General features: G+C 49.9%; 48 protein-coding genes and 1 pseudogene. 47 read left to right on the forward strand and 2 right to left on the reverse strand.

Going from position 1 to position 52,495, the window contains the following annotated elements; translation table 11 throughout:
• Positions 1-269: 269 nt before the first annotated feature.
• From ABMB67_RS13880 to pyrG, 9 genes are all read left to right on the forward strand, one after another.
• Positions 270-2,354: a (Fe-S)-binding protein gene (locus tag ABMB67_RS13880; RefSeq protein WP_354572443.1), complete on the forward strand. Its 2,085-nt coding sequence runs from the start codon at positions 270-272 to the stop codon at positions 2,352-2,354.
• Positions 2,355-2,450: 96 nt separating this feature from the next.
• On the forward strand, positions 2,451-3,629 hold the full coding sequence (locus tag ABMB67_RS13885) for an acetyl-CoA C-acetyltransferase (protein WP_354572444.1): 1,179 nt from the start codon (positions 2,451-2,453) through the stop codon (positions 3,627-3,629).
• Positions 3,630-3,647: 18 nt separating this feature from the next.
• Entirely contained in the window at positions 3,648-4,502 is an 855-nt protein-coding gene (locus ABMB67_RS13890) for a 3-hydroxybutyryl-CoA dehydrogenase (RefSeq protein ID WP_354572445.1), read from the forward strand.
• Positions 4,503-4,514: 12 nt separating this feature from the next.
• Positions 4,515-5,657 carry an acyl-CoA dehydrogenase gene (locus tag ABMB67_RS13895; protein ID WP_354572446.1) on the forward strand — a complete coding sequence of 381 codons (1,143 nt, stop codon included), beginning with the start codon at positions 4,515-4,517 and terminating at the stop codon, positions 5,655-5,657.
• Between the two features lie 11 nt (positions 5,658-5,668).
• Complete coding sequence (locus tag ABMB67_RS13900; protein ID WP_354572447.1) at positions 5,669-6,811, forward strand: acyl-CoA dehydrogenase; 1,143 nt, start codon at positions 5,669-5,671, stop codon at positions 6,809-6,811.
• A 72-nt stretch (positions 6,812-6,883) separates the two neighbouring features.
• Positions 6,884-7,501 carry a TetR/AcrR family transcriptional regulator gene (locus ABMB67_RS13905; protein WP_251223125.1) on the forward strand — a complete coding sequence of 206 codons (618 nt, stop codon included), beginning with the start codon at positions 6,884-6,886 and terminating at the stop codon, positions 7,499-7,501.
• Between the two features lie 443 nt (positions 7,502-7,944).
• Positions 7,945-11,214 carry a fused isobutyryl-CoA mutase/GTPase IcmF gene (gene icmF / locus ABMB67_RS13910; RefSeq protein ID WP_354572448.1) on the forward strand — a complete coding sequence of 1,090 codons (3,270 nt, stop codon included), beginning with the start codon at positions 7,945-7,947 and terminating at the stop codon, positions 11,212-11,214.
• A 215-nt stretch (positions 11,215-11,429) separates the two neighbouring features.
• A complete protein-coding gene (gene rpoE, locus ABMB67_RS13915) occupies positions 11,430-11,945 on the forward strand; it encodes a DNA-directed RNA polymerase subunit delta (protein ID WP_251223027.1) in 516 nt (171 codons plus the stop codon).
• 207 nt (positions 11,946-12,152) lie between these two features.
• Positions 12,153-13,757 carry a CTP synthase gene (gene pyrG / locus ABMB67_RS13920; protein ID WP_354572449.1) on the forward strand — a complete coding sequence of 535 codons (1,605 nt, stop codon included), beginning with the start codon at positions 12,153-12,155 and terminating at the stop codon, positions 13,755-13,757.
• Between the two features lie 261 nt (positions 13,758-14,018).
• On the opposite strand, the gene ABMB67_RS13925 is transcribed toward pyrG, so the two are convergent.
• Positions 14,019-14,543 carry a DUF2529 family protein gene (locus ABMB67_RS13925; protein ID WP_354572450.1) on the reverse strand — a complete coding sequence of 175 codons (525 nt, stop codon included), beginning with the start codon at positions 14,541-14,543 and terminating at the stop codon, positions 14,019-14,021.
• Positions 14,544-14,767: 224 nt separating this feature from the next.
• Between ABMB67_RS13925 and ABMB67_RS13930 the strand changes: the two are divergent.
• The 25 genes and pseudogenes from ABMB67_RS13930 (at position 14,768) to ABMB67_RS14050 (ending at position 39,257) form a co-directional block, all read left to right on the forward strand.
• A pseudogene (locus ABMB67_RS13930) lies at positions 14,768-15,127 on the forward strand (response regulator).
• A 230-nt stretch (positions 15,128-15,357) separates the two neighbouring features.
• The gene (gene fba, locus ABMB67_RS13935) at positions 15,358-16,221 is read left to right on the forward strand and encodes a class II fructose-1,6-bisphosphate aldolase (protein ID WP_354572451.1); all 864 of its coding nucleotides are present in this window, start codon (positions 15,358-15,360) and stop codon (positions 16,219-16,221) included.
• 155 nt (positions 16,222-16,376) lie between these two features.
• The gene (gene fsa, locus ABMB67_RS13940) at positions 16,377-17,018 is read left to right on the forward strand and encodes a fructose-6-phosphate aldolase (RefSeq protein ID WP_354572452.1); all 642 of its coding nucleotides are present in this window, start codon (positions 16,377-16,379) and stop codon (positions 17,016-17,018) included.
• Positions 17,019-17,305: 287 nt separating this feature from the next.
• Complete coding sequence (gene murA / locus ABMB67_RS13945; protein ID WP_251223033.1) at positions 17,306-18,589, forward strand: UDP-N-acetylglucosamine 1-carboxyvinyltransferase; 1,284 nt, start codon at positions 17,306-17,308, stop codon at positions 18,587-18,589.
• A 30-nt stretch (positions 18,590-18,619) separates the two neighbouring features.
• Positions 18,620-19,585 carry a class II fructose-bisphosphatase gene (glpX, locus tag ABMB67_RS13950; RefSeq protein ID WP_251223034.1) on the forward strand — a complete coding sequence of 322 codons (966 nt, stop codon included), beginning with the start codon at positions 18,620-18,622 and terminating at the stop codon, positions 19,583-19,585.
• Positions 19,586-19,940: 355 nt separating this feature from the next.
• Positions 19,941-21,215 carry a transcription termination factor Rho gene (rho, locus tag ABMB67_RS13955; protein WP_251223035.1) on the forward strand — a complete coding sequence of 425 codons (1,275 nt, stop codon included), beginning with the start codon at positions 19,941-19,943 and terminating at the stop codon, positions 21,213-21,215.
• Positions 21,216-21,330: 115 nt separating this feature from the next.
• Positions 21,331-21,576 carry a type B 50S ribosomal protein L31 gene (locus ABMB67_RS13960; protein ID WP_251223036.1) on the forward strand — a complete coding sequence of 82 codons (246 nt, stop codon included), beginning with the start codon at positions 21,331-21,333 and terminating at the stop codon, positions 21,574-21,576.
• Between the two features lie 499 nt (positions 21,577-22,075).
• A complete protein-coding gene (locus ABMB67_RS13965) occupies positions 22,076-22,867 on the forward strand; it encodes an ABC transporter ATP-binding protein (protein ID WP_251223037.1) in 792 nt (263 codons plus the stop codon).
• Complete coding sequence (locus ABMB67_RS13970; protein WP_251223038.1) at positions 22,867-23,682, forward strand: ABC transporter permease; 816 nt, start codon at positions 22,867-22,869, stop codon at positions 23,680-23,682. The genes ABMB67_RS13965 and ABMB67_RS13970 overlap by 1 nt, the downstream gene beginning before the upstream one ends.
• Positions 23,683-23,728: 46 nt before the next feature.
• Entirely contained in the window at positions 23,729-24,739 is a 1,011-nt protein-coding gene (locus ABMB67_RS13975; protein ID WP_251223039.1) for an ABC transporter substrate-binding protein, read from the forward strand.
• Between the two features lie 13 nt (positions 24,740-24,752).
• Entirely contained in the window at positions 24,753-26,177 is a 1,425-nt protein-coding gene (locus ABMB67_RS13980; RefSeq protein ID WP_251223040.1) for a UbiD family decarboxylase, read from the forward strand.
• A 188-nt stretch (positions 26,178-26,365) separates the two neighbouring features.
• Complete coding sequence (pxpB, locus tag ABMB67_RS13985; RefSeq protein ID WP_354572453.1) at positions 26,366-27,091, forward strand: 5-oxoprolinase subunit PxpB; 726 nt, start codon at positions 26,366-26,368, stop codon at positions 27,089-27,091.
• Positions 27,088-28,095, forward strand: a complete 1,008-nt coding sequence (locus ABMB67_RS13990; RefSeq protein ID WP_354572454.1) for a 5-oxoprolinase subunit C family protein — start codon at positions 27,088-27,090, stop codon at positions 28,093-28,095. The genes pxpB and ABMB67_RS13990 overlap by 4 nt, the downstream gene beginning before the upstream one ends.
• Positions 28,096-28,190: 95 nt before the next feature.
• Complete coding sequence (locus tag ABMB67_RS13995) at positions 28,191-28,958, forward strand: LamB/YcsF family protein (RefSeq protein WP_251223043.1); 768 nt, start codon at positions 28,191-28,193, stop codon at positions 28,956-28,958.
• Positions 28,959-28,975: 17 nt separating this feature from the next.
• Entirely contained in the window at positions 28,976-30,664 is a 1,689-nt protein-coding gene (locus ABMB67_RS14000) for an FAD-binding protein (RefSeq protein ID WP_354572455.1), read from the forward strand.
• Between the two features lie 16 nt (positions 30,665-30,680).
• The gene (locus ABMB67_RS14005) at positions 30,681-30,992 is read left to right on the forward strand and encodes a 2Fe-2S iron-sulfur cluster-binding protein (protein ID WP_251223045.1); all 312 of its coding nucleotides are present in this window, start codon (positions 30,681-30,683) and stop codon (positions 30,990-30,992) included.
• Between the two features lie 14 nt (positions 30,993-31,006).
• Positions 31,007-31,855: an FAD binding domain-containing protein gene (locus ABMB67_RS14010; RefSeq protein WP_354572456.1), complete on the forward strand. Its 849-nt coding sequence runs from the start codon at positions 31,007-31,009 to the stop codon at positions 31,853-31,855.
• On the forward strand, positions 31,852-32,811 hold the full coding sequence (locus ABMB67_RS14015; protein WP_354572457.1) for a substrate-binding domain-containing protein: 960 nt from the start codon (positions 31,852-31,854) through the stop codon (positions 32,809-32,811). Before ABMB67_RS14010 ends, ABMB67_RS14015 begins: the two co-directional genes overlap by 4 nt.
• Before the next feature lie 29 nt (positions 32,812-32,840).
• Positions 32,841-33,332, forward strand: coding sequence for a (2Fe-2S)-binding protein (locus tag ABMB67_RS14020; protein ID WP_354572458.1), 492 nt, complete (start codon positions 32,841-32,843; stop codon positions 33,330-33,332).
• A complete protein-coding gene (locus tag ABMB67_RS14025; RefSeq protein WP_354572459.1) occupies positions 33,316-35,547 on the forward strand; it encodes a xanthine dehydrogenase family protein molybdopterin-binding subunit in 2,232 nt (743 codons plus the stop codon). The genes ABMB67_RS14020 and ABMB67_RS14025 overlap by 17 nt, the downstream gene beginning before the upstream one ends.
• 129 nt (positions 35,548-35,676) lie before the next feature.
• Complete coding sequence (locus ABMB67_RS14030) at positions 35,677-36,723, forward strand: XdhC family protein (protein ID WP_354572460.1); 1,047 nt, start codon at positions 35,677-35,679, stop codon at positions 36,721-36,723.
• A complete protein-coding gene (locus ABMB67_RS14035; RefSeq protein WP_354572461.1) occupies positions 36,716-37,336 on the forward strand; it encodes a nucleotidyltransferase family protein in 621 nt (206 codons plus the stop codon). The genes ABMB67_RS14030 and ABMB67_RS14035 overlap by 8 nt, the downstream gene beginning before the upstream one ends.
• Before the next feature lies 1 nt (position 37,337).
• Entirely contained in the window at positions 37,338-37,898 is a 561-nt protein-coding gene (locus ABMB67_RS14040; RefSeq protein ID WP_251223052.1) for a UbiX family flavin prenyltransferase, read from the forward strand.
• A 256-nt stretch (positions 37,899-38,154) separates the two neighbouring features.
• A complete protein-coding gene (locus ABMB67_RS14045) occupies positions 38,155-38,751 on the forward strand; it encodes a thymidine kinase (protein WP_251223053.1) in 597 nt (198 codons plus the stop codon).
• 53 nt (positions 38,752-38,804) lie between these two features.
• Positions 38,805-39,257, forward strand: coding sequence for a hypothetical protein (locus tag ABMB67_RS14050; RefSeq protein ID WP_251223054.1), 453 nt, complete (start codon positions 38,805-38,807; stop codon positions 39,255-39,257).
• Positions 39,258-39,435: 178 nt separating this feature from the next.
• Here the strand turns inward: ABMB67_RS14050 and ABMB67_RS14055 are convergent, their stop codons facing one another.
• Positions 39,436-40,746, reverse strand: a complete 1,311-nt coding sequence (locus tag ABMB67_RS14055) for an FAD-dependent oxidoreductase (protein WP_354572462.1) — start codon at positions 40,744-40,746, stop codon at positions 39,436-39,438.
• A 163-nt stretch (positions 40,747-40,909) separates the two neighbouring features.
• On the opposite strand from ABMB67_RS14055, the gene prfA reads away from it, so the two are divergent.
• The 13 genes from prfA to wecB all read left to right on the forward strand — a co-directional run bounded on the left by prfA (position 40,910) and on the right by wecB (position 52,284).
• Entirely contained in the window at positions 40,910-41,983 is a 1,074-nt protein-coding gene (gene prfA, locus ABMB67_RS14060; RefSeq protein WP_251223056.1) for a peptide chain release factor 1, read from the forward strand.
• Positions 41,984-42,850 (forward strand): peptide chain release factor N(5)-glutamine methyltransferase, encoded by an 867-nt coding sequence (prmC, locus tag ABMB67_RS14065; protein WP_354572463.1) that lies wholly within the window; start codon positions 41,984-41,986, stop codon positions 42,848-42,850. It begins immediately after the preceding gene.
• An 86-nt stretch (positions 42,851-42,936) separates the two neighbouring features.
• Positions 42,937-43,572: a stage II sporulation protein R gene (spoIIR, locus tag ABMB67_RS14070; protein WP_251223058.1), complete on the forward strand. Its 636-nt coding sequence runs from the start codon at positions 42,937-42,939 to the stop codon at positions 43,570-43,572.
• Positions 43,573-43,627: 55 nt separating this feature from the next.
• Positions 43,628-44,068, forward strand: a complete 441-nt coding sequence (locus ABMB67_RS14075; protein WP_354572464.1) for a GNAT family N-acetyltransferase — start codon at positions 43,628-43,630, stop codon at positions 44,066-44,068.
• Between the two features lie 193 nt (positions 44,069-44,261).
• A complete protein-coding gene (locus ABMB67_RS14080; protein ID WP_354572465.1) occupies positions 44,262-45,302 on the forward strand; it encodes an L-threonylcarbamoyladenylate synthase in 1,041 nt (346 codons plus the stop codon).
• Between the two features lie 92 nt (positions 45,303-45,394).
• Positions 45,395-45,937, forward strand: coding sequence for a manganese efflux pump MntP (locus ABMB67_RS14085; protein ID WP_251223061.1), 543 nt, complete (start codon positions 45,395-45,397; stop codon positions 45,935-45,937).
• Positions 45,938-46,041: 104 nt separating this feature from the next.
• Complete coding sequence (locus ABMB67_RS14090) at positions 46,042-46,515, forward strand: low molecular weight protein arginine phosphatase (RefSeq protein WP_251223062.1); 474 nt, start codon at positions 46,042-46,044, stop codon at positions 46,513-46,515.
• Positions 46,516-46,531: 16 nt separating this feature from the next.
• A complete protein-coding gene (locus ABMB67_RS14095; protein WP_251223063.1) occupies positions 46,532-47,827 on the forward strand; it encodes a methyl-accepting chemotaxis protein in 1,296 nt (431 codons plus the stop codon).
• 59 nt (positions 47,828-47,886) lie between these two features.
• On the forward strand, positions 47,887-48,324 hold the full coding sequence (rpiB, locus tag ABMB67_RS14100; protein ID WP_251223064.1) for a ribose 5-phosphate isomerase B: 438 nt from the start codon (positions 47,887-47,889) through the stop codon (positions 48,322-48,324).
• A gap of 14 nt (positions 48,325-48,338) precedes the next feature.
• On the forward strand, positions 48,339-48,902 hold the full coding sequence (locus ABMB67_RS14105) for a TIGR01440 family protein (protein WP_251223065.1): 564 nt from the start codon (positions 48,339-48,341) through the stop codon (positions 48,900-48,902).
• A 145-nt stretch (positions 48,903-49,047) separates the two neighbouring features.
• On the forward strand, positions 49,048-50,289 hold the full coding sequence (gene glyA, locus ABMB67_RS14110; protein ID WP_354572466.1) for a serine hydroxymethyltransferase: 1,242 nt from the start codon (positions 49,048-49,050) through the stop codon (positions 50,287-50,289).
• A gap of 195 nt (positions 50,290-50,484) precedes the next feature.
• Entirely contained in the window at positions 50,485-51,114 is a 630-nt protein-coding gene (gene upp, locus ABMB67_RS14115) for a uracil phosphoribosyltransferase (RefSeq protein ID WP_251223067.1), read from the forward strand.
• A 24-nt stretch (positions 51,115-51,138) separates the two neighbouring features.
• The gene (wecB, locus tag ABMB67_RS14120; RefSeq protein WP_354572467.1) at positions 51,139-52,284 is read left to right on the forward strand and encodes a non-hydrolyzing UDP-N-acetylglucosamine 2-epimerase; all 1,146 of its coding nucleotides are present in this window, start codon (positions 51,139-51,141) and stop codon (positions 52,282-52,284) included.
• The last annotated feature ends 211 nt before the right edge of the window (positions 52,285-52,495 follow it).

Genomic DNA, 52,495 nt, shown 5'->3' on the forward strand with positions numbered 1-52,495 from the left:
GTCCCTCCTTACACAAAGTCCAGCGGTCAATCCTGTTGGTAACAGGAGAAGTTCTGGCGTCAATTTGTTAATAGTTTGCCCCGACGTTCAAGAAAAAATGAAAAGTTTTGTCGACTGAATGCTCATTCAGTTAAAAATATGCTATACTGAAAGAAACAATTTGCTATTTAATTGGGAAAATACAAAAAATTGGGGTGGTTCGGAGTAAGGCCGCTACGCTATACGCATGTCCTGTTCGTTTAGATGGTCAGGTGAAAGGAGAGAGTTTTATGGAAGCGCTAACATTGATTCACCGTCTTGCATTTCTATTGCTGACAGCTTATGCCGTCTATTTGTTTGTCTCCCTCGTTCTTACTAGATACCACTACATCAAGCTCGGGAAAAAAGCCGAATTCTCCCACTCCATCGAAGAGCGGTTCCGCGCGATTTGGGTGAACGTGTTTGGCCAGAAGAAGCTGTTAAAGGATAAAAAAAGCGGGATGATTCACCTGATGTTTTTTTACGGGTTTTTGCTCGTACAATTTGGAGCGATTGATCTGATTTGGAAAGGGCTTGCTGTCGGCAGCCATCTGCCGCTCGGCTCGTTTTATCCTGTCTTTACCCTCTTTCAGGAGATCGTTGTTTTCATCATTCTCGTGGCGGTCGTCTGGGCATTTCACCGCCGCTATATTGAAAAGCTCGTCCGCCTGAAGCGAGGCTGGAAAGCCGGCCTTGTGCTGCTATTTATCGGCGGGCTGATGGTCTCTAAGCTAGTAGCGAAGGCGATGGAAATAATCTGGATCGGCAAACCGCTCAGCGGATTTGAACCGATTGCCTCCGGACTGGCGGCCGTATTTTCCTTCGTTCCACCGGCAGCCGCAAGCGGACTTTTCTTTCTGTTCTGGTGGGTTCACCTGCTCATTTTGCTCTCGTTTTTGGTCTATGTGCCGCAGTCGAAGCACGCTCATCTGCTGGCCGCACCGGTCAACGTCTTTCTCGGCCGGACGCATCCGGTCGGGCAGCTCGCCTCGATCAATTTCGAGGATGAAAGTCAGGAAGTGTTTGGCGTTCAAAAGATTGAAGACTTCAACCAAAAACAGCTCGTTGATCTCTATGCCTGTGTCGAGTGCGGGCGCTGTACGAATATGTGTCCGGCGACCGGAACGGGAAAGCTGCTTTCACCGATGGACCTGATTGTGAAAATGCGCGATCATCTGACCGAGAAAGGGGCGGCGATTACGTCGCGCTCCCCGTGGCTGCCGGCCTTTGCCTTCAGCGGCACACGGGCCAATCAGCTTGCCGGGGCCGGGGAAGCGGCTGCCGGCTATGATGTGAGCCTGATCGGCGATGTGATCACAGAGGAAGAGATCTGGGCCTGTACGACGTGCCGCAATTGTGAGGATCAATGTCCGGTGATGAATGAGCATGTTGATAAAATTATCGATCTGCGCCGGTATTTAGTGCTGACGGAAGGGAAGCTTGACGCCGATGCACAGCGGGCGATGACGAATATCGAGCGGCAGGGAAACCCGTGGGGCATCAGCCGCAAGGATCGTGAAAAATGGCGTGAAGGACGCGAGGATATTAGCGTTCCGACCGTCAAGGAGGTTGAAAAGGCGGGAGAGGAATTTGAGTATCTGCTCTTTGCCGGCTCGATGGGTTCATTTGATAAACGGAGCCAAAAAATTGCCCAATCGCTCGCAAAGGTGCTCAATGAGGCCGGAGTCCGTTTTGCGATTATCGGCAACAAGGAAAAGAATTCCGGTGATACGCCGCGCCGTCTCGGCAATGAGTTTCTCTTTCAGGAGCTGGCAACGGCGAATATTGCCCTGTTTCAAAAGCACGGTGTCCGTAAAATTGTGACGATTGATCCGCATGCCTATAACAGCTTTAAACATGAATACCCGGAATTCGGTCTTGACGATGTCGAAGTGTACCACCATACGGAATTGCTGGCAAAGCTGATTCAGGAAGGACGCCTTCAGCCAAAGTATGAGGTGAAGGAAACCGTCGTCTATCATGACTCCTGTTATTTAGGGCGCTATAACGAGGTTTACGAGCCGCCGCGCGAGATTTTAAAGGCGATCCCGGGGATTACGCTGACGGAGATGAGGCGGAATCGGGAAAATGGGATGTGCTGCGGCGCCGGTGGCGGCATGATGTGGATGGAAGAGGATGTCGGCCAGCGGATTAATGTCGCGCGAACCGAGCAGGCGCTTGAAGTGGAGCCGACGGTGATTGGCAGCGGCTGTCCGTATTGCTTGACAATGCTCAGCGATGGCACGAAAGCCAAAGAGGTCGAGGAGCACGTTCAGACGCTGGACATTGTGGAAATTTTGGAGAAATCGCTTTTTGAAGAAAAGAATGCAGGCTAAAACAAGGCTCATTTGCTTCGGCTAATAGGTGAAGCAGATGCCAGGTGGACAAAATGAGTGAGCGTTCGCTCGACAAAGATGGAAGGGGAGATTTCGATGAGAACGGTAATTGTCAGCGGGGCAAGAACGCCCTTTGCGAAATTCGGCGGGGCGTTGCGGAACTTCAGTGCAGGAGAGCTGGGAGGTGTGGCGCTGCGAGCCGCTTTGGAGCGGGGCGGCTGGTCGGCCGAAGAGGTCGATGAAGTGATGATCGGCAATGTGCTTCAGGCGGGACAGGGGCAGCTGCCATCAAGACAGGCGGCACATCAGGCGGGACTGCCGTGGAATGTACAAACGGAAACGATTAATAAAGTCTGTGCTTCGGGGATGCGCAGCGTAATGACGGCCGATCAGCGGATTCGTTTAGGAGAAGCAGGGGTCATTCTTGCCGGCGGAATGGAATCAATGAGCAACGCACCGTATTATGTGGAAAAAGCGCGCTGGGGCGTCCGGATGGGCAACAGTGAGCTTGTCGACGGCATGGTATATGACGGGCTGACCTGCTCATTCACAAATGTTCATATGGGAACGTACGGGAATAAAGTCGCCGCGGAGTTAAAGCTGTCGCGTCAGGAGCAGGATAAATGGGCGCTGCGAAGCCAGGAGCGGGCCGCGGAGGCGATTAAGGCCGGCCGGCTCGGGGAAGAAATAACGCCGGTTGCAGTACCGCAGCGTAAAGGTGAGCCGCTGTTGTTTGCGCAGGATGAAGCTCCGCGGCAAAGCTCACTCGAGCAACTCGCGGCGCTCCGCCCGGTTTTCGGCAGCGAAGGAACGATTACGGCCGGCAATGCGCCGGGCGTCAATGACGGAGCGGTGGCGCTTTTGCTAATGTCGGAGGAACGCGCGAAGCTGGAAGGGAAACTCCCGCTCGCGACGATCGAAGCGCATACGGCATTGGCTGTGGCTCCGGAGGATTTTCCGAAGACGCCGGGCCTCGTCATTAATAAGCTGCTGGAGAAAACGAACTATCAGGCGGATGATATTGATTTGTTTGAAATTAATGAAGCATTTGCCGCCGTGGCGCTGGCGAGTATGCAGATCGCTCAGCTCGATGAAGACAAAATCAATGTCAATGGCGGGGCGGTAGCGCTTGGGCATCCGATCGGGGCAAGCGGAGCCCGGATTATTTTGACATTGGCCTATGAGCTGAAGCGGCGGGGCGGCGGATTAGGAATCGCGGCAATTTGCAGTGGCGGCGGGCAGGGCGACGCGCTGTTGCTGAGCGTTGAAGGATGAATTGAAGGAGGAATGGAAATGAAGATCAAAAGCGTAATGGTCGTTGGAGCTGGACAGATGGGAGCGGGGATTGCCCAGGTTCATGCACAGGCAGGCTTTGACGTCGTCCTGCACGATTTGGACGATGACAGCCTGAACCGCGGCATGGCAGGCATTCGAAAAAATGTCTCACGTCAGGTTGAAAAAGGCCGGTTGACAGCCGAAGAGATGGAAGCGGGCATCGCCAGGATCACGCCGTCGACCGCTTTGGAGCAAGCGGCCGGTGCGGATATCATAATCGAAGCAATCGTGGAAAATATGGCAAGCAAAACGGCGCTGTTTGCCGAGCTTGACCATCTCGCTCCGCCGCATACGATTTTAGCCTCAAATACATCCTCCTTGCCGATTACAGAAATCGCGGCGGCAACGAAACGGCCGGAAAAGGTAGTCGGAATGCATTTTATGAATCCGGTGCCGGTAATGAAGCTCGTCGAAATTATTCGCGGACTGGCCACCGATGATGACGTGTATGAAACGGTGGCCGAGCTTGCCGGCCGGCTGCAGAAAACAGCGGTGGAAGTCAATGACTTTCCGGGATTTGTCTCTAACCGGGTGTTGATGCCGATGATTAATGAAGCGATCTATACCGTTTACGAAGGGGTAGCCTCACCGGAAGCGGTCGATGAAGTAATGAAGCTCGGGATGAATCATCCGATGGGCCCGCTTACGTTAGCTGATTTTATCGGCCTCGATACTTGTCTGTTTATTATGGAAACGCTGCATGAAGGCTTCGGCGACGATAAATATCGTCCGTGCCCGTTATTGCGCAAATATGTGAAGGCCGGCTGGCTCGGTAAGAAAGCAGGCCGGGGCTTCTACATCTACGAAAGCTGAGGAGGGGAAGAGATGAATTTACGGTTTAGCGAAGAGCAGGACATGATGCGGAAAATGGTTCGCGACTTTGCGGAAGAGCAAATTACCCCTTTTATTGAAGAGATGGAAGCCAATCAAACATTTCCGCGCCACATCGTCGGGAAGATGGGTGAACTTGGGCTAATGGGTATTCCGATTCCGGAGGAGCTGGGTGGAGCGGGAATGGATTTCACCTCTTATATCATCGCCATTCATGAATTATCAAAGGTAAGCGCGGCGGTCGGTGTCATTCTTTCGGTCCACACTTCCGTCGGGACGAATCCGATTCTTTTCTTCGGAACAGAGGAGCAAAAGCAGCGCTACGTGCCGAAGCTGGCAAGCGGACAATATTTGGGAGCCTTTGCGCTAACCGAACCGAGTGCCGGCTCCGATGCGGCGGCGCTGAAAACGACGGCGGTGAAGGACGGGAGCGTGTACCGGCTAAACGGCTCGAAGTCATTTATTACGAATGGCGGGGAAGCCGATTCCTATATCGTCTTTGCGTCAACGGCACCGGAGAAAGGAGCGAGAGGAATTTCCGCTTTTATTGTGGAGAAACATACACCTGGCTTTATGATCGGAAAAAAAGAGCAAAAAATGGGTCTGAACGGCTCCCATACGACAGAACTCATTTTCGAAGACGCCCGTATCCCGCAGGAAAACTTGCTCGGAGCCGAGGGGGAAGGCTTTAAAATCGCCCTCGCCAACCTTAATCATGGCCGGATCGGGATCGCCGCCCAGGCATTGGGAATCGCTGAAGCCGCTTTTGCAGCAGCAAGTCGCTATGCGAAGGAGCGGAAACAGTTTGGCAAGGCGATCGGCCGGCAGCAGGCCGTCGGCTTCAAGCTCGCTGAAATGGCGACGAAGATCGAAGCGGCGAGACTGTTGACCTACCGGGCAGCCGTGCTAACCGATCAAGGACGGCCCTGTGGGCAGGAGGCTTCGATGGCGAAGCTCTTTGCCTCACGCACGGCAGTTGAGGTGGCAATTGAAGCGGTGCAAGTGTTTGGCGGCTATGGGTATACAAAGGATTATCCGGTTGAACGCTACTTTCGCGACGCAAAAGTGTGCGAAATCTATGAGGGCACGAGCGAGATTCAAAGAGTCGTCATTAGCAAACAGCTGTTAGCAGACTAGGGGGGAGAAGGATGAATTTTTTACTGACGGATGAGCAGGAGATGATTCGGAAGATGGTGCGTGATTTCGCTGAAAAGGAAATTGCACCAACAGCGGCTGAACGCGACGAAGAGGAACGGTTTGACCGGTCTCATTTTGAAAAGATGGCGGCTCTCGGTCTCACCGGAATACCGTGGCCTGAGGAATATGGCGGGATCGGGGCAGATTATGTCAGCTATGTGATCGCCGTTGAAGAGCTGTCGCGTGTCTGTGCGTCGACAGGAGTGACATTGTCAGCCCATCTTTCGCTTGCGAGCTGGCCGATTTACAAATTCGGCACGGAAGAACAGAAGCAGACCTATTTGCGCGCCTTGGCGGAAGGAACGAAAATCGGCGCTTACGGCTTAACGGAACCTGGCTCCGGCTCGGATGCCGCCGCGATGAAAACAACAGCCGTCGAAGAAGAGGATGGATATGTGCTGAACGGGTCGAAGATTTTTATTACAAATGGCGGTGTCGCCGATCTGTATATTATCTTCGCCCTGACCGACCCGGAGCAGCGTCATAAAGGGGTGAGCGCCTTTATCGTCGAAGCGGATACACCGGGCTTCTCCGTCGGCAAAAAGGAGAAAAAGCTCGGCATCCGCTCATCGCCGACAACGGAAATCATTTTTGAAAATTGTCGTGTTCCGAAGAAAAATATGCTTGGTGCGCGGGGAGAAGGCTTTAAAATCGCGATGATGACGCTGGATGGAGGAAGGAACGGAATTGCCGCCCAGGCGGTTGGCATTGCACAGGGGGCGCTTGATGCCGCCATCGATTATGCGAAGACGCGCAAGCAGTTTGGCAAGGCGATCGGTCAGCAGCAGGGTGTGGCCTTTAAGCTCGCCGATATGGCGACAAAGGTCGAAGCGAGCCGGCTTTTAACGTACCAGGCTGCTTGGCGCGAAAGTGAACAGCTCCCGTATGGTCTGGAGTCGGCGATGTCAAAGCTGTTTGCCGGCGATACGGCGATGGAAGTGACAACCGAGGCGGTGCAGGTGTTCGGCGGCTATGGCTATACGAAGGACTATCCGGTCGAGCGTTTTATGCGTGATGCGAAAATTACGCAAATTTATGAAGGAACAAATGAAATTCAGCGGCTCGTCATTTCAAAAATGCTGTTAACGGAATAATTGTGGATGGAACGTTGCTGTAAAGTCTAGTATGCTTGAAGCAACAACGATTTTGAAAAGGTAGGTTAGCCAATCATGAAAAAGTCTGTTCCATCTATGGTCAAAGATCCACAGCTTGTTAAGAAGCGGCGCGAACAAATGGTGAAAGGAGCGGTTCGCTTATTCATCGAAAAAGGCTTTCACCGGACAACAACAAGAGAGATTGCCAAGGAATCCGGCTTCAGCATCGGCACGCTCTATGAATATATTGGATCAAAGGAAGATGTGCTTTATCTCGTCTGTGATGCGATTTATGAGGAGGTCAGCCGTAAGCTGACAAAGCAGCTTGACTCAAGTCTGACGGGGATCGAACGTCTGCAAAAAGCGATTGCTTCCTTTTTCCAGGTCGTCGATGAAATGCAGGACGAGGTGCTCGTCATGTATCAAGAGGCAAAATCTTTACCGAAGGAAGCATTGCCTTATGTGCTACAAAAGGAGCATGAAATGACGGCAATGATTGAAGCGATCATCCGCGACTGTGTAACGGAAGGCGTTCTCTCACTATCAGATGACCAGATCAAGCTGCGCGCCCACAATATTCTCGTTCAGGGGCATATGTGGACGTTCCGCCGCTGGTCGATCCAAAAGCTGTTTACGCTTGAGCAATATACAGCCTTGCAAATGGAGCAGCTGCTCGCATCAAGCCGTTAAAAGCCTGCTATAGACTTTGCACACTACTTCGAAGGTCGAGACAAAACTAGCTTTAAGGGGGTAAAGAACAACCTTTTTTATACGGAAACTAGAGTCTGGCCGAAGTTCAAGGATGGCTCTGCCCCGCCTTTAGAGGCACAGCGTGTTGGAACAAGATTCCGTTAATCTTCTATTTTGACGCTCATCTGTGCAACAATAGGAACGAAATTCCGTTACTAGGCAAAAACAAGCGGTTCAACCATCTTGTCACCGACAATAGCGGAATGAGGTTCCTTGTACCCCAACGAGAAGGGCCCTGAAAGCGAGATAACGGAATGACGTTTCCACTGTCCCTCTCCAGCAAAGGCGGCCTTCCCCCTCGCCTTGCACTAGTTTTCATTCATCGTGGTGTTTTTCAACCATGGTTGTTTGTCGCAGCCCTTATCCAAAAAGGAGGATGAAAAATGAGTGAAATAACGAGTTATCGTCCGAAGCATCATGTGCGCTTTGTCACAGCTTCAAGCTTGTTTGATGGTCACGATGCCTCCATTAATATTATGAGAAGAATTTTGCAGGCGAGTGGGGCTGAGGTGATTCATCTCGGTCATAACCGCTCTGCCGACGAAATTGTAAGCGCTGCAATTCAGGAGGACGTCCAAGGTATTGCGATTTCCTCCTATCAAGGAGGGCATTTGGAATTCTTTAAATATTGCTACGACCTGCTGCAACAAAAAGGTGCCGGCCATATCCGGATATACGGAGGCGGAGGCGGGGTGATCACTCCTCCGGAAATAAAAGAGCTGCATGAATACGGGATCGCGCGGATCTTTTCACCGGACGACGGGCGAAAAGAGGGATTACAGGGCATGATTGATCATATGCTCCGTGAATGTGACTTTTTAACGGTCAAGGAGCTGCATGATGAGCTGACGGCGTTACAGGCGAGAGATGACAAAGCGATCGCCCGCTGTATTACCTATGTCGAGCAAATGACGCTCGAAAACAGCGAGGCGGCGGCCACTGTCGAACAGGCGCTGAACGAGCAAATAAAGAACCGTCCTGAAACGTCGCCTGTTTTAGGTATTACCGGTACAGGAGGAGCGGGAAAGAGTTCTCTGACTGATGAACTGGTCCGCCGGTTTTTGTATGCTTACCCTGAAAAGACGGTGGCGATTTTGTCGATTGACCCGACGAAGCAGAAGACAGGCGGAGCATTGCTCGGTGATCGGATCCGGATGAACGCGATTCATCATGAACGCGTCTACATGCGAAGCCTGGCGACGCGGAGCTCGCGTTCTGAAATTTCGGCAAGCTTGCGGGAAGCGGTTGCCGTAACAGAGGCGGCCGGTTTTGATTTAATTATCATTGAAACGAGCGGGATCGGACAGGGGGATGCTGAAATTGTCGATATCGCCGATGTTTCGCTCTATGTGATGACGAGCGAATTTGGCGCGCCGTCCCAGCTTGAAAAAATTGATATGATTGATTTCGCCGATCTGATCGCAATAAATAAATTTGACCGTAAAGGATCGGAGGATGCCTTGCAGCAGGTGAGGAAGCAGTATCAGCGCAGCCGCAACCGGTTTGCCGAGCCGCTCTCCGCGATGCCTGTTTACGGGACGATCGCCAGCCAATTTAATGATCAGGGGACGACGAATTTGTTCGCCGCTTTAGTAAAGACGATTGTCGAGAAATGCGAAAAAGACTGGGAGGTACCTGAGGAAGCGGACACGGAGGCCGTCACAAAGCAAAATGTGATCATCCCTCCGGAACAGGTTCATTATTTACATGAGATCGTCGCGACGATCCGCTCCTATAAGCAGCAGACGGAGGAACAGGTCGCAACGGCGCGCCGCCTCTTTCAAATTGAAGGCACAGTGAAGGCTCTCGCTGAACATGAGTTCTCTTCCGCCGATGCGCAGCAACCGCTTCAACAGCTCAAGCAGCTGTATGAGCAGAAGCTGACGCCGGAGACGAAGCGCATTTTGGAGCAATGGCCGGCGCTTCAAAACGCCTATAAGCAGGACGTCTATGTCACAAAAGTGCGCGGACGGGAAATCGTAACCGAGCTGACGACGGAAAGCCTGTCCGGCTTAAAGATTCGCAAGGTCGCTCTGCCGTCCTTTGCTGACTGGGGCGAAATTGTCCGCTGGGCACGCGAAGAAAATGTTCCCGGCTCATTCCCCTACACCGCCGGCGTTTTTCCGTTTAAACGACGGGAGGAAGATCCGAAACGGCAGTTTGCCGGAGAAGGAACACCGGAGCGGACGAACCGGCGTTTTCATTATCTCTCGCAGGAAGACGAGGCGAAGCGTTTAAGCACGGCGTTTGATTCAGTGACGCTGTACGGGGAGGATCCTGATTATCGGCCGGATATTTACGGGAAAATCGGCGAGAGCGGCGTCAGTGTTTGCACGCTTGATGACATGAAAAAGCTGTATGCCGGCTTTGATTTATGCGCGCCGTCGACATCGGTTTCGATGACGATCAACGGACCGGCGCCGATTATTCTGGCGATGTTCATGAATACGGCAATTGCTCAGCAGCTGGAGGCTTTTGCCGCTGAAAAGGGCCGGAAGCCGACCAATGAAGAAGCGGAAGAAATTAAAGCCCGGACGCTGGCGACGGTCAGGGGAACGGTGCAGGCTGATATTTTAAAAGAGGATCAGGGGCAGAATACATGTATTTTTTCAACGGAGTTTGCTCTCCGGATGATGGGCGATATTCAGCAATATTTTATTGATCACAATGTCCGTAACTATTATTCTGTTTCGATCTCAGGCTATCATATCGCCGAGGCAGGCGCCAATCCGATTTCGCAGCTCGCCTTTACCCTCGCAAACGGATTCACTTATGTGGAGTATTATTTAAGCCGCGGAATGGATATCGATCACTTTGCCCCGAATTTGTCGTTCTTTTTCAGCAATGGTCTTGATCCTGAGTATACGGTAATCGGCCGTGTCGCGCGCCGGATTTGGGCGACGGTCATGAGGGAGAAATATAAGGCGAACGAACGCAGTCAAAAGCTGAAGTACCACATTCAGACGTCAGGCCGTTCTCTGCATGCCCAGGAAATCGACTTTAACGACATTCGCACGACGCTGCAGGCATTGATGGCGATCTATGATAACTGTAACTCCCTGCACACGAATGCTTACGATGAGGCAATCACGACGCCAACTGAGCAGTCAGTCAGACGGGCGATGGCGATTCAGATGATTATCACAAAAGAACTTGGCCTCGCCAAAAATGAGAATTCGCTGCAAGGCTCCTATATTATCAAGGAGCTGACCGATCTAGTGGAAGAAGCGGTGCTTCAGGAATTAGAGCGCCTCAACGAGCGCGGCGGCGTGCTCGGGGCGATGGAAACACAGTATCAGCGCGGCAAAATCCAGGAAGAGTCGATGTATTATGAAATGAAAAAGCATACAGGCGAGCTGCCGATTATCGGCGTCAACACGTATCTGAATCCGAAGGAAGCGCCGGAAGATGATTTCAAAATGGAGCTCGCCCGGGCGACGCAGGCCGAAAAGGAGCAGCAGATCGCAAATCTTAAGGCATTTCACAAAAAGCATGCGCAACAAGCTCCGGCAGCGTTACAGGCTCTTCAGCACACGGCTGTTACGGGAGGGAATATTTTTGCGGAATTGATGAATACCGTGCAAGTCGCCAGCCTCGGCCAAATTACAGCCGCTCTTTATCAGGTCGGCGGGCAGTATCGAAGAAATATGTAACGAAGATGACATGGCCAAAACCCCTTTTCACGTCAATTCTTCTCGATGTTTGCGGGAGCGGAAATGTTGTATAATAGAGGCATCTAAAACGAGAATCGTTTTTTCTCTTACTTCAGCTAGCATAATGATAGGAAATATGTTTATAATGAAAAGTATGCTTACAATCCCATTATTGACAAATAGATAGAAGATTGGACTGAAAGGACGTGCAAGATATGAACTTTGATGCCATGACAAAAGAGGAAATTCAAGAAGTTCCAATGGTAGAAATTGCGTATGCGATTATGAAAGAAGAGCGCAATCCGTTTGATTACTATGACCTCATGAAAAAGGTTGCCGAGCTGAAAGGAATGACCGATGAAGAAGTAGAAGCGCGGATCGCCAACCTTTATACAGATATGAACATCGATGGCCGCTTTCACTCACTTGGAGATAACCGCTGGGGCCTGAAAAGCTGGTATCCGCTTGAACAGGCAGAGGAAGAAATTACAACGCCGGTTAAGCCGCGGAGAAAAGCAAAAGCAGTAGATGATGAAGATATTGATCTCGACGAAGATTTTGATGAATATGAAGATGAATACGAAGATTTAGAAGATGAGCTTGATGAAATTTCCAATGAAGAGGATGCCGACGAAGAAGAAGATTTTGATGACAAAGAAATCGAAGAGCTTGAAGATGATGTAGAGGAAAGCGATGACGAGGACTTTGAAGAGGAAGAAGAGATCGACTGACGGTAAACTGTCTCTTGACTTCTCCCGCTATTCTAGGTAGAATCATTTTTGGGCTTTAGAAAACGATACGTATATAGAAAGATACAAGGAACAAAAGTGCGCCCCCTTTTTCTGAGGGAGGGCTGTCACTTTTGTTTTTTTATTTGAATAGGGAAACCATAATGGTAACTAAACTTTTCATGTATAGAAGGCAAGGGAGACGATTAGATGACAACAAAGTATATTTTTGTAACTGGTGGCGTTGTATCATCACTTGGAAAGGGGATTACGGCAGCATCCCTTGGACGATTGCTGAAAAATCGCGGCTTGAAAGTCACGATTCAAAAATTTGATCCATATATTAATGTCGACCCGGGGACGATGAGTCCGTACCAGCACGGGGAAGTCTTCGTAACCGATGATGGGGCCGAAACGGATCTTGATCTCGGTCATTATGAGCGCTTTATCGATATTAACCTGAGTCAGAACAGCAATGTCACAACCGGAAAAATTTACTCAACCGTGTTGAAAAAGGAACGCCGTGGCGACTATTTAGGTGGTACGGTTCAGGTCATCCCCCATGTGACAAATGAAATCAAGGAACGTGTTTTCAGAGCAGGACGCGAAACAAACGCCGATGTGGTCATTACCGAAATTGGCGGCACCGTCGGCGACATTGAAAGCTTGCCATTTCTTGAAGCAATTCGCCAAATTAAAAGTGATGTCGGGTTTGATAATGTGATGTACATTCATTGTACCCTTATTCCTTATTTGGCCGCGGCCGGAGAAATGAAGTCAAAGCCTACGCAGCATAGCGTGAAGGAGCTGCGCAGCCTCGGGATTCAACCAAATGTCATTGTCGTCCGCACAGAAAGACCTGTCCCTCAGGATATGAAGGAAAAAATCGCCCTCTTCTGCGACATTCATAAGGATGCGGTTATTGAGGCACGCGATGCGTCGACATTGTATCAGGTGCCGTTAGATTTGCAGGCGCAAAAGCTTGACTCGATTGTATGTCAGCATTTAAAGCTTGATTGTCAGTCAGCCGAGATGGGCGAATGGATCGAGCTTGTCGAAAAGGTACAGAACCTTTCCCGCAAAGTAAAAATTGCCCTGGTCGGAAAGTATGTCGCTTTGCCGGATGCTTATCTTTCCGTGGCGGAAGCTCTTCGCCATGCCGGGTACGCATTCGATGCCGACATTGACATTGATTGGGTTCATGCCGAAGATGTAACTGACGAAAATGCAGCCGACTTGTTAAAAGAAGCAGACGGCATCCTAGTCCCGGGAGGCTTCGGTGACCGCGGGGTCGAAGGGAAAATTTCAGCGATCCGCTATGCGCGCGAGAATAAAATTCCATTCCTCGGAATTTGTCTCGGCATGCAGCTCGCAACGGTGGAGTTCGCCCGGAATGTACTGGGGCTGGAAGGGGCTCATTCTGCCGAGCTTGATCCAATGACACCGTATCCGATTATCGATTTGCTGCCGGAACAGAAGGAAATTGAGGATCTTGGCGGAACGCTTCGACTAGGTCTTTTCCCGTGTAAGTTGGAGGAAGATTCCCTTGCTCACCGGACGTACGAGGAACAAATCGTTTACGAGCGTCACCGTCACCGTTATGAGTTTAATAATGAATACCGTGAACAAATGGAAAAGGAAGGCTTTATTTTCTCCGGGACAAGCCCGGACGGACGCTTAATTGAAATTATTGAGCTAGCCGATCATCCGTATTTTATCGCCTCCCAGTTTCATCCGGAATTTCGCTCAAGACCGACGCGTCCTCAGCCGTTATTCAGAGAGTTTATCGGAGCGTCATTAAAACAATTCAGCTAATCAGCTATAGAAACAAGGAGATCTCAAAGAAGCTGCTGAAAAAGTACGATTTTCACTTTTTCAGCAGCTTTTTCGTAATGAGCGGAGCCGTTGCCTGATTTTTAAAACGTTACTTTGAGAGAAGCATGAAGCAGATTCGAAGAAGGGCGACAGTTCCGTTCGTTACGCGCTCTTCTGAAAGAACACCACTTTCAGAAGAGCTTCAACCCCTTGTAACGACTCCACATGTCGCTTCTAAAAAAGCCGCAACACGGCTTTTTCTTATTCATACTCTGCTAAAATGTCGCGCATGAGTAGGGATAAACAGAAATAGACGTAGAGCGCGGCGAGGGAAAGGGGGTAGCCGATGCGGTCGCCGGTCTCCGTTGGGACAAGTCCCTGGTGCAGCGGCAGGGGAAGGTGAACATCGACCTGCTCCGTCACAGGAGCGTCGCTTTTTTCTGAGCCGCTGATTAGAACGCAAGGGATTTGATGCTCGTAAAGCTTGGAAATGAGATCGAGCAGCTCGGGATCGTCTGCTGATCTGGCTGCAAGCAGTACCCGGTCGGCGGAAGCGAGAGAGGGGACGGCTGATAAGGTCAGCGGTTTTGCCTGCTCGAACTTTTCCTTTCCAGAAAGAGCTTCCGCTGTTACGGCCGTCATTTCATCTTTGCCGTATACATAGAGATGACCGTCTCCGACAAGAGCCTGACTAAGCAGTCTTGCCGCATCCTCGAGCCTCTCGTCCTCTTGTTCCGCTATTTTCTTTAACAGACCATTCAACTGTGTCGTAAATATTTTCAGCAATTTGTCTAACTCCTTTACCGTTGTCCATTCATTATAGCGCAGAATGGCATAGTCATAAAGGCACAGCAGGCTCTTTGGCTGAGTGGAATTGAAGTTGCAAAATGCAAAATGAAGCAGGATTTTACAGGTTGGTGCAGAATAGGAATGGGTGGAGGATAACGGTATGATGAGAAATGGGCGACCGTTCTCAAGATATTTCAGCAAAGAGAAAAGGGGTGGCTTTCATGAAGAAAATCCTCGTAGTCGATGATCAGTACGGAATACGAATCTTGCTTTGTGAAATTCTTCAAAAGGACGGATATCAGATGTTTGAGGCTGCCAATGGCGTCTAGGCATTAAAGATTGTGGAAGAAGAACAGCCTGATCTTGTGTTACTTGATATGAAGATTCCTGGAATGGATGGATTGGAAATTTTAAAGCGCATTAAGGAAAATCATGAGCATATTAACGTCATTATGATGACGGCTTATGGAGAATTAAATCTTATTTATGAAGCGATGAATTTAGGAGCAATTACTCATTTTGCTAAACCATTTGATATTGATGATATTCGCGAAGTCATTCGCAAAAGCTTAACCGTCTAGCTGTCCGCGCTTGAAAAAACGCTTTCTTGTAAAAAAACGAATCATTCCTTGCACAAAGACGTGTAATTTCAGGTCATTATGCTATAATGGACACGTTCAATTAATGAAACATCGTATAGAGCTTTTTTGTTTAGCGTGAAGCTTCCCGATACATAAACAGTGCTGAAGAGGGAATCTTGTTAAGGACAAAAGAGTTCTATCATTTGCTCAATCGTAAAGGAGGACATTCAATGCCTTTAGTATCAATGAAAGATATGCTCAACAAAGCGAAGGCGGAAGGTTATGCGGTAGGTCAGTTCAACATCAATAACCTTGAATTTACACAAGCCATTTTACAGGCAGCGGAGGAAGAAAAGTCTCCGGTTATTCTCGGGGTTTCAGAAGGGGCAGCCCGCTATATGGGCGGCTTTAAAACGGTTGTCAATATCGTGGAAGCGTTAATGGAGGAATACAAGACTTCAGTACCTGTCGCGATTCACCTCGATCATGGTTCGAGCTTTGAAAAATGTGTGGAAGCAATTCATGCCGGATTTACGTCTGTTATGATTGATGGCTCGCATTATCCGCTTGCTGAAAATATTGCGTTAACGAAGCGTGTCGTCGACGTCGCGCATGCTCTTAATGTTTCTGTTGAAGCAGAGCTTGGACGGATTGGCGGCCAGGAGGATGACCTCGTTGTCGAGGATGCCGAAGCGGCGTACGCGATTCCGGAGGAGTGTAAAGAGCTGGTTGAAGCGACTGGTGTCGACTGTTTTGCTCCGGCGTTAGGCTCGGTTCACGGCCCTTATAAAGGAGAGCCAAACCTCGGCTTTGACCATATGAAAAAAATTGACAGCTTAGTTGGCATCCCGCTTGTGTTGCACGGGGGAACGGGAATTCCGACAGCCGATATTAAAAAGGCGATTCAGTTCGGCCATGCTAAAATCAATGTGAATACGGAAAATCAGATCTCATCTGCGAAAGCGGTTCGTGAATACCTTGCGGCCAATCCGGAGCAGTATGATCCGCGTAAATATTTAGGGCCGGCCCGTGAGGCGATTAAAGAAACCGTCAAAGGGAAAATGCAGGAATTCGGCTCTTCGAATAAAGCATAATGAAAGAAATAGAGCGGGAGACGGTAGCTCGCTTTTATCTGCGACTCCGCACTGCTTCGGGGATGTCTCAAAAGGGAAGGTAAACCCTTTTGAGACATCCCCTTATCATCATGAACGATGTAACCGATTTTACACTATGTGAAAGGGTGATGAACATGAAGTTTTTTATTGATACAGCTAATCTAGATGAAATCAAAGAGGCGCACGCCTTAGGTATTCTTGCCGGCGTCACAACGAACCCGTCTTTAGTAGCGAAAGAAGGCGTTGATTTTCATGAGCGGCTTCGTGAAATTACGGCGCTTGTTCCCGGCTCCGTCAGCGCCGAAGTGATAGCGCTCGATGCTGACGGAATGATCAGTGAAGGGAAGGAATTAGCGGCGATTGCTCCGAATATTACCGTGAAAGTCCCGATGACAACGGAAGGGCTGAAAGCGGTCCATGCTTTTTCTGAATTATCAATTAAAACAAATGTCACCCTTGTTTTCTCGGCAACACAGGCTTTGCTCGCTGCGCGGGCGGGAGCGACCTATGTCTCTCCATTCCTTGGACGGCTTGATGATATTGGCCATAACGGGCTCGATTTGATTAGTGAAATTGTCGAGATCTTCGAAATCCACGACATTCCAACTGAAATTATCGCCGCATCGGTGCGCCACCCTGTGCATGTCAATGAAGCGGCACGCAGAGGAGCGCATATTGCGACCATTCCATTCAAGGTCATCCAGCAGCTCACGAAGCATCCATTAACCGATCAGGGCATCGAAAAGTTCCTGGCCGATTGGAAAGAACGCTCGTAATGGAAAGAGCGGACAAAAGCGTATAATAGGGAGATTCTGCCGGACTTGTGCCAGTTTGACACAAGTCCGGAGCCTCGCTGCTATTTTCGGATTGATTAAGGGTTCCAGCCATTTTGGCAGCTCCTGTTTCTTCATAATTATTCGTCGCTCTATCCATACTCCCAAACAATTCCCTTGCCAATCTGACACACAAAAGCTCGTTACTTTCTCCTTGTTATGGTTATAATGGAAATAGAGAAGCTACCTACGTGTCTTCGGGCTGAGTAATAGATGGAAGGGATGCGATTATGGATAAATTAATGATTAAAGGCGGCAAGCCTTTAGAAGGAACTGTACAAATAAGCGGAGCTAAGAATAGTGCGGTTGCTTTAATACCCGCAGCAATCTTGGCTGATTCTTATGTGACAATCGATAATCTGCCAGAAATATCTGATGTGCAGCTGTTAGCTGAACTCCTGAAAGAAATCGGGGGCGAGGTCCAGCTCAACGCTCAGGAAATTACGATAAATCCAGCTTCAATGATTTCAATGCCGCTGCCAAACGGCCGTGTTAAAAAGCTGCGCGCCTCTTATTATTTAATGGGAGCGATGCTTGGCAAATTTAAAAAGGCTGTCATTGGACTTCCGGGTGGCTGCAATCTTGGTCCCCGGCCGATTGATCAGCATATTAAAGGGTTTGAGGCGCTGGGAGCAAAAGTAACGAATGAGCAGGGAGCGATTTATTTGCGGGCGGAGGAGCTTCGCGGCGCAAAGATCTATCTGGATGTTGTCAGCGTCGGAGCGACGATTAATATTATGCTGGCCGCCGTGCGGGCCAAGGGACAAACGATTATTGAAAATGCCGCGAAAGAGCCTGAAATTATTGATGTTGCTACTTTGTTGACGAGCATGGGAGCTAAGATCAAGGGAGCAGGTACAAACGTCATCCGGATTGATGGCGTCGATTCCTTAAGCGGCTGCAGGCATTCGATTATCCCTGACCGGATTGAGGCCGGAACGTATATGATTATCGCCGCTGCAGTTGGACAGAAGGTTGTCATTGATAATATCATTCCTTACCACGTAGAATCGTTGATTGCCAAGCTGAGGGAGATGGGGGTAACGATTGAAGTCGAGGATGATCGGCTGCTCATACATAACAGCACCAAGAAAAAGGGTGTTGATATTAAGACGCTTGTTTATCCTGGTTTTCCAACTGACCTCCAACAGCCTTTTACGAGTCTGCTGACTCAGGCGCAAGGAACGAGCATCGTCACCGATACGATCTATAACGCACGTTTCAAGCATATTGATGAATTGAGACGGATGGGAGCCAATGTGAAAGTGGAGGGCCGCTCCGCCATTATTAACGGAAGTACGACACTGCAGGGCGCCAGAGTGAGAGCAAGTGATCTTCGCGCAGGTGCCGCCTTAGTCGTCGCCGGCCTTCTGGCTGATGGCGTGACCGAAGTTTCTGGACTGGAGCATATCGACCGCGGCTATGCCAATTTAGTCGAAAAGCTTGTCGGTCTCGGTGCAGATATATGGAGAGAAAAAATGACGGAAGAGGAATTGGATCAGGTGAAAAGCTAAAGGATACAAGCGAGAAGAGGGGGAGAAAAGATGGAAAGAAGTTTATCGATGGAATTAGTCCGGGTTACGGAAGCAGCAGCGCTTGCTTCGGGACGATGGATGGGACGCGGCAATAAAGAGGAGGCCGATCGCGCGGCGACAGAAGCAATGCGGGACGTGTTTGACACGATTCCAATGAAGGGAACGGTCGTCATTGGAGAAGGAGAAATGGATGAAGCGCCGATGCTTTATATTGGCGAAAAGCTGGGGAACGGCTATGGCCCGCGGGTTGATGTCGCGGTCGATCCGCTGGAGGGAACGAATATCGTCGCTTCCGGGCAGTGGAACGCCCTCGCTGTATTGGCAGTAGCCGATCACTCGAACCTCCTTCATGCGCCGGATATGTATATGGATAAAATCGCGGTCGGTCCGGAGTCGGTCGGCAAAGTGGATATTAACGCGCCGATTATCGACAATCTTCAGGCGGTGGCCAAGGCGAAGAATAAGGATGTTGAAGACCTTGTCGTCGTTATTTTGAATCGCAAGCGGCATGAGAAAATGATTGAAGAAATTCGTTCTGCCGGCGCCCGGATTAAGCTTCTTCCAGATGGAGATGTAGCCGCCGCCATCAACACGGCTTTTGGCGATACAGGCGTCGATCTGTTGCTCGGCTCAGGCGGGGCGCCGGAAGGAGTACTGGCGGCCGTCGGTCTGAAATGTCTCGGAGGAGAGCTTCAAGGCAAGCTTTTGCCACAAAACGAGGCTGAGCTTCAACGCTGCAAGAAGATGGGCATTGAAGATGTGACGAAAGTTCTTTATATGGATGATCTCGTCAAGGGAGATGACTGTATCTTCGCTGCTACCGGTGTAACGGATGGCGAACTTTTACGAGGCGTGCGCTACAATGGAACAACGGCGACGACACAATCGCTTGTCATGCGGGCAAAATCCGGAACCGTCCGGTTTGTGGACGGCAAGCATAGCATGAAAAAGAAACCGGATCTGGTCATTCGGTAATAAATCTTTCTTTTTAGCAGAGAGAAGCTTATAAAAACGCTGGCACTGTCGTGATGTATGGAAGGCGGTGCCTTATGTTTGGCGGAGCAAATGAAAGAGTCCTTGAATATTATGTTGAAATGTGGGTAAAATATAGCTAATATAGACATACTTTGCTTTTGCTAATCACATTCACCGAATCCATCTCCGAAACCCTCCATTCTTCCTTTATGCTTTTTCAAGGGATTACCGATTACCCTTAGGAATAAAAAGTATTGTCAAGAATTGAGTTGCGTTCTTCATTATTTTTCGTGATCACAGCAATCATTGCCGCTGGCGGCCAATGATTTATTAATTATAGAAGCGTGGTGTAACAATGGGAGTCCATATCTCAGATTTAGAAAATATGAAGCTAAAAGAGCTTTATGAACTTGCTAGGGAATATAAAGTATCCTACTACAGCAAGTTAACAAAAAAAGAACTAATATTTGCTATATTAAAAGGTCAGGCCGAGCAGGATGGACTAATGTTTATGGAAGGCGTGCTTGAGATCATCCAGACGGAAGGTTTTGGCTTTTTGCGGCCGATTAATTACATGCCGAGCTCTGAGGATATTTACATTTCCGCCTCGCAAATTCGCCGCTTTGATCTTCGAAACGGCGATAAAGTCTCAGGAAAGGTGCGTCCTCCAAAGGAGAATGAACGCTATCACGGGCTGCTTCATGTCGAAGCGGTAAATGGTGAAGCGCCGGAGACTTCCAAGGAACGTCCCCACTTTCCGGCTTTAACTCCACTCTATCCTGAACAAAAAATTGAACTTGAAACAGCGCCTGGCCGTGTTTCTTCGCGAATCATTGATATGATTTCGCCGGTCGGATTCGGACAGCGTGGCTTAATTGTTGCACCTCCTAAGGCAGGGAAGACTTCCTTGCTTAAGGAAGTGGCGAACAGCATTGCCGAAAATCATCCCGAGGTTGAATTAATTGTCCTACTCATTGACGAGCGGCCTGAGGAAGTAACCGATATTGAGCGTTCAGTCAAAGCGGAAGTCGTCAGCTCTACCTTTGATGAGGTGCCGGAAAACCATATTAAAGTGGCCGAACTGGTACTAGAGCGGGCAATGCGTCTCGTCGAGCACCGGAAAGAAGTTGTTATTCTGATGGACAGCATTACGCGGTTGGCCCGGGCGTATAACCTGGTCATCCCGCCGAGTGGACGAACTCTCTCCGGAGGGATTGATCCAGCAGCGTTCCACCGGCCGAAGCGGTTCTTCGGTGCGGCAAGAAATATTGAAGAGGGCGGCAGCCTGACGATTCTGGCGACGGCTCTCGTCGAGACCGGCTCAAGAATGGACGATGTCATTTACGAGGAATTTAAAGGGACGGGTAATATGGAGCTTCATCTTGACCGGAAGCTGGCAGAACGTCGCATTTTCCCGGCGATCGACATTCGCCGTTCCGGAACAAGAAAAGAAGAGCTGCTATTGCCGAAGAACCAGCTTGAAAAGCTTTGGGCGATTCGGAAGACGATGAACGATTCTCCGGAATTTGTCGATCATTTCATCAGACGGGTAAAGGATACGAAAACGAACCTCGACTTTTTTGAAGTGATGGAAGATGAAATGAACAGGCAGAGCCGCAGAAGAAGCTGATCAAGAAACTTCATTTTCATAGTTGCAATTCTAAGCCTGACTTGATATAATTTCGACATGTGTGATCAGATAAACTCTGTTTCGAAAAGATTCAGGGCAAAAGGAGATGAAGGAAATGAAACAAGGTATTCACCCAAATTACCAAAAAGTGGTATTTATGGATACAAGCACTGGTTTTAAGTTTCTAAGCGGATCTACAAAAGGATCAGCCGAAACGATTGAGTGGGAAGACGGCAACACGTATCCCCTTTTAAAAGTTGAAATTAGTGCGGATTCACACCCATTCTACACTGGTAAGCAGAAGCTTAACGATGTAGGCGGACGTGTTGATCGCTTTAAGAAGAAATATAATATGAAATAAGAGCATACGCTGCACAATGCTCAGCTTTCTCAAGGGAGCTGGACCCGCCGACCGAGAGGAAGAGTGGCAATGGCTTTTAGAAGCTGAGCATGCTTAGTGAGGGTGTCCCGAGTTATTGGGGCACCCTCCTTTTTTCAACATCTGGGAGATCACTAAGGTGCACACTCTTTGTTCGGATTTTCATACAGGGAAAATCCTTTAGACCCGCCCTCAAGCAGATTTCTTATTATGTCCCGAAAAAATACATGAGAGAAGATGTGTCATGCTTTACAAAGTAGTGTGCTTTTCTGTTAAAATAAAACTGAATTTTCACAAACACACCGGTTAGAACAAACTGGAAAAAAGGCTTTAAATTAACTGTTTTAAAAGATTTACCTATTCTCATAATAGGGATAAATGATTTGACGGAAAAATTGATAGGTGATAAAATCAGTATACCCTATTGGTATAGTCAGTTTTAGGGAATAAAGAATTGTGAGAGATAGAGAGAGGGTACAAAATGGCGACAAAACCGAAATTAGAAATTAAAAACCTCGCGGTGCGTTACAATACAAAAGAATCAAGTACACTCGCCTTAACCGGAGTCGACTTAACCGTGGAAGATGGAGAATTTGTCGCGGTTGTCGGACCGAGCGGATGCGGAAAATCTACTTTATTAAAAGTAGTTTCCAATCTGATTAAGCCGGCTGAAGGCTCTGTTCTTATTGATGGCGAGCCGGTTAAAAAGATCCCGGATGGCGTAGGGATGGTTTTCCAAAATGATGCGCTGCTCCCATGGAAATCCGTGCTCGATAATGTGCGCCTGCCGCTCGCTGTAAAAAACCAGTCGAAAGAGATCCAGGAGGAAACGGCACGCAAATATATTGAGATGGTCGGACTCGCCGGTTTTGAAGACTTTTATCCAAAGCAGCTTTCCGGCGGTATGAAAAAACGTGTGGCGCTTGCCCGTGCTTTTACATATGATCCGTCTCTTTATTTGATGGATGAACCGTTCGGCCCATTGGATGCCCAGACAAGGGTGATTATTGGCGAGGAATTTTTGAAAATGTGGGAGAAGGTCGGAAAAAGCGTGCTGTTTATCACGCATGATATCGAGGAAGCAATTGCGCTGGCGGATAAAGTTGTCGTAATGTCGAATCGTCCTGGCCGGATTAAAGCTGAGTTTAAGGTCGATATCGAGCGCCCGCGCCCTTTTTATGAAACGCGGTTTAATCCGACATTTCAAAGATTGCAGAAAGAAATTTGGCAAGCTTTGGCCGAAGCAAATAAAGAAGTAGGGAGTCAGCTGTAATGAGTAACGAAGAGACAAACAAACAAACAAAGACATCCCCTGGTCAAACGATTGCGAAAAAGAACAATAATGAAGCATTAATTGTCTGGACAGGACGGATATTAGTCGGGGTTATTATCTTATTTTTTTGGGAATGGACGTCAGGACGCTTTTTTAATGAATTCTGGATTAGTAAGCCTTCCTTGATCGTTGAACGGATTGTCGATTTAACGGTGGGCGGGGATTTATGGTATCACGTCGGCTTTACGCTGCAGCAGGCGATTATCGGGCTTGTCATCGGGATGGTTCTCGGGACGTTGCTTGGTGTGGCGCTTGCTTCGACTCATTGGCTTGATAAGTGGATTTATCCATATATGATGGCGCTGTACAGCTTGCCGCGTGTTGCTCTCGCGCCGCTTTTTGTTGTCTGGTTCGGGATTGGCATGAGCTCAAAGATTATTATGGTTATCGCGATGGTTATTTTTGTCGCGTTCTACAATGCCTATGAAGGAATTAAAAATATTGATCGTGACCTGCTTGACATGATGAAAACTTACAAAGCAGGCCGGTTGAAGACGTTCACCTGGGTTGTGCTGCCATCGATTACGGTATGGATTTTAACAAGTTTACGGCTGAACATCGGGATGGCTCTGATTGGGGCCGTGATTGCTGAATTGATCGGTTCAAACCGCGGGTTGGGCTATTATATTACCTATTCTTCCGGGCTTCTCGATATTACGGGAGTCTTTACCGGATTGGTCTTAATTATGATTATTGCTGTTATTTTGGAGCAGATCATCGTTCAATTTGAGAAAAAACTTCTTAGATATCGTTAAACAAAAGGAAAAAAAGATGATCTTATACGAATGTGGAGGGAACAAGATGAAAGTAAAAGTGTGGATGTTATCTTTATTAGCAGTAATGGTAATCGCATTAACCGCATGCGGTGGCAATGAGCCGGATCAGGGCGCCGGAGAGCAGCCTGAAGGCACGGATCAAGGAAGTGAGACAGAAGAGAATATGACCATTCGTCTCGGGCTCGTCTGCGGAGGTATGACTCCACTTCTTGCGCAAATCGGAATCAATGATGGTTCATTCGAGGAAGCTGGGTTAACCGTGGAAGAACATTGCTTTACGTCTGGGTCGGATGCCGTTCAGGCATTGGTCGGCGGCAGTATCGATGTCAATCTCGGTTCCTATGAGCACGTGCTTCGTTTTGCCAATAATGCCTTGTCTGTCAAAGCGTATGGACAGCTTTATGATGGTGTTGGCTACTCACTAATTGTCCGAGAGGATGCTCCTTATCAAGGATTGGAAGAGCTCGCAGGGGAAACATTGGCTGTTACACGTGCAGGAAGCTTGTCTGATACCGGACTTCGTTATGGGCTTGAAGCAAGTGGATTGGATCCTGACCGCGATGTGGAAATCATCGGCAGCGGCAGCGGGGCAAGCATGTTTGCTTCGATCGAAAACTCACAGGTAGCAGGAGGAATGGTGTCAGAGCCAACGATCTCGCAAATGGTCTCTTCCGGCGACTTTAGAGTTCTTTATGAGCCGGAGATTGAATATGCCGGTATCGTCGTCATGGCGACAACTGAATGGGTGGACGAAAACAGTGAGGCGATGACTGTATTTTTGAGAGTGATGAATGAAATCAATGACCGTGTGACGGATGATCCGGCTTCGGCTGTTGAACCAATGCAGCAAAACTTCGAAAACATTGAACCTGATGTGCTTGAAATGGCGATTGCCAATCAGCTGGCACGTGTTCCTGAAGGGTTAAGAGTTACTGAGGAAGGCGCAGCCAATGTGGCGGAAACAGCGGTTGAATTAGAAATTATTGAGGAGCCTGTTTCGTTTGATGAGGCTGTTGACTTATCATACCTACCTTAGGAGGGGTTGAACGATGGGGAAGGATTTGCGAACGTATTTAAAGCAGCTCGATGAGCTGAACCCGAACAGCATCCGCGTTGTCGGGGAAGAGGTCGATCCAAGATTCGGAATTACGGGCTATGCGGCTCGCCTTGCAGAACAAGGCGAGTACCCTGGCCTCATTTTTAAAAATGTTAAGGGTGCTAAGTTGTCATGTATCTCCAATTTGCTGACGACGTATGAACGAATTGCGTTATTTTTAAATTGTGAGGTGCCGGACATCCCGCGCGTATTTGGCGAGAAGATCCGCAACCAAATTCCGCCGACCGTCGTCCCTGCCGAGCAGGCGCCAGTTAAAGAGAACATATTAATGGGCGATGAAGCCGATTTATCGAAGCTTCCGATCCCTGTCCATAATGAAATGGATGGAGGCCCTTATTTATCAGCCGGGGTGATGGTGATCCGCGACCCTGAAAGTAAGGAAATCAACGCCGGAATTTACCGTCACCAAATTTACGATAAGCGTGAATTAGGGGTATGGTTTCTCGGTGCCCATCATGGCGGCTTGATACATAAGAAATACGAAAAAGAAGGAAAACCCGCCCCGGTGGCGATCGTCCTTGGCCATCATCCAGGCTTTTTAATGGGGGCGGTCTCCCGTATTCAGGGAATTGGCGGCGAGTATGAAGTTGCCGGGTCGCTGATCGGGGAATCGTTGAATGTCGTCAAGGCGGAAACATCTGATTTAATGGTGCCGGCCGATGCAGAAATTATCATTGAAGGGGAAATCCTCCCTGAGAAAGAAGCGCCGGAAGGTCCTTTCGGTGAATGGCCTGGTCACTACCTTGGCGGCGGCTCCGTCCCTGTCATCCGGGTGACTTGCATTACGCACCGAAATCAGGCGATTTTCCAGGATATTGTCGCTTCCAGCAGAGAACACTTAATGGTGGGCGGGATTCCGCGCTCAGGAAGTATTTATCATTCTGTGAAATCCGTCGTCCCGAGCCTTAATACGGTCAATGTGCCGCATTATGCGCGGATGCACTGCTATATTTCCCTGCACAAGGAACGGGATGCCGACGTCAAAAAAGCAGCTTTTACAGCATTGAATACAGAGCAGGAAAATTTGCGTCATATTGTTGTCGTCGATGATGATATCAATGTTTTTAATGAGGAAGAAGTGGCTTGGGCAGTCGGGACTCGCTTTGACGCTGAACGTGATCAGCTCATTATCCCGAAATGGAACGGACCTGGCGGGCTGCTGCCGACAAACTGGGATTATCATGAGGATGGCTCCCATACAGCGCGAATGTCAAGTGCTGTCATTGTCGATGCGACCAAACCGGCTCCGCCAATTCCTTATCCGAAGCGGGCCGTTGTGCCAAAGGAACATGTTGATAAGGCGAAACCCGAGCAATTAAGAGCATTGAGCGACGAAGAAAAAGGGCAGTGGTTTTAAGCGTGTTTCATTCAACTTCACGACTGCTTTCGGCTGTCTTACAAGTCGATGGTGAAAGGCTGCGGCGGTTTTGCCTGCAAAGCATTGCCCAGCCTTCGCTGCTTCGGGGTTGCATCAAAAGGAAAAAGTCCTTTTCATGCAACCCCTATTTTACATCGAAGTACAAGTAAGAAGGAGGGGGGAAGTGAATGAAGGCAATCAATATTTTTCCGTTTGGTGATTCGGCTCTTGTTGTGCAACTGGGGGAGGGCGTCGACCCGGCGACCCATGAAAAGGTTCAGCTGCTTTGTGCCTATCTTGACGACCATCCACTAGAAGGGATGACTGAATATTTGCCCGCTTTTACGAATGTGACAATCTATTATGATTGCTATCACGTCTTACAGGACGCAGGTCAAGATTCCGAACAGCTCCCTTATGAGCTTTTCCGGGCAAGAGTCCAACGGCTGCTGGCGCAAATTGAACCGGGTGAACAAGTTGAGGCGCGAACAGTAGAGATACCAGTCTATTATGGAGGAGAGCTCGGTCGGGATTTAGAAACCGTTGCCCGGCATAACTCTTTAACTCCGGAGGACGTCATCCGGATTCATACAGAAGGTGACTATCTTACATATATGGTCGGATTTGCGCCGGGCTTTCCTTACCTGGGAGGGCTTTCCGAGCGGATCGCGACACCGCGGCGGGAAACGCCCCGGCTGGCGATACCGGCCGGCACAGTCGGCATTGCGGGAACCCAGACCGGCGTTTACCCGATTGAAACTCCGGGAGGCTGGCAGCTTATCGGCCATACGCCGTTAAAGCTGTTTCAGCCGGATCAATGGCCGCCTACCCTTATACAAGCTGGTGATCGAGTAAAGTTCAAAGCGATCAGCAAGGATGAATACGATCAGCTCGTGAAGGAGGGGGCCCAATGAGTATTGTTGTGAAAAAGCCCGGATTATTAACGACGGTCCAAGATAAAGGCAGAACCGGGTTTCAGAAGTTCGGTATTATCGCCAGCGGAGCGATGGATCGCTACGCCTTGCGGGCGGCAAATGTGCTTGTGGAAAATGAGGAGCATGAGGCGGCGCTTGAAATCACATTGGTCGGCCCGACCTTAACCTTTGAAGAAGATGCCCTGATTGCGATTTGTGGTGCTGACTTGTCACCGACAATTGACAAACAGCCGCTGCCGATGTGGAGAGCCGTCTTTGTCAGGGGGGGGACAACCTTGTCCTTTGGCCCGGCAAAGCATGGGACGCGCGCGTACTTGGCCGTTGCCGGTGGATATGATATTCCTGAGGTGATGAACAGCCGTTCGACCTATTTACGAGCTGGAATTGGCGGCTACGAAGGCCGGGCGCTGAAAGCGAATGATCAGCTTTACATAAGAAAAGCGGAGCAGCAAGAGAAGCTGGAGGCATTAAGGCAAAGGGCGGGAGAGAGACCGTTTTATGAGGCGACATTGCCGCTTTTCCGCTATATTAGGCCTTCCTACGAAATGAATCCCCTTATTCGCGTCGTAAAAGGGATGCAGGCCGACAGCTTTGAGCAGGAGAGTATAGACGCCTTTTATCGCGAGCCGTTTAAAGTACTGCCACAATCGGATCGGATGGGATTTCGTCTTGCGGGCCCGCCGTTGCGTCTGAAGCATAAGGAGCAGCTGCTGTCCGAGGCGGTGACCTTCGGCAGTATTCAGGTTCCGTCTGATGGCAATCCGATTGTGCTGATGGCCGATCGCCAAACAACCGGCGGCTATCATAAAATCGCCCAGGTGATTACCGTTGATTTACCGGTGATGGCTCAATTAAACCTTGGCGCAGAGGTCCGTTTTAAAGAAGTGTCACTGGAGGAAGCTCAGCTTCTTCTGCTAGAACAGGAATTAAATTTTGAACAATTAAAGCAAGGTGTGCGATTATATAATAAAGGGATGATCTGAGCGGATGGGGAAACAGGGGAAGACTACTTGGTGAAGAAGTGATTCCCTCGTCTGCAGAAGGTCCCTCACATTCTAAATTCAAGGAGGATGTCAAAATGAGTGTAGTCGATTTAAACTGTGATATGGGTGAGAGTTTTGGCGCTTATAAGATGGGAACGGATGAACAGATTTTAAAATATGTCACTTCCGCTAATATTGCATGCGGCTTTCATGCCGGGGACGCGACGACGATGCGGAAAACGGTTAAGCTGGCGCTTGAGAACGATGTTGCGATCGGAGCGCATCCAGGGTTGCAGGATTTGATTGGCTTTGGCCGGCGAGACATGGATATTTCCCCGCAGGAAGCGTATGATATCGTTGTCTATCAGATTGGCGCGATGTACGGCTTTGTTAAATCAGAGGGTGCCAAGATGCAGCATGTCAAGGCGCACGGTTCTTTATACAATATGGCATCCGTTAATAAGGATTTAGCAGAGGCAATTGCCGAGGCGGTGTACAAGGTCGATCCAGAGCTCATTTTATTTGGCCTGGCGAATGGTGAATTATTAAAAGCGGGAGAACGGATCGGCTTAAGAACGGGAAGCGAAGTTTTTGCCGACCGCACTTATCAGGAAGACGGGACGCTGACATCGCGGCGCCTGCCGAATGCGATGATTGAAAGTGAAGCAGAATCAGTGCAGCAGGTCATTCGCATGGTCAAGGAAAAGAAAGTGCTTTGCCAGCAAAACAAAGATATTTCGATTCTCGCTGAAACGATCTGCATCCACGGCGATGGTCCGAATGCGTTGGCGTATGCGAAGAAAATTAAGCAAGAGCTTGAACAGGCCGACATTACCGTACAAGCAATTGGCAAAGAAAAGTAAACGGAGGAGCGAATGTGATGACAGCAAACAACTATGAAACGGATGTATTAGTCGTCGGATCAGGAGCGGCCGGGATGATGGCCGCCCGGGCTGCGGCGGATGAAGGAGCGAATGTCATCATTGCTGACAAAAGCTTGATTGGACGGGGCGGAGCAACAATTATTGCCCAAATGACGGTCGCTGTCGCCTTAGGTGAAGCCGAAGAGGACAGCACCGAGCTTCATTTTGAAGATACGATGGTCGGAAGCCGCGGCTTAGGCGACGCTGAAATTATTAGGGCGATTGTTGAAAGAGGACCTGAAGTGATCAATGAGGTTGAAGGTTACGGGGTGAAATGGGCGCGAACGGAGGATGGTAAACGGTCTCAGGTTGTATCTCCCGGTCATTCGAAGCGCCGCTGTGTCTATGTCGATATTTTAAATACGGGCGGTGCAACGGCAAACGGCTTAAAGCGCGCGATTTGGAAAGATGAAAAGATTACCCGGCTGAAAAATGTCATGATTACCCGCCTGGTGAAACACGAAGGGCGCGTCGTCGGGGCCGTTGGCTTTTCAATGGAGGATATGGTGCCAATCAGCATTTCCGCTTCACAGGTCATTTTGGCGACAGGTGGACTGACGGAAGTGTACGAGCGCAACAGTGCGTCATCGAATATGACCGGGGACGGCTTTATTTTAGCGGCAGAAGCCGGCGGTGAATTGCGCGACATGGAAATGGTGCAGTTTTTCCCGATCGCTCATCTGTTTCCTCCATTAGTCGGAATTGACCCGATTATGTGGGACCCATTCCGCTATAAGCTTGGTGGAAGGCTGTTAAATGGCGAGCATGAGGAATTTATGCAGCGCTACAATGGAGAAGTAGCCGGGAAGTACACAGCGACGAGAGATTTAACAAGCTATGCGATTTTTAAAGAGGTTGAGGCCGGACGAGGCTCAGAGCATGGCGGCGCTTACCTTGATTTCCGAATGGTTCCGGAGGACAAGCTGAAAGAAGGCTTCGGGCCGGTGATCGATATTTTGAAGTCGCAGGGCGTTGATTTGACGAAGCAAATGGTTGAAGTTGCGCCAATGGCCCATTTTATGCTTGGGGGCGTTAAAGTGGATAAGGCGATGAAAACAACTGTGCCGAATTTGCTTGCCTGTGGCGAACTGATTTATGGCATGCACGGGGCGAACCGGCTGTCCGGCAACGCGATTACAGAAGCGCTTGTGACGGGAAGAATTGCCGGGGAAACAGCGGCAAAGGACTTGCAGCAGCGTGAGGATGAGATTGTAAAGAAAGAATTGGAACAGGAATGGGCGCAGCTTCAGGCGTTCTGGTATCCGGAGAAAGTGGAAAAGGACGAGGACTCGATTCTTGGGCTGAGACGAAAAATCCAGAAAATTCTTTGGAAAGGTTCCGGTCCGTTAAGAACGGAAGAGGAGCTTCAGCAAGCACTTGGCGAAATTGAGCAGGTGGAAGCCGAAGTAAAAGAAGTGGCGCTTGCACCGCAAGACAGCTATGCACTTTCGCTGGTGGAAAAGATCGAAGCGGTCAATATGGCCCGTTTAGGGAAGGCGATCATTCAAGGAGCGATCGAACGTAAGGAAACACGGGGCGCTCACGTCAGACTTGACTATCCGGAGCAGCTTGAGAAAGCGTACAGCTCGTTATTTACGCTTAATGAGGCAGGAGAATGGACGTTCAATAAAGTGGAGATGGAATAAAAGGAGGAAGGTACATATGGCAGAGATTACATTGCACATCACTCGCGGAAGCGAAAAAGAAGGGAAGCATGAAGAAACGTACCAGGTTCCTTTTGTCGAAGGAATGAGTCTGCTTGATGCCATTTTCTGGATCAGGGAGCATAAGGATCCGACTTTGGCTGTCCGCTATTCCTGCCGGTCGGCCAACGCCTGCAAAGAGTGTATGGCCGTCGTTGACGGTAAGGCCGGCTACCTGTGCAGCATCCGGGCGGAAGAAAACAGTGAACAAAAAATCGAACCTTTAGCCGCGCGACCTTGGGTGAAGGATTTAACGACAGCAATCGAATAGGCGGTGAAGAACGAATGTGGTATCGACCGGATAATTTGAAACAAGCGCTTGCGCTTCTTGCTGAGGAGCAGCCGACGATTGTATGTGGAGGAACGGACTTGTTCGTGAATTGGGAAGCAAGAAAGAAGCAGAGTCCGGCCAGGTCGTGGCTTGACATTCAGCATATTCCCGAGCTGCAGCGTCTTGAGCAGACGGCGGGAGGAATTGAAATTGGCGCAGCGGTAACGGCGGCGGAACTGTGGCAAAGTCCGGTGACGGAAGGGCTCGCCGCGCTCCGCGAAGCATGTCAAGTCGTCGGCGGCTGGCAAATTCAAAACCGGGCGTCGATTGGCGGTAATTTTGCCAATGCGTCACCCGCCGCGGATATGATCGTGCCATTAATCGCCTATGGAGCCGTGTTAACGCTGGCGAGCCGATCTGGCACGAGAAAAGTCGCAGCTGCTGACTTTGTCACCGGGCCGAAGACAACGGTGCTTCAGGATGATGAAATGATAACGAGTGTTTTTATCCCGCATGAGGTCGTCGGTGTCCCGCAAACATTTTTGCGGCATGACCAGCGCGGCGGAACGGATATTTCTTTAGTGTCGGTAGCCGCGGTTGTAAAAGGAGCGGGCGTAGAGAAGGAATGGATTAAGATCGCTGTCGGTGCTGCCAATGCAACGGTTGTCGCGTTGAGTAATGACGAGCTGAACGGGACTGAGCTAACCGAAGAAGCGATCGCGGGCATTGCCCGGCTCTATGCAAATGAATGTCAGCCGATTTCCGATGTCCGCGCGAGCGCTGAATATCGGAAGGAAATGGTCAAGGTATTCGTCAAAAAAGCATTGATGAAGCTTACAGCAAAGGCGGGGAGAGAATCATGAAAAAAACATTAAGTCTTGCCGTTTCAAAAAGCGACCGGACTCAATCCATTATTAGCGGCCAGGCTGCGCTTGCTGCATATGATCTTGAGCTTAAAAGCACGATGGTCGAGGAAATCTTTGAAAAGCAAGTGTCGGAAGCAAGCTATGATATTGCGGAAATGTCGCTTGCCTCCTATTTGATCGGTCTTAGCAAAGGTGAAAAGCGGCTGACAGCGATCCCGGTTTTTCTGTCGCGCTCTTTTCGTCATAATGCGATTTATGTCCGTTCCGATGCGCCGTGGCAGCATCCTAGTGAATTGAAAGGGCGCCGCTTCGGGGTGCCTGAATATCAAATGACGGCCGCGGTTTGGGTGCGCGCCTACTTCCGTCATGAGTGGAATGTCGCGACGGAGGAACTGAACTGGGTGACGTACCGGCCGGAGCGGATTCCTGTCGAAACTCCGGCGGAGCAGGCGGAATCGGGCGATATTTTCAAGGCATTGGTTGATGGTGAGGTCGATGCGATTATGACAGCTAGAAGACCGCCGGCGGAATACTTTTCTCTGACCGGAGAAGGGGGACAAATCCGTCGCCTCATTCCTGATGTCTGGACAGTCGAACGTGATTATTACGAGCGCACGGGCATTTTCCCGATTATGCATCTCGTTTCCCTGCGTAAGGAAGCGGTAGAGAACGATCCTCAGCTGCCAAAGCAGGTCTATGAATTGTTCTTAAAGGAAAAGCAGCAGGCGCAGCTTCGCCTGTTTGAAACGGTGAAAAACGAAACATCGGCGCCGTTTTTATGGGAAGCTGCCGAAAAGTCAGCCAAGCTGCTTGGCGATGACATCTGGCCTTATGGGTTGAAGCAGAATTGGGCGCAAATTGAAAGCTTTATGCTCTATTTGAAAGAGGACGGGCTTATCTCAAGAACCTTCACGAAGGATGAAGTGTTTGACTCCAGTCTCTTGGACACATAAGCAGACAAGGATCATAGAAGGAGGCAACAATGGACAGCAAGCAGAATATAACGCTTCGGATAAATGGACAGGAAAAAAGCTGGAATGGTGATCCAACCCGTCCGCTTGTCAGTTATATCCGTGAAGAGGCCGGTTTAACAGGAACGAAGATTGGCTGCCAGACGGGAGAGTGCGGGGCCTGTACCGTGATGGTCGGCGGCAAACCGACGATTTCATGTATTCTCCCGGTCGCTGCTGTAGCAGGGGCGGAAGTGGAAACGATTGAAGGCGTCGCCGAAACGGAAACCTTTCAGCATTTGAGCGAGGCGATGATGGAGACGGGCGGCGTGCAGTGCGGCTTTTGCACTCCGGGGATTATGATGACCTTATCTGCCTACATCCAAAAGCCTGAACAATTTGCCGGAAACGTCCGCGCGGCGTTGAAAAATAATCTATGCCGCTGTACAGGATATCAGAGTATTTTCCAGGCAGTTGAGAAAGTATTGAATAGGGAGGAGAAGTCCCATGACCTCCAACGTTAAATCCCCGCATGCTCATATGAACAAGCTGAGCGGGAAAACAAAATTTATTGAGGATATGAATTTGCCAGGTCAATTGATTGGCGGAATATTGCGCAGCCCGCATCCGCATGCCAACATTGTCCGGATCGATACAACAAAGGCGAAAGCGATCGACGGCGTCGTGGCCGTCATCACGGCGGCGGATGTTCCCCATCCACCATTTGGACCGACGCGCTTTAAAGATTGGAACATTTTAGCCGAGGAACGGGTGCTTTTTATCGGGGAGGAAGTCGCGGCAGTCGCAGCAGAGTCGAAAGCGGCTCTCGAGGCAGCGCTGGAGGCGATTGAAGTTGAATATGAGGTGCTCCCGGCTATTTTTGAAACAGAGGATGCGATGCTGGAAGACGCCCCTGTTTTGCATAGCAGTGCCCCGGATAATCGGCCGATGCATCTTCAATTGGAGCGCGGCAACGTAAAAGCGGGGAAGGAAAAAGCGGCGGTCGTCCGTGGCGGAACCTACGTCATCAATCCGATTTATCAAGGACATCTCGAGCCGATCGCTGCGATTGCCAGCTGGTCGGAGGAAGATGGCGTTACGCTGTGGGCCGGGTCGCATATCCCTTATTTAGCAAGGGAAACGTATGCCGCTGCCTTTGGTTTGCCTGAAGACAAAGTAAGAATCATCATCCCGCCAATCGGCGGCTCATTCGGCGCGAAATATGTGTTGAAAATGCATTTGATTGCGTGCGCGTTAAGCAAAGCCGCCGCCCGCCCTGTAAAAATCGTCTTAAATCGTACAGAGGATATGATCAGCGCCCATCCGCGTGTCCCGCTCAAGATGGAAGTTGAAATCGGTGCCGATGAAGAGGGGCGTTTTGTGTACAAAGATGCTACGGTCTATGCTAATGCAGGAGCGCGCATTTACTGGAGCCCGAACATTGTCGCCACGGCTTGCACGCGGCCGGATGGCGTCTATCATTTCCAGAACGTCCGCGCCGAAGGGCATTTATGCTATACGAATATTAGCCCAACGACATGTATGCGCGGCTTCGGGAACGCCGAAATGCTGTTTGCCGTTGAAAGCATTATTGATGAACTGGCGGAAGCGTTGGAAATGGATCCGAGTGAAATCAGAATGAAAAACATCGTCCGTGAAAAGGATGTGACGATTCACGGCTATCAATTGGACAGCTGTAAGCTCGATCAATGTATTGAAAAAGTGAAGGAAATCTCGGGCTGGGAGCGGAAGAAAGACCTGCCGCCAAACCGCGGCCTCGGGATGGCGCTTGGCAACCATGTCTCCGGCTTCCGCGGAATTGATCCGCGCTTTGAAGGCTCAACAGCCGTCATCACATTATCTTCCGCCGGGGAGCTGATCGTCCAGACTGGTGAAATCGAGCTTGGCCAGGGAATGACGCAAACGTATGCCACTATCGCCGCGAAGGAGCTGGGAATCAGCGCTGATCAAATTCTTGTAAAGTCCGGTGATACGGAGCGGAATCCGTTCGGTATCGGAACGCTTGCTTCCCGCAGTACGGTCATGGGCGGTAACGCAGTTCACCTTGCCGCGAAGGAAGTAAAGAGAAAAATGCTGGAGCTCGTGAAGGAGATGACGGGAGAAGATGGCGTTTTCTGTCACGAAGGTATTCAAGTGAATGACCGCGTCCTGACCTTAGAAGAGCTTGCGGCAAGCTATCGCGGGCTGCACGCCGGCGACCAGCTCACCGTACGGGCGACGTACAGCCCAGACACGGATCGGCCGGATAAGACGTATTACGGTCATCCATCGCCAAACTATCCGTTTACTGCCCATGTAGCTGAAGTTGAAGTCGATCCTGATACAGGCCGAGTTAAGCTCGTCGGCTACTGGGCTGTCCACGATTCCGGCACAATTATTAATGAAGTCGGCGCGAAAAGCCAGGTTTATGGGGCTGTCGCGCAAGGAATCGGCTGGGTGACGATGGAAGAGCTGAAGGTGAAGGAAGGAAAGGTGCAAAATCCGACGATCATGGACTATCGGATGCCGGGGGCAGCGGATATACCGCCAATTGAAATTGCCTTTATTGACGGCTCGGATCCGCATGGACCATTCGGCGCTAAATCAGTTGGTGAAGTCGCGATTGATCCGGTTCCGGGAGCGATTGCCAATGCAATTGCCCAGGCAATTGGAAAGCGGGGCCGGGCATTACCACTAAATCCGGAAGCTGTTTGGCGTTTGGCTAATGACTATGAATGAACGGCTTGTCTTGAATGTGCCGAAATAAGAAAACAGGGATGGCCGCTGCGCTAAAAGGGTAGGGATTGATCATACCTTGGAGCGGCCTCCTGGCGTCCAAGGGAGAAAACAGAAATCGAAGGTGACGGGATGAGAGATGTTTATCACAAGTTGATTGATGCTTTACATGAAAACAAACGTGCCGTCCTTGCCACCATTATTGATGTAAAAGGCTCCGCCTACCGTCGTGAAGGAGCCCGGGCCGTCATTGATCCCGGTGGAGAGGTGACCGGAATGATCAGCGGGGGATGCGTCGAGCCTGATTTAGCTACCCATGCGCGGGATGTTCTGCAATCAAATCATCCGAAAAAGCTTACGTATGATTTTCGCTGGTCGGAAGAAGAAGTCTGGGGTCTTGGGGTAGGCTGCAATGGGGTCATTACCGTGCTGCTTCAGCCGTTTGATCCGGTCGATGACCGGCAGGGCGCCAGTCGGCTGGCTGAGGAGCTTGGCCGGCGGTTAACCGCGGATGAACCGTATTTGTTCACGACCGTTGTGGAATCCGGTGATGAGGATCGTTACCCAGCGGGAAGTCATTGGCGCACTCCTGCTGGACAAAGTGGGGAAAAGGTCACGGGCTTACAGGAGACAGAGCTGGATGGCGTGGCTGTTACGCTTTTTCATGAATCGGTCACACCCCGGCCACGGTTGATGATTATCGGCGCCGGGCCTGACGCCGTGCTGTTGGCGAAAGGGGCGTACGAACTCGATTGGCGCGTTTCTGTCGTCGATCACCGCGAAGCCTATTTGCAAACATATTTTGACCGGTATGAAACAGTTTTAGTGAGCAGGGGAGACTTTGCTGAACTGCAGCCAGATGCTGCAACCTATTGTGTCCTGATGACTCATAATCTGGAGCTGGATCAGCTTGCGCTCCATCATTTGCTGCCGCTTTCCTTTCCTTTTCTCGGCGTGCTCGGATCGCGCGGGCGGATTCGCATGCTGCTCGATGGGGTAAAAGCAAACGGACTGCAGGTTGAAAAGGAATGGCTTGACAAGCTGTATTCACCGGTCGGGTTGGAGATCGGCGCGTCTTCTCCCCAGGAAATTACCGTCAGTATCCTTAGTGAGCTGATCGCTTTTCAAAATGGAAAGCAAGATCATCCGATTGCCCATATGAGGTGGAGCTATGAGTGAGAAAAACATTTGGATTATCATTTTAGCGGCCGGTTACTCGCGACGGATGGGGGAGCCGAAGCTGCTTCTCCCACTGCCGGACGGGAAGCCGCTTATTACCAGGGTAGCGGGGACCGCCTGCCGGGCGAAGGCAAGTGGCGTCGTGCTTGTCTATAATGCTGACGTGCCCGCCGTCGCTGATGCGGTAGCCGAGTTTCCGCTTGTCCCTCTCGCCAATGATGAATCGCGGGCCGGTATGAGTTCTTCGTTGAAAGCGGGCATTCACTATGTCAAGGAGCGGAACGCCGAAGCGGCGATCATATTGCTTGGTGATCAGCCGGATATGGAGGAAGCGGCGCTTGATCAGCTGATTGAGCTTTATGAGAAGCAACGCTATCCGATTATTCAGACGGTCTATCGGACAACCCGCTCACATCCGGTTCTTTTTTCAAGAAGCTTTTTTCCGGAGTTGCTTACGGTAACGGGAGATCAGGGGGCGCGGCAGCTTATTCGTCAGCATCAGGATCAGGTGTTTAGCCTCCATGTAACTGCACAGCTTCCTGAGGATATTGATACAAGAGAGGAGTATCAGTCTTATTTGCAAAGAATACAAAGGACAGACGAGGAAGGCTAATATGAAAAAAATTGTCGTCGGAATATCAGGTGCGAGTGGGGCCATTTACGGGATTCGTACGCTTGAAGTATTGCAAAAATTAGGGATGGAAAGTCACGCTGTCATCAGTAATGCGGCGAAGCAGACGATTGAATATGAAACCGATTATACGGTCGAAGACGTCCAGGCTCTGGCGACGTCGGTGTATGGACAGGAGGAAATTGGCGCAGCGATCTCCAGCGGTTCGTTTAAAGTCGACGGGATGATCGTCGCGCCATGTTCGATCAAAACATTATCGGCGATTGCCAACAGCTTTAACGATGAACTGATTACAAGAGCGGCGGATGTTCAGCTGAAGGAAAGACGGAAGCTCGTTCTGATCGTCAGGGAAACGCCTTTTAACTTAAGCCATTTGCAGCATATGACAATCATTACTCAAATGGGCGGCGTGATCCTTCCACCGGTTCCGTCCTTTTATCATAAGCCGAAAACGATTGATGATATTGTCAATCAGACGATTGGCAAGGCGCTTGACCAATTTGAGATTGACGCCCGCTTATTTCGGCGCTGGGATGGCGGATGACTAAGAAAACCAAACTCATGAAAAGATCGTGACGCTCATTGCATAGAGGCTGAGCCAAAAGGGATAAAAAAACAACCTTTTGGCCAGCCTCGTTTTTAGATCGGAGAGATTACCGTAAAACATCGCCTGCATTAATCGGCCGTTTCTCTTGCTGAAACAGGTCGTTTTGAACTTTCAACTGTATGCTAAACCTGCTATAATTTTGCATGGTCATGATCATAAGCAAGGGGAAAACTTATCGCAAGGGAGATTTATTTTGGCGCAATTATTTTTTAAATACGGTGCAATGAACAGTGGAAAATCAATTGAAATTTTGAAAGTGGCTCATAATTATGAAGAACAGAACAAGCATGTCGTTATTTTAACATCGGCGGTTGATACGCGCGATGAAGTGGGTTATGTCTCTTCCCGCATCGGTCTTCGACGGAAAGCTGTGCCGATTTTTAGCGACACTGACATTTTTGAATACATTCGCGATCTTCAACGAAAACCGGCTTGCGTGCTCATTGATGAGTGCCAGTTTTTGAATAAGCATCATATTATCCAACTGACGCGGATTGTCGATGAGCTGGACATTCCAGTGATGGGCTTCGGCTTGAAAAACGACTTCCAAAATGAACTGTTTGAAGGCAGCAAATATATGCTGCTTTATGCTGATAAAATTGAAGAAATGAAAACAATTTGCTGGTTCTGCGAACGTAAAGCGATCATGGCGTTGCGCGTTGAAAATGATCAGCCTGTTTACACCGGGGAGCAAATTAAAATTGGCGGCAACGAGTCCTATTACCCGGTCTGTCGCAAATGCTATCGAAATCCGCCGCTGGGGGAAACTAACAGAGATAATCAGGCTTAATTGGGCAAGCTACTCATGCAGCCTCATTGTAGGCGGCATGGAGGTGTTTCAGAATGACAAAAGTAAAAGCTGTTCTGCTGGCGGCATTTCTGCTGCTTGTCGGCTGCGCAGGTCAGGGAGGAGAACAAGGACAGGCGGTCTCGGCTCTTGCTCATGAGGGCAATGTCATGTACGGCCTGTTCGGTCCCGGTCCGATGATGTATAGTGGCATCCGGCAACGGCCGACCTACTCTCACCGCGGCGAGGAAAACACAACGAGCACCAGCTTTCGGACATTAACGAATGAACGGCAAAACCTCGGCGACGACCAATCGCTTATTCATCAAATTATCCATGACCAGTTTGGCTTTGAAATGGGAATGGTCGTGATTGCCGGCAGCCATGCTTATGTGAAGGTGACGCCGCCGCCGGAGCTTGACGCACAGCAGAAAAAAGCTGAAATGACTAAGCTGAAAGAAGCTTTGCAGCAGCAAATTCCTCGTTATCAAGTCCATATTCGGGAATAGAAGCAGGGGCTGGCCAAAAAGGTTGTTGTTACCTTTTGGCCAGCCCCTTAAGCATTCCATCATCTCCTGGCTTGTGCCCCTCAGAGCAAGAGACCGAACCAGCTTCGACTGCGCGGTTAAACCTCTTTTACTTGGAAGCTGCTGAAAAAGTGAAAATCGTATTTTTTCAGCAGCTTCCTTATTTGCGGCGTGCTGTCTGCTGCACAGGGTCCCAGACGCCATTGTACGGCGGGGCGTAAGCGAGGTCGAGGTCTTCGAGCTCCTGCATCGTCATGCCATGGTAAAGGGCGGTGGCGAGTACATCAAGGCGTTTGTCGACACCGTCCCGTCCGAAGAGCTGCGCGCCGAGCAGCTGCCCGGTGTTCGGCTGATACAACAGCCGGATCAGCAGCTTCTCAGCCCCCGGATAATAAGAGGCATGCTGGGGGAGCTCGGCAGTGACAGCCTGATAAGGAATGCCGTGCTGCTCGGCTTCCCTTTTGGAAAGTCCGGTTCGTCCCAAGGTGAGAGAAAAGAATTTTACAATCGAGGTGCCGACGATTCCTTTGAAGCTTCTCGGTCTTCCGCTCATATTGATGCCGGCAATTCGGCCCTGTTTGTTGGCATGAGTTCCAAGCGGGATATAATCATCGCGCTCTTTAATCCGGTGATATTGAGTCGCGCAATCGCCGGCGGCATAAATCGAAGCGAGGTTTGTTTCCATAAAGGCATTGACTTTAATCGCCCCGTTTTCACTCAGCTCGATTCCGCTTCCTTTTACAAAATCGGTATTTGGCCTGACGCCGATGGCGATAAGAACGAGATCGGCCGGGAGCGTCTGCTTATCCGTAACGACCTCCTCGACCCGCTTGGTACCGCCGAGTGCCTGAACTTCCTGATCGAACACAAGCTTGATCCCGTTTTTCTCTGCCTCGGCGTGAATATGTTCGGCCAGATCGGGATCAAAGATCGTCGCCAGCTGGGAATTGCGCTCAACGATTGTTACCTGCTTTCCACGGGCGGCGAAATTTTCCGCCATCTCCAGTCCAATATATCCTCCGCCGATGATCACCACATTGTCCACATCCTGCTTCAGTTCACGTAGCAGCCGCCTCGCGTCGGGGATCGTTTTCAATGTATGGACGCCGTCCAAGCTCTTCCCTTCCCATGAAGGCAGGAATGGACGCGCTCCCGTGGCAATCAACAGCTTGTCATATGTAAGGTCAAAATGTTCACCGAAGACGCGTCTGGCCGTCGGGTCGATCCCGGTCACTTCATGACGGGTGCGCGCGTCAATTTTGTATTTACGACGAAATGTTTCGACAGTGCGAGCCACGAGTTGATCAGGATCATCAATCAGTCCGCCAATCAAATAAGGCAGTCCGCACTGCGCGTACGAATAATCGTCGCCCATTTCAAGCGTCGTCACACTCGCCGTCGGGTCATGCCTGACAATTTGCATCGCCGCGCTCATTCCGGCGGCATCCCCGCCAATAATCACGTAGTTCATTTCATCACCTCTCTGTTCTGAATCGTCTATATAGTATTCCCGCTGTCCGCCAAAGCTAAGCGAAAATCTTTTCCGTGCGAAACGGAGCTCACATTGACCAGGTTTGATCGGTATACTATAATTAGACTGTTATGGACTGGAAATAGGTAATGAGGTGAAAACCGTGTTAGATCGATTACAATCAGTAGAGGATCGTTATGATCGTCTGAACGAGCTATTAAGTGATCCTGATATTATAAATGACTCAAAGAAGCTGCGCGAGTATTCGAAAGAACAGGCTGATTTGCAGGAAACGGTAGCGGCTTTCAGAGAGTATAAGGAAGTGGTTGCCCAGCATCAGGATGCCCGGGCGATGCTGGAAGAGAAGCTTGATGACGAAATGCATGCGATGGTCAAGGAAGAAATTGACGAGCTGTCTTCTCGCAAGCAGGAGCTGGAAGAGCGTCTTAAAGTTCTTCTTTTACCGAAGGATCCTAACGATGATAAGAACGTTATCGTCGAAATCCGCGGAGCTGCCGGGGGAGATGAAGCCCAGCTGTTTGCCGGCGACCTTTATAAAATGTATACCCGTTATGCTGAGTCACAAGGCTGGAAAACAGAAGTGATTGAGGCGACGACGACCGAGCTTGGCGGCTATAAGGAAATCATCTTCACCGTTAACGGAGCAGGGGCGTACTCCAAGCTGAAGTATGAAAACGGCGCCCATCGCGTTCAGCGCGTGCCGCAAACCGAATCAGGCGGACGGATTCACACGTCGACGGCGACCGTTGCCGTTTTGCCGGAGGCGGAAGAGGTCGAAGTGGAAATCCATGAAAAGGATATCCGCGTCGATACCTTTGCTTCAAGTGGACCGGGGGGACAAAGTGTAAATACAACGATGTCTGCTGTCCGTCTTACGCATCTTCCAACAGGAACGGTCGTCTCCTGTCAGGATGAAAAGTCGCAGATCAAGAACAAGGAAAAAGCGATGAAGGTACTGCGCGCCCGCGTCTATGACAAGATTCAGCGTGAGGTGCAGGCCGAATACGATGAGAATCGTAAGCTGGCTGTCGGTACAGGCGATCGCTCCGAGCGTATCCGCACGTATAACTTTCCGCAGAGCAGGGTGACAGATCACCGCATCGGCCTGACCTTGCAGAAGCTTGAACAAATCCTGCAAGGAAAGCTCGACGAAATCATCGATGCGCTGATTGTTGAAGAACAGGCAGACGCGATGAAACGAGCGGAGCAGCAATAAATGAAGACAATGACATTGCATGAGGCCCTTCGCTGGGCTTCTTCTTTTTTGGAGCAAAGGTCGCTGGAACAGCCTGTTGCGGAGTGGCTGCTCCGTCATTATTTACAGCTTGACCGGGCGCAGCTGCTGATGAGGCTACATGATCCTGTCCCCGGTGAACTGATCACGAGGCTGAAGCAGGATCTCGCCCGCCATGCGGAAGGCATTCCCGTTCAGCATCTAATCGGCTACGAAGAGTTTTATGGCCGCAAGTTCATCGTGAATTCCGATGTCCTGATCCCCCGTCCGGAAACAGAGGAGCTCGTGCAAGCCGTTCTCGGGCTGAAGGCGTCACGTTTCGCTGATCGCACGGTGACGGCGGCCGATATCGGCACAGGCAGCGGGGCGATTGCTGTCACCCTTGCGCTGGAAGCGCCGGAGATCGAGCTGTATGCCGTTGATCTTTCCGAAGCGGCTTTAAAGATCGCTGAAAGAAATGCCGCCGGGCTTGGCGCTGACGTTTCTTTTTTGCGAGGTGATTTGCTGGAGCCGTTGCTGGAGCGCGGGCTAAAAATGGATATCGTTGTTTCCAATCCACCTTATATTCCACTGGCAGATGAACAGGAGCTGGCTGTTCATGTCAAAGACCACGAGCCCCATCTCGCCCTGTTCGGCGGTGAAGATGGCCTTGTGCTCTATCGCCGAATGATTGGGCAGCTTCCTGCTGTCGTAAAGGCGGAAGCAATCATCGCTTTTGAAGTCGGCATTGGGCAGGCTGAAGCTGTCAGAGACATGCTGCAGCATGCTTTTCCAAAAGCGGAGACAGAAATTCGCCGCGATATTAACGGAAAAGAGCGGATCGTACTCGCTTACGGCAAGCTCCATTAAAGGCCCCTAGTTTTTTGTCGAAGACTGATAGGTTTAAAGAAGCACCACCCTGGCGACAATGGCTGGTGAAAGGGTGGTGCTTCAAAATGAAACCAACAGTTATTATTTATCTATTATTCTCGTTGTTTGTCCTTGTATTGAGCTGGGAAGAGCAAAACGCCAAGGCGGTTGCCACCTTGCATCAGGAAGTCAGTGCCGAAGAGGCAATCCGTTTACGGATTCTCGGCAACAGCGACGCGATTGGCGATCAGGCGGTAAAGCGGGCGATTCGCGATCAGGTCAATCAGGCGATCAGTGAATGGGCCGTTGAACTCGATAGTGTGGAGGAAGCGAAGGACGTCATTTCGTCCAATCTTTCCGCGATTGAAGAAATCGTCGCCGAAGAGCTGGAAAAAGCCGGCCTTAAGCAGTCGTATCAGGTTGAATTTACCGAAGTTCAATTTCCGACGAAGCTGTATGGGAATCTCGTTTATCCGGCAGGGGTTTATGATGCTGTTCTGATTACTCTCGGAGAAGGAAAAGGAGAAAATTGGTGGTGTGTGTTATTCCCGCCGCTCTGTTTTCTTGAGATGGCCAATGGGGAAGCGGTGGAGACCGGACAGGAGACAGGAAGTGAAAGTGAACAGGAAGAGGAAGCGGAAGATGAAGTCGAAGTTGCCTTTTTTGTTGTCGAGTTGTTCTCGAATTTGGTTGACCGGATCTTTTCTTCTGAACAGGCATAATGTGTACAAGCCATGCATATAGCTCTAGTAAGCAGATGATGAAAGGGTGAAAGGCATGAGCATCGTCGTTCGGAGAGCTGAAGCGAAGGATTTGCTGGCGATTCAGTACCTGATTGCGAAAGCGGGTTTGCGTGAAGATGGCATCGAGCAAAATCTGGCGGGATTTCTCGTCGTGTTAAATGAAGGAAACCAGCTCATTGGTACGGTTGGCATTGAACAATACGAACGAGACGGGCTTTTACGTTCACTCGTCCTCGATTCAAATAGTTGGAACGCGCAGCTGACATTGGAGTTTTTGCAACTCGTGTTGCAATATGCGAAGGAGCAGGAGCTTGATAAAATTTATCTTTGCTCAAAAGGAACAAATTCGCTGTTTCAACAGCTCGGTTTTCGGGAAGTGAAGGAGAAAGAGGTGCCTGAAGCGATTCAGGGCTCGGCTCATTATCAACGCAACATCGGACTTGACACAAAACTATGGGCATGTGAATTAGTATAACTTACTAACAAGTTATCCACAGGAGTGGATAACTTGTTTTTTTCGTTTTGGCCAATCAAGACAGAAAGAAAAAAGGGGAAAACAGGTAATGAGGCGCGCTCCTTGATTTGGCGGTTTTTTTAAGGAAATGAAAGCGGCAGATTGACATTGGTAAACATCCTCTGCAAAATGAAGAGGATAGGAGCGATGACATGTGAGTTATGAACATACGGAGTATTGGATTGTGGATAAAAAAATCAATCAGGAGCGAACAAAGGCGCAAATAAACGAAGCTGGGATGTGGATAAAAAAAGGAGAAGTTATCGCCTTCCCGACAGAGACCGTTTACGGCCTCGGAGCAAACGCTTTAGATGAGCAGGCTGTCCGCAAAATATTCGCGGCCAAGGGCCGTCCGAGCGACAATCCGCTGATCGTGCATATTGCCGAGCGGCAGCAGCTCGATCAGCTGGTGACGGATATATCGCCACAAGCGGAAAAGCTGATTGCCCGCTTTTGGCCGGGTCCGCTGACGCTCATTTTCAAGAAAAAAGCGGCGGTTGCGCCAAGTGTAACAGCCGGGCTTGACACGGTCGCTGTCAGAATGCCGGATCATCCTGTCGCCAGCGCATTGCTTCAGGCGGCGGGTGTCCCTGTTGCGGCGCCGAGTGCCAACCTCTCGGGGAAGCCAAGTCCGACGTCGGCAGAGCATGTCCGCCACGATCTCGATCATAAAATCGCCGGCATCGTCGATGGAGGGAAAACCGGCGTCGGACTGGAATCAACCGTCCTCGACTGTTCCGGCACAGTGCCCGTTCTCTACCGCCCCGGCGGTGTAACAAAGGAGCAGATTGAAGCGGAAATCGGCCCGGTCGCCCTCGACCTTGCGCTTCATTCAGCACAGGAAACGCCGATGTCGCCAGGGATGAAGTATACACATTACGCCCCTGCCGGCACGCTCTGGCTCGTCCAGGACCGGTCGCGCATTCCGGAGCTGGTCGCCCGTTCCAAGGCGGAGGGGAAGCGCGTCGGTGTTCTGACGACAATTGAGCACCAGGCCGATTATCAAGCCGACCTCGTCAAAGCCTGTGGAAAAAGAAGCAGCCTGGCGACAGTAGCCGCTGACTTGTATGAGAGCTTACGCGCCTTCGACCATGCGGAGGTGGAAGTCATTTATGCAGAAACATTCCCCGCTGAAGGCGTCGGGATTGCAATTATGAACCGGCTGGAAAAGGCCGCCGCGGGAAGAATGCTGTAAACAAGACCGTCCCGCCACTTACACTCATACACATGTTTGTTTTTGGACGTGCATAGAGTAGAGAGAGCATGTCTGTAATGAGGAGTGGTGGGATGAGCGAATGGGTCGCGTTATTTATTATGGCTAGTGCGCTCGGGATGGACGCATTTTCGGTGTCGCTTGGACTCGGAATGCTTGGGCTGCGGCTGAGGCAAGTCTTTCAAATCGGTTTTACAATTGGGATTTTTCATATGATTATGCCGCTGTTAGGGGTCGCTGCCGGAAAAGTGCTATCCAGTTATTTTAGTATGCTGGCGACCTTTATTGGCGGCGCCTTGCTGTTTCTGATCGGTTTGCAGATGGTGGCCTCCGCTTTCAAGGCGAATGAAGAATCGACGCTGAAGCCGTATGGAGCGGGAATGTTTCTTTTTGCGCTGAGCGTCAGCCTAGACAGCTTCTCAGCCGGACTTGGCTTAGGGATGCTGGGAGCGAAAACGCTGCTCACCGTGGCGATGTTCGGAGCGGCAAGCATGCTCCTCGCCTGGACCGGATTGATGATGGGACGCAGGTTTCAGCATTATATCGGCGCCTATGGCGAGCTGTTGGGCGGCTGCATCTTAATCGGTTTTGGCATTAAGCTGTTTCTGCCGATATAAGACCGGCTTTATCGATAGCCCGTGTACCGTTTTTAGTGTGAATGTGATAAGATGGAACTAGACAGAAAAATGAAAAAGAAAAGTGTTTTTTGGGAGTAATATTGATGGATGAACAGGAGTTGATAGCCTTGTCAAAAAAGAAGATTTTATTTGTGTGTACCGGTAACACGTGCCGCAGTCCAATGGCTGAAGCCCTGCTGCGCAGCCGTGCCGCTGATGTTGAAGTGAAGTCGGCGGGAATTCATGCGCTGCCGAGCATGCCGGCATCTGACGGGACGAGGGCGATCCTGGAGGAAAAGGCGATAGCGCCCGATCATACCTCTCAGGCCGTGTCTGCTGATTTATTGACTTGGGCTGATCTTGTTCTGACGATGACCAGGTCTCATAAAGAGGCGATTCAGCTTCTCTTTCCTGAGACAAGTGAACATGTTCACACATTAAAGGAATTTGTCGATGACGAGTCAGAGGAGGTCGATATCGCTGATCCAATTGGTGGTTCACTTGAGGACTACCGGCAAACAGCAAAGGAAATTGAAAGATGCTTGGACAAGTTAACACACAAACTAGCGAATTTGTGAAAGGTGGAGACATGAGGTGGGGGAAAAAAAGAGCTATCGGGCCAGCATCAGGAAAAAGCTGGTTATTGGAATTAGTGGATTAGCCGTTGTAACATTCGGGTTTAGTGCTATTTTTATTTTCGTTTTAGCTGATTTATTGGAAGGAAAGTTTGGGATTAGTCGCGAGGCCTTTATCGTCTTTACATTAATAAAAGGTGTTTTCTGGAGCGGTGTGCTCGGTTATCTGTTCGCGCCATTGATTACAAAGCCGATTAAAGAAATTGAGCAGGCGGCCCGGCTGGCAGCTGCCGGCGATATCCAGCACGATATAAAAGTGTCGAAGTCCGATGATGAAATCAGGTCGCTCGGACTCGCTTACAACGAAATGCTGAGAAGCCTGCGTCATATGGTTAAGGACATTGATGATAACTTTAATGAAACAAACAAGAAAGTAAATGAAATCACAAGCGCCTCTGAAGTTGCCGCTTCAAAAGCGTCCCAAATCGGTTTGACGATGGATGAAATCGCGCAGGGGGCGGAAAATTCGGCGAATGCGATTCAAAATACGGCAGAGTCGATGGAGGATGTAGCGCAAATTGCTGAGAATGTTCAGGCGCGTGCCAACACATCGAAAGAATCATCCGAGGCAATGGTACATACGCTAACAGAAAGCAGAAAAGTCGTTGATTCTCTCGTCCAGGGCATTAAGCAGCTGGCGCTTGATAATGAAAAGTCATTGACTGTCGTCGGCAGGCTTGAAACCCAGGCGAAGGAAGTCGGCGATATTATTTCCCTCGTGGGGGATATCGCCGGACAGACGAATCTGCTTGCTTTAAATGCTTCAATCGAAGCAGCGCGTGCCGGCGAACAGGGTAAAGGCTTTGCGGTTGTCGCCGATGAAGTGCGGAAGCTGGCCGATGAAAGTGCGCAGGCGGTTCAGGGGATTACAGACTTGATTCACAATATCCAGTCAGAAGTAAAAAATGTCGTCGAGCAAATCAGCGAGCAAGTAAAAGTCGCGAATGAGCAGTCAGAACATGGAACAAAAACAAACGAAGCGATCACCGAAGTGGAAAAATCGGTTCATGAGGTTGCGGCTGTCATTGCAGAAATTTCGCAAATGATTGACCGGCAGATGGAATCGATTAAGAAAACAACACATGAATCTCAGGAAGTCGCGGCGATTGCCGAAGAAACGTCGGCCGGATCAACCGAAATCTCCTCGATGACAGAGCAGCAGTCAAGCGTGATTCGTGAAATGGCCGGAACGGCACATGAGCTATCCGAGCAGGCGAAAAAACTGAAAGCGACGATTGAAAAATTTTCAATCTAAAGAAATGAAGGCGCGGCGGCTTTTAAGATGAATATTTAGAAGCAGATGGAGTGATTTTAATGAAAGTAGCAATTGGTTCAGACCATGGAGGAATCCAAATCCGTGAAGAAATAAAGAAATTAATGGATGAGCTTGGCATTGAATATCAGGATTTCGGCTGCGAATGCGATACATCGGTTGACTATCCTGATTATGCGATTCCTGTAGCGGAAAAGGTTGCAAGCGGCGAGTTTGATCGTGGGATCTTAATTTGCGGCACTGGGATCGGAATGTCGATTGCTGCCAACAAGGTGAAAGGCATCCGCTGCGCCCTCGTGCATGACTGCTTTAGCGCAAAGGCGACACGCGAGCATAACGACAGCAACGTGCTGGCGATGGGGGAACGCGTCATCGGTGCCGGGCTGGCGCGGGAAATCGCGACGATCTGGCTACAGACAGACTATGAAGGTGGCCGGCACGAACGCCGTGTTGGCAAGATTACTGAGTACGAAGCGTAGTCAAGGAGGCTCCTATGAACGAGTCAACACAATTGATTGAGCGGCAGGTTCTTGCCGTGCTCGCTGACTTGCAGCGGGCCATGCCTTTAACAGAGGACGTGCTGCTCGTTATCGGGACAAGCACGAGTGAAGTCATCGGCGAAAAAATAGGTTCAAATGGATCCGAGGAAGTGGCGGCGGCGATTTACCGCGCTTTATCGCAGCAACGTGAACAAACCGGAGTGCAGCTGGCCTTTCAATGCTGTGAGCACTTGAATCGCGCTCTTGTCGTCGAAAGAGAGACGGCAAGAGCGCGCGGCTATGAGATCGTCTCCGCCGTGCCGGTCCGTCAGGCTGGTGGGGCGATGGCGGCATATGCTTTCCGGCAGATGAATGATCCCGTACTCGTCGAAGAAGTTTCCTGTGAAGCAGGAATTGATATTGGCGATACATTGATCGGGATGCATTTAAAAAAGGTCGCGATCCCGGTCAGAGGTGCGGTGAAGATGATTGGTGCGGCACATGTGACGATGGCTGTGACAAGACCGAAATTAATTGGCGGTGTCCGCGCTGTCTATGAGCGTGATGGATTGCTTTAGACGTGTCCATTCGTCTTTGGTGAACAAAAAAAGAAATTTAGATGATTTCGTACGGAAATACGCGCGAAAATGTGATAAGATAAAAGCGGAAGAATAGTTTTTTGACGGAATGACGAAAGTTATGGATTGGGAAGGGGAATGGAGAATGTCATTACAAAAGCAAGACCCGAACGTATTTGCAGCAATTCAGCAGGAGCTGGGGCGTCAACGTGACAAAATTGAATTGATCGCTTCAGAGAACTTTGTTAGTCCTGCCGTCATGGAAGCACAAGGCTCTGTCTTAACAAACAAATATGCAGAAGGCTATCCGGGACGCCGTTATTACGGTGGCTGTGAATATGTGGATATTGTCGAGGATTTAGCAAGAGACCGTGCTAAAGAGATCTTTGGTGCTGAATATGTCAATGTGCAGCCTCACTCCGGGGCGCAGGCGAATATGGCGGTCTATTTTACGATCCTTGAGCCTGGTGATACGGTTCTTGGAATGAATTTGTCGCATGGCGGACATTTAACTCACGGAAGTCCGGTTAACTTCAGTGGCGTGCTTTACAATTTCGTTGAATATGGCGTCGATAAAGAGACGCAGCGCCTTGACTATGACGCGCTGCAAAAGCTTGCAGAGGAGCATAAGCCGAAACTGATCGTCGCCGGGGCGAGCGCATACCCGCGTGAAATCGATTTTGCGAAATTCCGTGAAATTGCTGACAGTGTAGGCGCTTATCTGATGGTTGATATGGCTCACATCGCCGGTCTTGTGGCGGTAGGACTGCACCCTAACCCAGTGCCGCATGCTCATTTTGTGACGACAACGACTCATAAGACACTTCGCGGACCGCGCGGCGGGATGATTCTTTGTAAAGAAGAGTTCGGCAAGAAAATTGACAAGTCGATTTTCCCTGGCATTCAAGGTGGTCCTTTAATGCACGTGATTGCCGCCAAAGCGGTTGCTTTTGGAGAAGCGCTGTCACCTGAATTTAAAACATACGCTGAATCGATTAAAACGAACGCCAAGCGTCTCGGGGAGAAGCTTGTCAGTGAAGGAATTAATCTCGTATCAGGCGGTACGGATAACCATTTGCTTTTGCTTGATTTGCGTTCCCTTAATCTGACAGGGAAAGTAGCTGAAAAGGCCCTTGATGAAGTTGGGATTACAACGAATAAAAATACGATTCCGTTCGATCCTGAAAGTCCGTTTGTGACGAGCGGCATCCGGATCGGAACAGCTGCTGCGACATCGCGCGGCTTTGATGGAGAAGCAATGGATGAGATTGGCGCAATCATTGCTTTGACGCTTAAAAATATTGAAAATGAAGAGAAGCTGGAAGAAGCGCGTTCACGTGTAGCGGCGTTAACGGCCAAATTCCCGATGTACGAGCATTTAGGATAAGAAAACTTGATCAGCCTGTGTTGTTCCTCATGAGCAATGCAGGCTGATTTTTTGCAGGATAAGAAGCAATAGGGGAGGAATCAGTGGCTGCAAGCTGATTCAAGAATCTTGTCAATTCGGCTTGCTAAGTAGTAGTCATTCAAGTAGAATTTTCAAAGAGTCATGTTAAAAGAACGGAAAAAGGAGCCGAAGAAGATGAGCAAAGTTTTTGTATTTGACCACCCTTTAATTCAACATAAATTGACGTACATACGCGATAAATCAACCGGTACAAAGGAATTCCGCGAGCTGGTGGATGAAGTCGCGGGGCTGATGGCCTTTGAGATCACACGCGATTTACCATTAAAGGACGTCACTGTGGAAACACCTGTCGGACAAGCTGCTTCTAAAAAAATCGCCGGGAAGAAATTAGGCCTTGTGCCGATCCTCAGGGCAGGTCTTGGAATGACCGACGGTATATTGCGGATGATTCCCGCTGCGCGGGTCGGGCATGTCGGACTGTATCGGGATCCGGCGACATTAAAGCCGATTGAATATTATGTGAAGCTGCCCGCTGATGTTGAGGAGAGAGAATTTATCGTGATTGATCCGATGCTTGCGACAGGCGGTTCAGCGATTGAAGCGATCAACAGCTTGAAGAAACGCGGGGCAAAAACGATGAAGCTGATGTGCCTCGTCGCCGCTCCGGAGGGAGTGGAAGCGGTGCAGAAGGCACATCCGGATGTCGATATTTTCCTCGCGGCACTGGATGAGAAATTAAATGAGAAGGGCTACATCGTACCAGGCTTGGGAGACGCGGGAGATCGTTTGTTTGGAACGAAATAGGACACCAACTGGAGGAGCACAATCATGAAAAAGAAAGTGAAAGTATTAACGGTATTTGGAACGAGGCCAGAGGCGATCAAAATGTCACCGCTCGTGTTGGAATTAAAAAAACACGAAGCTGAGATTGAGTCGTATGTGACGGTAACTGGCCAGCATCGTGAAATGCTTGATCAAGTACTCGATATTTTTCAAGTCGTGCCTGATTATGATTTGAATATTATGAAAGCGCGGCAGACGTTAGCCGATGTTACGACGAATGCTTTGCTCGGACTCGACGGGACGATGAAGGAGCTTCAGCCGGATATCGTACTCGTACACGGTGACACGACGACAACATTCGTTGCCAGCCTTGCTGCTTTTTACAATCAGATCGCCATCGGTCATGTCGAAGCGGGCCTGCGGACATTTAATAAGTACTCCCCTTTCCCGGAGGAAGCGAACCGGCAGTTGACCGGCGTCCTGACTGATCTGCATTTTGCGCCAACGAAGCAGGCCGCCAAGCATCTGCTTGATGAAAACAAAGCGGAGGACGCGATTTTTATTACAGGAAATACGGCCATCGACGCCTTGAAGACAACGGTCAGTGAAGCGTACGAGCATGAGATTCTCGAAAAAGTTGGCAGCAGCCGCCTCGTTCTTCTCACGGCTCACCGCCGCGAAAACCTCGGACAGCCGATGAAGAATATTTTCAAAGCGGTTCACCGTCTCGTTGAAGCGCATCCCGATATTCAGGTTGTGTATCCGGTTCATTTGAATCCGGCTGTCCGTGAAATAGCTGGAGAGATACTCGGCGACCATGAAAGAATTCATTTGATTGAACCGCTTGGTGTCGTCGATTTCCATAACTTTGCCGCAAAGGCGGAAATTATTCTGACCGATTCCGGGGGAGTCCAGGAGGAAGCGCCATCGCTTGGGACGCCTGTTCTTGTGCTGCGCGATACGACCGAGCGGCCGGAAGGCATTGAAGCCGGAACGCTGAAGCTTGCCGGCACCGACGAGGACGATGTCTTTCATATGGCGCACGAGCTGCTTACAAACAGCGAAGCGTACCAGCAAATGGCGAAAGCCTCGAATCCATACGGAGACGGCCAGGCCTCGGCCCGAATCGTCGACGCGATTCTTTACCATTTCGGCCACCGTCCAAACCGCCCAACCCCATTTAACCCCTGAAAAAGGCGCATTACCCTTTTTCAGGGGTATTGCTATGAGCGGAACCTCTGCCCAAAAAACAGTCCGAAAGGGTTTGTCGGACAGTGCAGAGAGAGGAGCCATAGCAGCTTAATCGAAAAAAGGCGCATTACCCTTTTTCAGGGGTATTGCTATGAGCGGAACCTCTGCCCAAAAAACAGTCCGAAAGGGTTTGTCGGACAGTGCAGAGAGA

The organism is Halalkalibacter oceani (assembly GCF_040544555.1).
Taxonomy (GTDB): Bacteria; Bacillota; Bacilli; order Bacillales; family Bacillaceae_D; genus Halalkalibacter; species Halalkalibacter oceani.

Coding starts and splice junctions, on each gene's coding strand:
- ABMB67_RS14085 (WP_251223061.1), top strand. CDS start 45,395: ATGAGCGAATGGGTCGCGTTATTTATTATGGCTAGTGCGCTCGGGATG.
- rpiB (WP_251223064.1), top strand. CDS start 47,887: ATGAAAGTAGCAATTGGTTCAGACCATGGAGGAATCCAAATCCGTGAA.
- ABMB67_RS13975 (WP_251223039.1), top strand. CDS start 23,729: ATGAAAGTAAAAGTGTGGATGTTATCTTTATTAGCAGTAATGGTAATC.
- ABMB67_RS14030 (WP_354572460.1), top strand. CDS start 35,677: ATGAGAGATGTTTATCACAAGTTGATTGATGCTTTACATGAAAACAAA.
- wecB (WP_354572467.1), top strand. CDS start 51,139: ATGAAAAAGAAAGTGAAAGTATTAACGGTATTTGGAACGAGGCCAGAG.
- glyA (WP_354572466.1), top strand. CDS start 49,048: ATGTCATTACAAAAGCAAGACCCGAACGTATTTGCAGCAATTCAGCAG.
- ABMB67_RS14035 (WP_354572461.1), top strand. CDS start 36,716: ATGAGTGAGAAAAACATTTGGATTATCATTTTAGCGGCCGGTTACTCG.
- glpX (WP_251223034.1), top strand. CDS start 18,620: ATGGAAAGAAGTTTATCGATGGAATTAGTCCGGGTTACGGAAGCAGCA.
- ABMB67_RS13990 (WP_354572454.1), top strand. CDS start 27,088: ATGAGTATTGTTGTGAAAAAGCCCGGATTATTAACGACGGTCCAAGAT.
- ABMB67_RS13900 (WP_354572447.1), top strand. CDS start 5,669: ATGAATTTTTTACTGACGGATGAGCAGGAGATGATTCGGAAGATGGTG.
- ABMB67_RS13965 (WP_251223037.1), top strand. CDS start 22,076: ATGGCGACAAAACCGAAATTAGAAATTAAAAACCTCGCGGTGCGTTAC.
- rpoE (WP_251223027.1), top strand. CDS start 11,430: ATGAACTTTGATGCCATGACAAAAGAGGAAATTCAAGAAGTTCCAATG.
- fba (WP_354572451.1), top strand. CDS start 15,358: ATGCCTTTAGTATCAATGAAAGATATGCTCAACAAAGCGAAGGCGGAA.
- ABMB67_RS14050 (WP_251223054.1), top strand. CDS start 38,805: ATGACAAAAGTAAAAGCTGTTCTGCTGGCGGCATTTCTGCTGCTTGTC.
- ABMB67_RS14010 (WP_354572456.1), top strand. CDS start 31,007: ATGTGGTATCGACCGGATAATTTGAAACAAGCGCTTGCGCTTCTTGCT.
- ABMB67_RS14075 (WP_354572464.1), top strand. CDS start 43,628: ATGAGCATCGTCGTTCGGAGAGCTGAAGCGAAGGATTTGCTGGCGATT.
- ABMB67_RS14105 (WP_251223065.1), top strand. CDS start 48,339: ATGAACGAGTCAACACAATTGATTGAGCGGCAGGTTCTTGCCGTGCTC.
- fsa (WP_354572452.1), top strand. CDS start 16,377: ATGAAGTTTTTTATTGATACAGCTAATCTAGATGAAATCAAAGAGGCG.
- ABMB67_RS14000 (WP_354572455.1), top strand. CDS start 28,976: ATGACAGCAAACAACTATGAAACGGATGTATTAGTCGTCGGATCAGGA.
- ABMB67_RS14015 (WP_354572457.1), top strand. CDS start 31,852: ATGAAAAAAACATTAAGTCTTGCCGTTTCAAAAAGCGACCGGACTCAA.
- ABMB67_RS14055 (WP_354572462.1), bottom strand. CDS start 40,746: ATGAACTACGTGATTATTGGCGGGGATGCCGCCGGAATGAGCGCGGCG.
- icmF (WP_354572448.1), top strand. CDS start 7,945: ATGAGTGAAATAACGAGTTATCGTCCGAAGCATCATGTGCGCTTTGTC.
- pyrG (WP_354572449.1), top strand. CDS start 12,153: ATGACAACAAAGTATATTTTTGTAACTGGTGGCGTTGTATCATCACTT.
- ABMB67_RS13970 (WP_251223038.1), top strand. CDS start 22,867: ATGAGTAACGAAGAGACAAACAAACAAACAAAGACATCCCCTGGTCAA.
- ABMB67_RS13880 (WP_354572443.1), top strand. CDS start 270: ATGGAAGCGCTAACATTGATTCACCGTCTTGCATTTCTATTGCTGACA.
- ABMB67_RS14020 (WP_354572458.1), top strand. CDS start 32,841: ATGGACAGCAAGCAGAATATAACGCTTCGGATAAATGGACAGGAAAAA.
- ABMB67_RS14005 (WP_251223045.1), top strand. CDS start 30,681: ATGGCAGAGATTACATTGCACATCACTCGCGGAAGCGAAAAAGAAGGG.
- ABMB67_RS14025 (WP_354572459.1), top strand. CDS start 33,316: ATGACCTCCAACGTTAAATCCCCGCATGCTCATATGAACAAGCTGAGC.
- spoIIR (WP_251223058.1), top strand. CDS start 42,937: ATGAAACCAACAGTTATTATTTATCTATTATTCTCGTTGTTTGTCCTT.
- ABMB67_RS13895 (WP_354572446.1), top strand. CDS start 4,515: ATGAATTTACGGTTTAGCGAAGAGCAGGACATGATGCGGAAAATGGTT.
- ABMB67_RS14040 (WP_251223052.1), top strand. CDS start 37,338: ATGAAAAAAATTGTCGTCGGAATATCAGGTGCGAGTGGGGCCATTTAC.
- ABMB67_RS13995 (WP_251223043.1), top strand. CDS start 28,191: ATGAGTGTAGTCGATTTAAACTGTGATATGGGTGAGAGTTTTGGCGCT.
- ABMB67_RS13885 (WP_354572444.1), top strand. CDS start 2,451: ATGAGAACGGTAATTGTCAGCGGGGCAAGAACGCCCTTTGCGAAATTC.
- prmC (WP_354572463.1), top strand. CDS start 41,984: ATGAAGACAATGACATTGCATGAGGCCCTTCGCTGGGCTTCTTCTTTT.
- ABMB67_RS13890 (WP_354572445.1), top strand. CDS start 3,648: ATGAAGATCAAAAGCGTAATGGTCGTTGGAGCTGGACAGATGGGAGCG.
- rho (WP_251223035.1), top strand. CDS start 19,941: ATGGGAGTCCATATCTCAGATTTAGAAAATATGAAGCTAAAAGAGCTT.
- murA (WP_251223033.1), top strand. CDS start 17,306: ATGGATAAATTAATGATTAAAGGCGGCAAGCCTTTAGAAGGAACTGTA.
- ABMB67_RS13960 (WP_251223036.1), top strand. CDS start 21,331: ATGAAACAAGGTATTCACCCAAATTACCAAAAAGTGGTATTTATGGAT.
- ABMB67_RS13980 (WP_251223040.1), top strand. CDS start 24,753: ATGGGGAAGGATTTGCGAACGTATTTAAAGCAGCTCGATGAGCTGAAC.
- upp (WP_251223067.1), top strand. CDS start 50,485: ATGAGCAAAGTTTTTGTATTTGACCACCCTTTAATTCAACATAAATTG.
- pxpB (WP_354572453.1), top strand. CDS start 26,366: ATGAAGGCAATCAATATTTTTCCGTTTGGTGATTCGGCTCTTGTTGTG.
- ABMB67_RS14090 (WP_251223062.1), top strand. CDS start 46,042: ATGGATGAACAGGAGTTGATAGCCTTGTCAAAAAAGAAGATTTTATTT.